Origin of the sequence: Nocardia sp. 2TAF39 (assembly GCF_052114905.1) — a bacterium.
Lineage (GTDB): Bacteria > Actinomycetota > Actinomycetes > Mycobacteriales > Mycobacteriaceae > Nocardia.
The window spans coordinates 288,358-336,383 of the sequence record NZ_JBFRFQ010000001.1 but is presented as its reverse complement, the minus strand read 5'-3'; the positions used below and the strand labels follow the sequence as shown (position 1 = coordinate 336,383).

Genomic DNA, 48,026 nt, shown 5'->3' with positions numbered 1-48,026 from the left:
TAGGTGTAGAAGACCCCGTTACTGGTACCACCGGGACCGGTGACGGTGACTTGCACGGAACCGGTGCCGGCTGGTGCGACCGCGGTGATCTGGGTGTCCGAGTTGACCGTGAACGAGGTCGCCGGTGTGGCACCGAAGGAGACCCCGGTAGCACCCGTGAGGCCCGTGCCGGTGAGGATGACGGTGTTCCCGCCGGTGCTGGGCCCTTGCGTGGGATTCACGCTGCTGAGGGACGGAACCGGGAGATAGGTGTAGGAAACCCCGTTGCTGGTACCGCCACCCGACGTGGTGACGGTGACCTGCACCGTCCCTGTTCCGGGTGGGGCGATGGCGGTGATCTGAGTGGGGGAGTCCACGGTGAACGAGGTCGCCACCGTGCCGAACTTCACGTTGGTGACAATCGGGACGAACCCGGTGCCTGTGATGGTGACGCTGGTATTTCCCGAGGCGGGCCCCGAGGTCGGAGAGAGAGAAGTGATGGTTGGCATGATGGTCCTTCGAGAGTGGGTCAGAGCCCCGGTCCGGCCGTGGATCAGGCGGCCGGGGCAGATTGTTTTGCTGACGAGTGCCGGCCCCGGGGAGGGAAGCGAGTAGCCTGCCCGGGGCCGGCAGCCGCGGTCATCCGGCGGCCGGACCTCAGCCGCTCTGACGTCCGGTCAGATGCCCGGTCCGGCGACGTAGGTGAAAGCACCGACCGAGGTGGCGCTTCCGCCGCTGGTGGTGACCACGATGTCGACGGCACCGGCGGTTCCCGGCGGGGTGACCGCGACGACCTCCGTGTCGGAGATGACGTCGAACGGCGCCGCGACACCGTCGAACGTGACCGACTCGGTCGTCGTCAGATTGGTGCCGGGGATGGTCACCGCGGTGCCGCCGGAAGTCGGACCGGAGACGGGAACCGGGGTGCCCAGGGTTGGCGTGTCGACGTAGGTGTAGGACAGGCCGTTGCTGGTGCCACCCGCGGTGGTGACGCTGACCCCGACCGACCCCTCGGCCGCGCCTGCCGGCACGACGACGGTCAGGGTGCCGTCGCTGACCACGGTCGGAGTCGCGGTGTTGCCGCCGAAGCTGACCGAGGAGGCGGTGGACAAGCCGATTCCGGTGATGGTGACCGTGTTGCCGCCGGCGGTGACACCCGACACCGGGGACAAGGTGGACTTGAACGGCGCGCCGATGTAGAAGAACGACAGCGGATTGCTGGTCCCGCCTGCGGTGGTCACGGTCACCGCGACCGTGCCCGTCCCGGACGGAGAGACAACTGTGACCGATGTGGCTGTGTTGCCCGTGATGGTGGCCAGCTTGGAGCCGAAGTGCACGGCGGTGGCGCCGCCGAGGTTCGTGCCGGTGATGTTGACGGTTGTCCCGCCTCCGGTCGACCCCTGATTGGGAGTGATGGGCATGTTTCTGCCTTCCTTGTCGGTGTGGTGTGGGCATGACCAACCGAGGCCAGGCGGCCGCGTACGCCGCCGAGCGTGACGGTGGTTGTGTTGGTGGAGTCCTCGCCCGATACGTCTGCTGGTGGCAGGCCGGGCCGTCAGACAGCGCAGCCGATGACGCTGCCCTGTGGGGGACGCAGTTGTCCGGGGTGTTGCTGGCAATGCAGGCCTGCATCGTCACGCCACCTGAGTTCGACGTGGATGCCGCTGCCATGGCGGTGTTGCCGATGAGGTTGCCAGCGGTCGGTAATGCGACTTACCGTTTGTCGGTGACGGAGTTGCGTTCAGAGTAGGAGGCCGCCGGGTTAATGCTCCCGCCTCCGGTACAATTTTCGAATCGTCTACATCCCCCTCGCGGAAATTGATCGGAAATAATCCCACCACAAAGATACGTCGCCGGAAATGCGAGCGCAATAGTTGCTTCTGGATTGCCGCCCGAATCGAGGTGGATCCGAGATCGGCGTAGGTGGTTTTTTCGCGAATTCCGACGGCATTTTTTCATGAATTCCGACGGCACTTTATCGCGAATTCCGACGGCACGACGACGGTGCTTGTTCTGAATTCGAGACGTCTATTTTCGGTCACCTGCGGTCCGGACCATGCGAATGGAATAGGAAAAGGTCTCGGGGCGCGCCGGTTGTCGAGCAATTGCGGCTCGGTGGACATCCTCGTCGGTGAGTAGGAGCTCGGTCGACTCAGCGGGGGTTGTCGGTGCGTACGTTCGGCTCGGTATGGGCACGGCGATAGCTTTGGGTGCCCGTGTCGATGATGTTGCCGCCGAAGGTGAGTCGGTCGATGATGGCGGCGCGGAGCCCGGCGTCGGTGAAGGTTTTGGACCAGCCGGAGAAGCTTCGGTTGGAGACGATCGCGACCGACTTCCTCTCCTCGCGTTCGGTCAATACCTGGAACAGCAATTCGGCGCCGCGTCTGTCCAGTTCGGTGTAGCCGAGTTCGTCGATGCAGAGCAGGTCGACGCCGCTGTAGCGGGCGATGGTCTTGGTGAGCCGTTGGCCGTCGACGGCTTCGACAAGCTTGTTGACCAGCTTGGCAGCCAGGGTGTATCTGACCCGGAATCCGGCTTTCACTGCCTCGGTGCCCAAGGCGATGAGCAGATGGGACTTCCCGGTGCCGGAGTCACCGATCAAGCACAACGGCAGCCCTTCCCTGACCCAGTCGCATTTGGCGAGGGTGTGGACCATGGCGGGGTCGACACGGGGGTTGGCATCGAAATCGAAGTCACGCAACGTTTTGGCGCGGGGGAACCCGGCAGCCTTGATGAGCCGTTCGGAGCGGCGACGACCTGTCATCTGTTCCATGTGCAGTTGTGGTTTGCGCTCGCGGACATAGGCACTGACTCGCTGATACGAGACGTCCGTCATGCCGTGCTCCTCGAGCAAACGCCGATAGATCCGGGTCGCGGTGTGCCGTTGCCTCCGAGGTACATCCAGATCGGCGCGCAGAACATCGTCGATGAACGGCTTGTAGGGATCCAGCTTCTGTGGTCGCGGCGGATACTCCTTACGCGGCTCGGGCCACACCGACTCCGTCGCCTTGGCTACCGTGCGCCACCCGACCCCATGCTTGCGCTCGATGGCACGCTTGGACAGTCCTGCACGAAGATCCTGGCGGATCGCCGCATACAGTTCGACTTTCGACATGTCAGACATCGGCACGCTCCCCTCCGCCCCGCACCCGTATTCACACTATAAACCGACAGTGCCGCCCCCTTCCGTTACATCGACTCCGCAACACGCCCGTCAACATTCGTGAGCAACCGCAGTCAGGGTTGATGAACAAGGAAGGATCCCGAAGTGGATCCCGACGCCGACCCACGTAGTGGCAGATCGTCTTCGGCCAGCGTCGGCCGAGCAGGTCGATGGGTTGCTGGCCTCGGCAGCGGCGGTGGGCGGGCGAGTCGTCACTTTCGGCAGGCACAATCGTCGAATGGGTTTGCCGGCCGTGCACCAGAGAAACGAGGGGGCGTGGATTCTCTGCGAAATGGTGCACCTCCGACCGCCCCACGTCCGTGGGTTACGAATGTCTGCAACGGCAGGGCGGATACGGCGATATAACCGGGTACCTGATCGGCGAGGGTGGACTGGTAACCGGGACCGAAGATCTGAGGCATCAACGCCTGATCGGACCACGTCGATAGTTGGCGAAGTGCCAACACTCTGCAGGGATACCACAGCGAGCACCTATGCTTCGGTGTGGCCCGCCGATGCGGCCGTGGCAGACGACGAGGTGCCGGCCACCTCCGGCGGGAAGGGATGGTTGCGGATATGGGCGAATTCGAGACTCCTCCGTTCAAGGATCTCGTCAACGGGGCGTTGGAATTCACCATCCCGATCGCACACAAGATGGGCGTGCAGGCGGTGGAGGTGCGGCGCGGATTCGCGGCTACCTCGGTGCCGGCCGAGGGCAACGGCAACCACTTCGGCGTGATGTACGCGGGCGTGCTGTTCACGGTCGCCGAAATCCTCGGCGGTGCGATCGCGGTCGCCACCTTCGACAACGCAGCGTTCTACCCGCTGGTGAAAGACCTGCACGTCTTCTTCCGCAAGCCGGCGAAGACCGACGTGCGGGCAGAGGCGACGCTATCGGAGGCGGACATCGCGCGCATCACCGAGGAGGCAGCGGCGAACGGCAAGTCCGAGTTCACATTGCGGGCGGTGGTCACCGCCGCCGACGGCGTTGTGGTCGCCGAAACCGAAGGGCTCTACCAGTTGCGAGCGCACGGCAGGTAGTCCGGCGGCGGGCTGCCGTGCCACCGGCAGCCCGCGCCGGAGCAGGTGGTGAGCGCGCCGAGCCGAGGTCCAGCGCGGCCACCGTGGACGCGTGCGCAGTCCGTCCCTGCGCCTTGGTCTCGTAATCGGCCGCTGCGACACGGTATTTCACCACAGCGCCGTTTCGTTCGAGGTGTAGTTGAAGCCCAGGTAGAGAGAGTTGTCGACGCCCGCGCGCCCGTCGTCCGAGCCCGGCGGAATGTGGGCGAGGTCGTTTTCGAGGCCGCTGCGGTACGTGCCCGCCATCCGTGCAGGTGGGTGGCGATGGTGGGCTGCTCGTTGCCGTAGGCGCGGAACGTTTCGAAGCCGCCGACTTCGCCCCAGTTGGTTAGCACGCTGGTGTTGTGGCCGCAGCCGCCGTCCATCCCCGCGTGGTCATCGATTCCAGGTCGTCGGCGAGAATCATGACGATGTCGGGCCGGGCGTCGCGCGCGGATTGGGCGGTGGCAGCCGACAAATACCCCGAAAGCGACAGCGCTACGCCCGCGGCTGTCGTCAGCGGGCGGTGCAGGCTGTGGCGAGATTTCTGGGATCTTCCTGGGTCGGCGCGGCTGGTCGCGTTGAAGGCTGAAGTGGGTGTCTCGTGCCCGCCAGCTCCCACGCCGTTCTCCCGCCATCTCCACAACGCCGGGTGGCCTGCGCGTTCGGCAGGTGCGATCGGCCGATCGCCGGTACGTCGCGGTAGCAGATGCGGTCACACAGAACGGGGTCTCGGCACTTCGTGCTCGCCGGTCCGTAGCCGATCTCCCGCGCCGTAACACGTCGGCCACGGACGGCGCCGGATGGTCACAGCGAGGCGTCGGACCCGGCCGAATGCGATCCGTTTCACGATTTCGCAGTGATCTAGAACACATAACGTAGCCATAACAGCGAACCCGTATGACCAATTTTCTTGTGTGCGACCTCGGTAAATGTCGAGACTCTAGAGTATTGCTTTACACAATTCTGTCGTTATTCGAACGTGATCTGCAGCGATTTCTCCGCTACGTTCGATCTCGGCTCGATCAACACCCGAGCTCGAACTCGAACCGATGAACGCCGGAAACCCTGTCCCGCGGTTCGAGAAACCCCGACCTTCCTGGGGACAGGGACGCGGCGGACGCTCCGTCGAGTCGGTGGGCGCAGGCGGGAAATCACATGTCGCAAAACCGCAAGTTCAGCACTCGTGTCCTTGGCTTCACCGCAGCGCTCGGCGCCCTCGTCGCCGTGCCGTTCGGCCTTTCCACCGCCACCGCGTCGGCCCACAACTGGGATGCCGTCGCGCAGTGCGAGAGCAGTGGCAACTGGAGCACCAACACCGGTAACGGCTTCTCCGGCGGTCTGCAGTTTACCCAGAGCACCTGGGAGGCCAACGGTGGCTCCGGCAGCCCGTCCAACGCGAGCCGCGCCGAGCAGATCCGCGTCGCGGAGAACGTGCTCGCCACTCAGGGCCCGGGCGCCTGGCCCGTGTGCGGCGCTTACCTCTGATGCGTCACCGGCGCCTACCGTGCAATGCGGTAGGCGCCGGGCTATTTCGCAGCGATAATGCTGCATGCCGCAGTCAGTTGATCATGAATCGGCGTCTGCCCGGCTCGAAATTCCCGTCTCCGAAATGAATTCGGACGGCACCCGAGCCTCCAGCATCGTCCCCCGAACCTTCGGGACCAGAACCACAGAGGTCTCTACCCCGGACCCTCGACGCGCACGCCGACCGGTAGTGTCACTACCGACTCCGCGGTGTGATCAGCCGGTCGAGTCGAGGCGGCGAGCCCATTGGTCGACTCCGCCTGCGGGCGGCAGGGAGATTCCGGCGACGCACGGTCAGTAGCAGCCCCGAAAACACAACCAGGCTAAGCTTTTTCCTTGAGCACTCATCGCAAAGGAGAAAGCTTCGTCATGGGGGACAACGGGGGCACCGAGGACTCCGAACAGCCGAGCCCAGCGCGCCGGGAAGCCTCCTCAGGGCGCAGTCACTGGATGATGCGTTACCCCTTTTTCGCCGCGATCATCGTCGCTGTCATCGGCGGTGTGATCGTTTTGGTGCCGGACAAGGCGTTCGACGCGTTTTCGGGCGGGGACTCCTCGTCGGCAACCCCGACATCGGGCAAGCAGCCGCCCCGGAGCGAGACAACCGCCGGTGACGGCTCGCCCTCGGCCTCCGCGCCTGCTGCTCCATCGCCGACGGCCGGCGATATCCGGTGGTCCGGCACGATCAACCTGACCTACGTCGACCTGGACTCGGTCCCACCCCGTGTGCTACGCAGCAACACCGGCGCCAGCGTTTGGGTCAGCTATGCCCGCAAGTCTCTCGGTGGTTTCTCGGCCGCCACGCTCTATGGGCTACGGGGCGGGTCTTTCACGACGAACCCCACTATCGCGCTCTGGAACGGCCCGGCCAAGCCCACACGGCTGGAGTGCTCGAATCTCATCTCCACTCAGGGGGCCGAAAACCTTCCGGTCAGCGCGGACAACAGCTATTGCGTCAAGACAGCGGCGAACCGGGTCGCGTTCGTCACCGAGCTGTCGCTCGACAATGTCGGCGACGCCTACAAAGCACTGGTGACCGTTTGGGCCGCCACCAAATAGCCGGCCACCGTCGACTCCGCCCGACCATGCGGTGCAGCCGCTGTCTCACGCGGGGTAGGTGTGGATCTCGGTGGCTTTGACCGCTGCCCACAGCCGGGTGCCCGGCCGGAGTCGGAGTTCGGCGACGGTGGCGGGAGTGACGTCGGCGAGGACCGGCGGGGTGCCGTCGAGACGCACGCGGATGGTGTGGGCGTGTTGTTCGATGCTGCCGATGGTGACCGGCCAGGCGTTGCGGGGGCTGCCCACCGGGGGCTCGGGATGCAAGCTGACCGCGGTCGGCGGGAACGCGACGTGCACCGCGCCCCGGTCGGGTTCGGCAACGGTGAGCGCGCCGCCTTCAGCGAGGTCGACGGTGGTGCCGCGGGCGGTGCCGCGATAGAGGTTGAGTCCGACCAGATGTGCGACATAGTCGGAGCGCGGGCGGCGGGCGACATCGACAGGCGGTCCTTCCTGGACAACCGCGCCGTGCTCGACGATGACGAGACGGTCGGCCAGCACCATCGCGTCGAGCGCATCATGCGTGACCAGCACAGTGTGACCCGGATAGTCGGCCAGATGGTGCGCGAGATCCGAGCGGACGCGCAGGCGCGTGCTCGCATCCAGCGCGGCAAGTGGTTCATCGAGCAGCAGCAGCGACGGGTCGGTCGCGAGCGCTCTGGCAAGCGCGACCCGCTGCGCCTGGCCACCGGACAGAGCGCGCGGCTTGTCGGCGACGTGATCGGTGAGGCCGACCCGGTCGAGCCAGTGCGCGGCGCGGTCGCGGGCGGCGGCGCGGCGGTGCCCGCGGGCACGAAGGCCGAAGGCGACATTGTCCAGTGCGCTCAGGTGCGCGAACAGTAGATAGTCCTGGAAGACGACGCCGACCCGACGACGTTCGGTGGGCACGAAAAGCCCCGGCGGCGCGTCCCAAGTGTCGTCGTCGAGCCGGATCGCGCCGTCGGAAAGCGGCGTCAGCCCGGCCAGCGCGCGTAGCGCCGTGGTCTTGCCCGCGCCGTTGGGTCCGAGCAGGGCGACCACCTCACCCGGCGCGACGGCCAGCGGAACGTCGAGCCGGAACTGCCCGCGGGTGACCCGAAGGTGAGCATCCAGCGTCATACCGCGCCTCGAATCCAGCGCTCGCGTAGTGCGACCAGCACCGCCACCGAGACGGCGAGCAGTACCAGACTCAGCACTATCGCGTCGTCGGGATCGTGTTCCAGGGCCAGGTAGACCGCCAACGGCATGGTGGTCGTCTTCCCGGGAAAGTTGCCGGCGAAGGTGATGGTCGCGCCGAACTCGCCCAGCGCCCGCGCCCAGCACAACACGCCGCCCGCGACGACACCGGGCAGCACCGACGGCAACGTGACCCGCCGGAAGGTCAGCCAGCGCGACGCGCCGAGTGTCGCGGCCGCCTCCTCGAATCGCGGGTCCGCCGCCCGCAGCGCGCCCTCCACCGCGATCACCAGAAACGGCATCGCCACGAACGCTTCCGCGATCACCACCCCGGCGGTGGTAAAAGGCAGTGCGAAGCCGGACCATTCGTACAGATAGCGGCCGATCAGCCCACGCCTGCCGAGCACAAGAAGCAGAGCGACACCGCCGACCACCGGCGGCAACACCAGCGGCACGGTCACCAGCGCCCTGATCAACCCGCGCCCCGGCACCTCGCCGCGCGCGAGCAGCCAGGCCAGCGGAACGCCGAGTACCAGGCAGATCACCGTTGCCAGGCTCGCGCACAGCAGCGACAGCCGCAGCGCCTGGCCGACTTCGGCGTTGAACAACCGGTCGGGCAGCGCCCACCACGGCGTCCGCAGCAGCAGACCGAGCAGCGGAACAAGCAGGAATGCCAGCGCGCACACGGCGGGCAGCACCAGAACGAGCGGTCGTCGTCCCGATCTTGTTCGTCGCCGCTCCGAGCTGGTCACGGTGTGTCGAACCCCGCCTTCGCGAACACTGTCCGCGCCTGGTCGGAACGTACGAACTCGACGAACGCGGCAGCCCCCGTCGCATTCGGCGCGTGCCTGAGCGGTGCGACCGGGTAGTCGTTGATCGCCTTGTCCGCCTCCGGGAAGTCGATGCCCTCGACCTGGTCGCCGCCCGCCCGCACGTCGGTGCGATAAACCAGCGCCGCGTCGACCTCACCGAGCTTCACCTTGGTCAGGACCGCTTTCACGTCCGCCTCACGGGTGTCGGGCTCGGGTTTGATGCCCGCTACCTCGAACACGGTCTCGGCGGCCGACCCGCACGGCACCTGTTCGGCGCACAGTGCGATCTTGGGCTCGGTCCTCCCGAAGTCCGCCAGTCCGGCGATGTGGCCCGGGTTGCCCTTCGGCACCGCGATCGTCAGCCGGTTGCGCACGAAGGTGACCGGCGTGTCGGTGACCTCGCCCTCGTCCGCGACCTGCCGCATGTTCTTCGGTGCGGCCGAGGCGAAGACGTCGGCGGGCGCGCCCTGGTTGATCTGCTCGGCCAGCGCGGAGCTGGCGCCGAAGCTGTAGACCACCCGGACCCCGGGATGCGTCGCCTCGAACTGCGTGCCGAGTTCGGTGAACGTCTCGGTCAGCGAGGCCGCGGCGAACACGGTGACCGTACCGCCCACGGCGTCCGCCCCGGCGGGCTCGGAGTCCGCACCGCACCCCGCCACGGCGACCGCGGTGACCCCGGCGGCGATCAGCACCCGCAGCAATCTGATCATCCGTGTCAATTTTCCGGTATCTCGACAACGACGTGCGTCGACTTGACCGAGGCCACCGCGACACTGCCGACCTCGAGACCAAGCTCATCGACCGACTCCCTGCTCAGCAGCGACACCAGCCGAAATGGCCCGGCCTGCATCTCGACCTGTGCCATCACGGTGTCCTTGACCACCCGCGTGACGATGCCGCGCAGGCGATTGCGGGCCGAAGCGGCAACGGTGATGCCCGGCTCCGGCACCTCGGCGTTGGCCCGCAGGAATTCGGCCAGTTCCCGGCCGCTGACGCCCTTGCGCCCGTTGTCGAGCTGGATGGCGGTCAGCTTGCCCTGATCGATCCAGCGCCGGACGGTGTCGTCGCTGACCCCGAGCAACGCCGCCGCTTCGCTGATCCGCAAACTCGTCACGAAACGCAGTTTATTTCCGTATCTGCGGAAATCAAAGGACTGAATGCGCGCGACACGGCTGGTTCCAGATTTGTGGGTCCCCTCACAAACATGTCCGGTTTGCTCTAGCGTGAGCACGGTCGGTGCCGAGAGGGGTGGTGGATGCGTAACGGGATGCTGAGTGTGGCGCAGTTGCGAGACAGGGTCGATGAGGGGGAGATCGACACGGTACTCGTCGCGATGACCGACATGCAGGGGCGATTGCAGGGGAAGCGGTGCGCGGCACGATTCTTCCTGGACGAGGTGGTCGAGCACGCGACCGAGACATGCAATTACCTGCTTGCGGTGGACGTGGAGATGGCGACGGTCGACGGATACACGATGTCGTCGTGGGAGACCGGGTACGGGGATTTCGTGCTGCGGCCCGATCTGCGCACGCTGCGGGCGGTGCCGTGGTGGCCGGGCACGGCGTTGGTGCTGTGCGACGTCGAGCACGTGGTGCCGGAGGGACGGGCGGTCGCGGCCTCGCCGCGGCAGGTGCTGCGCAAGCAACTGGATCGGCTGGCCGAGCGTGGCCTGCGCGCGTTCGTCGGGACCGAACTGGAATTCCTGGTGTTCGATGACACCTACGAAGCGGCATGGAACGCCGGATATCGCGGGCTGACTGCCGCCAACCAGTACAACGTCGACTATTCGATGCTCGGGACCGCGCGGATCGAGCCGTTGCTGCGCCGCATCCGAAAAGAGATGGGCGGCGCCGGGATGTACGTCGAGTCGGCCAAGGGCGAATGCGGTCCCGGCCAGCACGAGATCGCGTTCCGGTACGACGAAGCCCTGGTGACCTGTGACAACCACAGCATCTACAAGACCGGCGCGAAGGAGATCGCGGCCCAGGAGGGGCGCAGCCTCACGTTCATGGCGAAATACGATGAACGAGAAGGAAATTCGTGCCATATCCACCTGAGTTTGCGCGACGAGTCCGGGAAGCCGGTGTTCGCGGGCGATGGAGCGGACGGATCGTCGGCGCTGATGCGGCACTTCATCGCCGGCCAGCTGGACTGCCTGCGGGAGTTCACCTATCTACTCGCCCCGAATATCAACTCCTATAAGCGATTCGTCGCGGGCAGCTTCGCGCCGACCGCCATCACGTGGGGGCGGGACAACCGGACCTGCGCCATTCGCGTGGTCGGCGAGGAGCACTCGCTGCGGTTCGAGAACCGCGTGCCCGGCGGAGACGTGAACCCGTATCTCGCCGTGGCGGCGCTGATCGCTGCGGGACTGCACGGAATCGACCGGCAGCTTCCGCTGGAGCCGGAATTCCACGGCAACGCCTACCAATCGAAGCGACCCCGGGTGCCGCGGACACTGCGCGAGGCGGCCCAGCTCTTCGGGGACAGCACGGTAGCTCGCGCGGCGTTCGGTGATGATGTAGTGGAGCACTACCGCAACGCGGCGCGGGTCGAGTTGGACGCCTACGACGCCGCGGTCACCGATTGGGAGCGTATCCGTGGTTTCGAACGACTCTGAGGTCGCACGTCCTGTGATCGGCCTGCCGACCTATGTGGAGCAAACACGCTTCAATACCTGGGACCTGCCCAGCGCGGTCTTGCCGCACACATATGTCGCCATGGTGGTGGCCGCCGGCGGTACCCCGGTGTTGCTGCCGCCCGCCGGTGCTCCCCGCCCCGAGTTGGTGCGGTTGCTCGACGGGCTGGTGCTGACCGGCGGCGCCGACATCGATCCCGCCCGCTACGGCGGCCCTTCGGGCGGATCCCCCGGCTACACCAGGCCGGATCGCGACGAATCGGAATTCGGTCTGTTCGAGCTGGGGCGGGCAGCGGGTCTGCCGATCCTCGCGGTGTGCCGCGGGCTCCAGTTGGTGAACGTGGCGTTGGGCGGCAGCCTGATTCCGCATCTCCCCGATGTCGTCGGTCACGATGAGCATTCCGGCACCGAGGGCGGGTTCAGCGTCACCCGTGTGCTGACGACCGCGGGCAGCAGGGTCGCGGAATTCGCCGGTCCGGAGGTGAAGGTCCACTGCCATCATCATCAGGCCATCGACCGGCTCGCCGACGGTCTGCTCGCCACAGCGCACGCCACCGACGGCACCATCGAGGCGGCGGAGGCGACCGACGGTTCGTTCCTGCTGGGCGTGCAATGGCATCCGGAGGTCGACGCCACCGACCGACGGTTGATCCGGGCACTGGTCGAGGCGGCGGACACCTATCGAAGGGAGCGGAACTCGTGACGACGGCGCAGGTGGTCAATCCGGCGACCGAACAGGTGGTGACCACCGTCGAACTCGTCGGGGAAGCGGAGACCGACGCCGCCATCGACGAGGCCCAGCGTGCCTCGGCCGCCTGGCGCGACATCGCGCCCGGCGACCGGGCCCGGCTGCTGCGCCGCTTCGCCGAGGCGGTCGACGCCGACCTGGAGCGGCTCGCGCGACTAGAAGTCGCCAATGCCGGGCACACCATCGGCAACGCGCGCTGGGAGGCGGGCAACGTTCGTGACGTGTTGCACTACGCCGCCGGTATGCCGGAACGGTTGCTGGGCAGCCAGATTCCGGTCGCGGGCGGGGTCGACATCACCTTCCACGAACCGCTCGGCGTGGTCGGCGTGATCGTCCCGTGGAACTTTCCTATGCCGATCGCGGCCTGGGGATTCGCGCCCGCGCTCGCGGCGGGGAACACGGTGGTGCTCAAACCCGCCGAACTCACGCCGTTGACCGCGATCCGGCTCGGGGAACTCGCGCTCCAAGCGGGGCTGCCCGAGGGCGTGTTCCAGGTCTTGCCCGGCAAGGGATCGGTAGTGGGGAACCGCTTCGTCACCCATCCGGCCGTCCGCAAGGTGGTGTTCACCGGCTCCACCGAAGTGGGCACGCAGATCATGGCGGGCTGCGCGCGGCAGGTGAAGCGGGTGACGCTGGAACTCGGCGGAAAGAGCGCGAACATCGTGTTCGCCGACGCCGACCTGGAACGGGCGGCGGCGACGGCGCCCTACGGCGTATTCGACAACGCCGGGCAGGACTGCTGCGCGCGTTCTCGAATTCTTGTGCAGCGCAGCGTATTCGACCGTTTCCTCGAGCTGCTGGAACCGGCGGTGCACGGGGTGCGGGTCGGCGATCCGTCCGACGAGTCCACCGAGATGGGGCCGCTGATCTCGGCCGCGCACCGGGAGCGCGTCGCTGGATTCGTGGAACGGTCGACGAAGGTGGCGTTCACCGGAAGCAGGCCGGAGGGGCCCGGATTCTGGTATCCCCCGACGGTGGTGCTGCCCGGCACGCCCGCCGACCGGGTGCTCACCGAGGAGGTGTTCGGCCCGGTGGTCGCGGTGCTGCCGTTCGAGGACGAGGCCGACGCCGTCCGGATCGCCAATGATACGGAGTACGGCCTGTCCGGCTCGATCTGGACCAGTGACGTCGGCCGGGCGTTGCGCGTCTCGCGCGGCGTCGAGGCGGGCAACCTGTCGGTGAATTCGCATTCGTCCGTCCGGTATTGGACGCCGTTCGGTGGTTTCAAGCGGTCGGGGTTGGGCCGTGAGCTCGGGCCGGATGCCGCCTTGGCGTTCACCGAGACCAAGAACGTGTTCCTCGCCACGCAGTGACCCACCACACCTGACAGGAGATATGTTGCAGCGCTTACAGGATCGAGTCGCCGTCGTCACCGGCGGCGGGAGCGGTATCGGTCTGGCCACGGTCCGTCGTTTCGCCGCGGAGGGGGCGAAGGTCGTCGTCGCGGACGTCGACGCCGGCACTGGCGAGGCCGCCGCCGCGGCAGTCGGCGGGCGGTACGTCGAGGTGGATGTCACCGACGAATCCCAGGTCGAGGCGCTGTTCCAGACTGCGGTCGACAGCTACGGCGGGCTGGACATCGCGTTCAACAACGCGGGAATCTCTCCGCCGGAGGACGATTCGATCCTGACCACCGGTATCGACGCCTGGCGTCGCGTGCAGGAGGTCAACCTGACCTCGGTATACCTGTGCAGCAAGTACGCCATCCAGCACATGCTGGAGCGCGGCAAGGGCTCGGTGATCAACACCGCGTCGTTCGTCGCGGTAATGGGCGCGGCAACCTCGCAGATCTCCTACACAGCCTCCAAGGGTGGCGTGCTGTCGATGAGCCGGGAACTGGGCGTGCAGTTCGCCCGCAACGGAATTCGGGTGAACGCCCTGTGCCCGGGCCCGGTGAATACGCCGCTACTGCGGGAGCTGTTCGCCAAGGACCCCGAGCGGGCCGCGCGCCGCCTGGTACACGTGCCACTCGGGCGCTTCGCCGAACCGGAGGAGATCGCCGCCGCGGTGGCCTTCCTCGCCAGTGACGACTCCTCGTTCATCACAGCTTCCCAGTTCATGGTGGACGGCGGCATCGCCGGTGCGTACGTGACCCCGCTGTAGTGCGGAAACGGCGGTCCCGCACGCGGATCGGCGTCCGAACCGGCGCGGTTCGACGGCCTACTTCGGCGCTCCCAGTCGCGCGCCTCCATCGACTCGCACCACGATCCCGGTGGTGAACGAGTTGTCGACCAGGAACTCGATCGCGTGCGCCACGTCGTCAGCCGTGCCGACCCGACCGGCTGGGGTGGAGGAGGCGATGGAGTCGAATACTTCGGCGCGGGCGCCGTCGGGCAGGAACTTCCACCAGTCGGTGTCTATCACGCCCGGAGACACCGCGTTCACCCGCAGCGGCGCCAGTTCGACGGCCAGTACCGGAACCATGGCTTCCACACCGGCGTTCACCGCGGCCAGTGCCGCCGTCGTCGGCATCGAGCCCCCCGCCGACGCCGCCGACACCAGCGTGATCGAGCCACCCGCGGCGAGATGCGGCAGCGCGGCCTGTATCGCGGCCGTGTGCGCGAGCAGCTTGCCGTCGACATGCTGCCGGACATGATCCAGTCCGAGCTCGCGGAACGGGGTGGTGCCGGACGGTCCGGTCACGGTCACCACAAGATGGTCGATCTGCCCGACCTCGGCGAAGAATCGGGCCAGGTCCGCCTCGTCCCGCGCGTCGACCGTCTGTCCGGTGGCGTCCGGACCGAGTTCGGCCAGCGCCTCGGCGAGTTTCTCGGCGCTGCGTCCGGCGATGATCACCTCGCGCCCGTGGGATGCGAGCCTGCGCGCGGTGGCAAGGCCGATGCCCGATGTACCGCCCACGATGACGACTCGGTTGCGCACAACATTCTCCTTATTTTCGAAACATTGTGCCTCGAAATATAAACGAGGCACGGTGTCTTGTAAAGTGCGGGCATGACCGGAACCCGAGGCCGCCCGCGGAGTGAGGACGCCAGGCGGGCGATCCTGCGTTCCGCGCTGGAGCTGTGCGAGCGCGATGGCTATCAGGAGTTGACCATCAAGGCGATCGCCGACGCGGCGGGTGTGGGCAGGCAAACGGTGTACCGCTGGTGGCCGGACAAGGCGTCGGTGCTTATGGAGGCGCTCGTCGGATTGGCGTACGAACACGCCGCGCTCGTGGTGCGAGACAACTCCACAGACGTCCTCGCTGACGTCGAACGCCTGCTCGCGACGACCTATGAACTCGCGCGCAAGGTGACCGGGCAGGCGCTGGTCGGCCTGATGGCGGACGCGCAGCGCGACCCGGCGCTCTCGAAGCGGTTGCAGGACACCGTGATCGGGCCCCGCCGTGCCGCAATGCGCGCACTCTTGCAACAGGGGGTCGACGCGGGCGAGTTGGCCGAGGCTGTGCCGCTGGATCTGGTAGTCGATTTCGCGTTCGGGGCCATGTGGTACCGGCTATTGAGCCGGCACGCTCCTGTTGGCGCCGCGTTGGCGCGTGAGGTTACCGCCGGCGTCACCGCGATGCTTGCGGGCGGCTGATCGGGAGGTCTCGCTTCGGTGGGCGGTGCGGGTGCGGGTGAGTCGATGCAGCGACGTCATCTCTAGACTGGCTGGTCGGTTTCGCGGTTGTATTCCAGATTGTGGCCAATTGTGACTGGTGTCACATTATTTGACGTACCGGCAGGTCAGAGTATTCTCCCAGCGCTGTTTTCGAGCCGCCGCTGTTTGCCAATTATGGAATCTGGGTATTGCCTGTGTTCGTGCCGCGCCTTCGGTGAGAAGCCGAAGGAAGAACGAATCGAGGTCCGTGACGGGCTGGAGAGGACGTGCACGTGACCGGCCAAACCTCCGAGAGTTTCCCTCTGCGGCGCTCGGTCGCCGCCTCCGCGATGGGCAATGCCACCGAATGGTTCGACTACGGCGTCTACGCCGCGACCGCGAGCTACCTGACCGACGCTTTCTTTCCCGGCGAACTAGGCACGCTCGGCACCATGCTCGGCTTCGCCGTCTCTTTCGTGCTTCGACCACTCGGTGGCATGGTGTGGGGTCCACTCGGTGACCGGATCGGCCGAAAAGCAGTGCTGGCCACCACGATCTTGCTCATGGCCGCCGCCACCGGTGTCATCGGCCTACTGCCGACGCACGCCTCCATCGGTGTGTTCGCGCCGATCATGCTCATCACTCTGCGTGTGGTGCAAGGCTTTTCGACCGGTGGTGAATATGGCGGCGCCGCAACGTATCTGGCCGAGTGCGCGCCCGACCGTAATCGCGGATTCCTCGGCAGCTTCCTGGAGTTCGGTACGCTCGGCGGGTTCGTCGGCGGCTTCGCGACGGTGCTGGCCTGCCAGCTCGCGATCGGCTCGGACGCCATGCACGACTGGGGCTGGCGCATCCCGTTCCTGCTCGCCATCCCACTGGGCCTGATCGGCTGGTATCTCCGGGCCAAGCTCGACGAGAGCCCGGTGTTCAGCGAGGTGGCCGAGCACAAGCATCCGCCGGGCGGCTTGCGTGCGGTGCTGACCACCTACCGGCGCGAGACGCTCACGCTGGCCGGGTTGGTCGTCGCCCTCAACGTGGTGAACTACACGCTGCTCACCTACCAGCCGACCTACTTGCAGAACAAGATCGGCATAGGCGAGTCGGCCACCACCGCGATGATGCTGGTCGGGCAGTTGGTGATGATGCTGGTGCTGCCGTTCTTCGGCAAGCTGTCCGACCATGTCGGCCGCCGTCCGATGTGGCTGTTCTCGCTGCTCGGCCTCGCGGTGATGGCGGTGCCGATGTACTGGCTGATGGGCCAGGGCATCGGGTGGGCCATCACGGGATTCATTGTGCTCGGTTTGTTGTACGTGCCGCAGCTGTCGACCATCAGCGCCACATTCCCGGCCATCTTCCCGACCCATGTCCGCTACGCGGGCTTCGCGCTGGGCTACAACGTCTCCACCGCGGCCTTCGGCGGCACCGCCCCGCTGATCAACGAGGCCGCGATCGAATCGACCGGCTGGTCCCTGTTCCCCGCCGTCTACATGGTCGGCGCGTCCCTGATCGGCCTGGTCGCCTGGACCTTCCTCCGCGAAACGGCCGGAACCTCGTTGCGCGGCACCGAAGTCCCCGACGGCGGTGAACCCTCGCCGAGCGTCCCGAACGACGCGGGCGAACCCTCTGCCAGCGTCCAAAACGAGGCTCCGCCTGCCCAGCCTGCGTACTGAATGGGCGACCGCGCCTGGGCGGTCGTCAGGCTCCGCCAGCCCGATGGTTGTCGAGGCGTGCCGAGTCGATTATGCACGCTGCGGACGAGGCGGGGATGGCGTGTTTCATCATCGCCACTGAGAAGGCCCGGTCCACCAGGACCGGGCCTTCGGTGTATCAACGGACAAGCGAAAATGGTGGGCAGCTATCTTTGGGGAGTACAGTTATATAAACTGTGATCCTACAAACTGCGGGAGTGTCGTGCGGAAACCTGCGGACATGTTCGATCGTGCATACGAGTGGTCTGCGCTGACCCGCTTCGTCTCGGACGAGCAGCCCGGCGCGACGCTCGGTGTCGTCTCGGGCAGGCGTCGCCAGGGCAAGACTTTCTTGCTGGAAGCGATCTGCAAGGCGGCAGGCGGGTTCTACTTCGGTGCGACCGAGGCAACCGAAGCCGAATCGCTGCGGCGGATCAGCGCTGCCTTGACCGCTCATGTTCGGCCGGTGAGCCCGTTTCATTTCCATCGTTGGGCAGAGGTAATCGACACGCTGCTCAGTCTGGGGATCGAACAGCCGGTTCCTGTCGTCATCGACGAGTTCCCCTACCTCGCGAAGGCGAGCCCCGAGCTTCCGTCGGTCATTCAGGAAGCTTTGCGGCCGTTGCGTGAACAGCGAACGAACTCACGGACGCGGTTGCTGTTATGCGGATCCGCGCTGTCGTTCATGGGTCGAATCCTGTCCGGTAGCGCCCCTTTGCGTGGCCGCGCCGGACTCGAGTTGCTGGTTCGTCCGCTCGACTATCGCCTGGCAGCTGAATTCTGGGGAATCAGTGACGCACGTCTGGCGCTACAGGTCAATTCGATCGTGGGAGGTACTCCAGCGTATCGGCGGGAGTTCGCACGTGGCGATACGCCCACCGGACCCGATGACTTCGACGACTGGGTTGTCCGAACCGTCATGAATCCGGAGACGCCACTGTTTCGCGAGCCACGATATCTGCTCGCCGAGGAACCCGAATTACGCGACACCGCCCTGTATCTGTCCGTGCTGGGCGCAGTGGCGGACGGCAACGCCACGCGCGGCGGCATTGCCAGCTATCTCGAGCGCAAGGCCTCCGATATCGCCCATCCCATCAATGTTCTCGAAGATGTCGGACTCCTGTATCGTGACGCCGATGCCTTCCGGGACAACAGATCCACGTATCGCATCTCCGAGCCGCTGATTCGCTTCTACCACGCAATCATGCGCCCGGTCTGGGACCAGCTCGAACGCCCCGGAAGTGCCAGCCGTGTGTGGCGCGCCAGTCGCCTCAGGTTCATCAGCAACGTTCTCGGGCCACATTTCGAGCAGATATGCCGGGACTGGGCGCTGCACCACTCCGATCCCGGTCTGTTCGCCGAACTTCCGGCCAAGGTCGGTCATGGGACGGTTCACGACGCCAGCACTCGAACAAATCACGAGATCGACGTCGCCGTCATCGGGGTATCGGACGGCGGCAAGCCGCCGCTCCTGGCGATCGGTGAGGCGAAGTGGAACGACATGATGGGACAAAGTCATCTGGACCGCCTTCGGCATATCCGGGATGTCATCGCCCGCAATGGTCGATACGACACCAGCCGAACTCGACTACTGTGCTTCAGCGGCGCTGGTTTCAACGACAATGCACGAAGGGCGGCGGAGTCGGACGACGTCGCACTCATCGGCCTGCCGGCACTGTATGAATGAACCTGGCGGGGACGCGCCCAGAACGCTGTCGACAGCGGGAGGGATGCACGCGAGCGGTCAGGCTCTGTACAGCCGGGTGAACGAAGGGCCGACCCTTACCGGCCGGATGTCGATATGCCGCCAGACGTCTCCGGTGACATACGGCTCGACCTTCAGCCATTCGTCGAGTTCGCCGCGGGAGTCGAATTCGAGGATCAGCATCGAGCCGATCATCGTGCCGTCATCGTCGAGAATGGCGGTGCCGAAGAGCATCTTGCCCTCGGCTACCAGCATGTCACCGAGGGCGATGTGCTTGTTGCGGGCAGGGCTGTCGATTATCGAATTCCGTCGAAGAGGCGTTGACGCCCATGAACTACGTTGGCACTCGACTACTGAAGACCTCACCTCGGACCAGCCGACGACACACCCACTCCCACAAGCAAGTTCGTTCCCGCCGAGCCGGCACGACGCACGTACCGGTACTGCGGCGGCAGGCAAGATGAATGACATGGTCGACGATGAATGTACGCGTTTCACGCTGCCGAGAGGGGCGACGGGTTTCTTTCGGTCGAAGGATGGTCCCCTGCCCGAGACCGACCTGCGGGCATTCCGTACCGCTCTGTATGCCGCTGCTCGCAAAGCTGGAGGCGAAGTGGGTGAGGTGGAGGAACGGGCGTACCCCCGGACCTTCCACACCGCACCGATTGTCGAGCACGAGGGTGAGACGATCGTCCTGTGTCACGCCTATCACCCATGGATCGCATTCAGCCAGGAACGTCGGCATTGCTCCGAGGATGAATTCGTAGTGCCACCGCCATGGGCTCTGATCTTCGCCAGCGCGGGATTTGTGGTCCTGACGAGCGAGCAGCTCGCCACACCACTCCGCTACGTGAATACCGATGTGCTTTCGAAGAGTGAATGGCGCGAGATTCGCTACTACGGAATCACCACGCTGGGCGGGGTTCTCTTCAACGCGTGGGACTGATGAGCTGGTCTACGGGTAGCAACCCGTGCCAGCTCGGCTGGCGCAATCGCGCGTTTGTGTGGGCAGTTGTCGACCCCGCAGCGGTGGTGCCGAGGCAGCTGCCCGGTCGGGTCGGGAAGTGATCGCATTGATCAGCGGGCCTTGAACCCACTGGGGGATGGTCGAGGTCCGTCCAGGCGAGGGGAGGAATGGTTGGTTCGACGGCGACGGATCATTTCAGGCGGACGGTGGCTCATCGTCTTCGGGCTGGTCATCGTCTTTCGGCCAGCTGTCCTCGATGATCAGACGGTCGTCCCGCAGTGCGGCCGCGTACTGTTCGGCGACTATGTCGGTCGGGTAGGTGGGCCAGTAGGAGACCGCGCCGGTGGGCTTGTCGATGACGCAGACCGAGCCGCCGACGACCAGTAGGGGGACGTTCGGGTCGGCGGATGGCGAGGGAGGGAAGACGGCGGCGGCGACGAAGCAGGTGTCGAATTCGGTGATCTGGTAGGTGATTCCGCGTTCGGCGTCGTCGTCGTTCGAGAGGTAGCGTTTGGCGATCCGGCGCGCCTCGCTCTGGTCCACCGGCGTGCTCGCCTCGGTTGGGTAGGCGTGGATGTCCATGTGTCGACGGCAGCCACGAGATGATGGCCGCCTACTCCTTCCAGGTCCTCTAGATAACACTGTGGCGGCCCGCCGCAGGCGGGTTTCGTCAGTCGAACCGAATGGTCGACAGCATCAGGCGGGCGAGTGCCTCCGGGTCCGGTTCGGTAACCAGCGCCGAATTGTCCAGTGCCCCTTCGCGATACAGCGAGGCAAAACCGTGCACCAGCGACCAGGCGGCGAGTTGGCTCGCCTGCTGATGCTGTCGGTTCCGCTCCGGCTGAATCGCGGAGACACCGGAGCGTAACGCAGCGCCGGAGCGTACCCGTGCCGCTTGGAGCTTCGGGTCGTCGGCATGCAGCAGGTTGTGCCGGTACATGACGTCGAAGTGCCCGGGGTGTTCGCGGGCGAATCGGATGTAGGCCACCGCGATCTCTCGGAAATCTCCGGCCGCCTGCTCGAGCCGGTCGGTCAGCAGCTCGAAGCCCTCGGCGGCCAGCGCGGTGAGCAGGCCCGCTCGGTCGCCGAAGTGATGCGCGGGCGCCGCGTGCGAGACCCCGGCGTGCCGCGCCAGGTTGCGCAGGGAGACGGCATCGACGCCGTTGGACGCGATCTGTTCGGCGGCCGCGGCCAGGATCGTGGCCCGCAGATCGCCGTGGTGGTAGCCGTTCTTCCTCATACCTCGATGGTGGCCGATAATCTAGGCATTGACAAGTTTCTATCGTCGACCTAATCTTTCCACTGTCAAGATTGGTTGTTCGACAGGAGATCCCGATGGCACCGCTGGTTGTACTCGCCGTCGTCACCGCACTGGCTCGGCTTATCGGCTGGCTGGCCGGTATCGGCTGGCTCGATTCGTGGCCGCACGCGACCGCGCTGGGGCTGGCCGCGATGTTCGTCCTCACCTCGACGGCACACTTCCTCCAGCCGCGCCGCGCCGCCCTGATCGCCATGGTGCCGCCGAGGCTTCCGAACCCGCCCGCGCTGGTGACGCTGACCGGCATCCTCGAACTGGCGGGCGCCGTCGGCCTGGTGATCCCCGCGACCGCCGACCTTGCCGCGATCTGTCTGATCGCGCTGCTGGTGGTGATGTTCCCGGCCAACGTCCGCGCCGCACGGGCCGAACTGGGGATCAAGACCATGCCGCTGCCGCTGCGGACACTGGTCCAGGTCGTGTTCCTGGCGGCCTGCGCTGTCGTCCTCGTCGGCTGAGCACGAAAAGCCCGCTCCGCTCGGCAAGGAAGCCTCCTGTTGGTAAATCATGTTGCAGCACAACAAGATTCAATAGGAGGCTACCTCATTCTCGAGCGCGACCCAGAGGGCCCGGTCGAGGGCTTCGGTCAGTGCGACCGGGGTGATTTCGAGTCGGGTCGAAGCGCCAGCCTTCCTCGGTGCGACGCGCCTCGTAGCGGTGGAACCCGGCCGCGACGGCCTCGGTCTTGTCGTCGATGACGAACACGGCGATATCGTGGGCCCGTACCGTGGCGGTCTCGCCGTCGATCGACCTCGATGACGAGGTTGGACTTGTTGTGCAGGGTGCGGACGTACCTGTCATCGCCCGAGCGCACGAGTTCGATGAGCGCCTCGAAGCTCCGGACCTCACCGCGCGGGGACCTGACGACGACGTCCCCGGTGAAGAGCCGGTCGGTCTCGCCGTAGCGGCCCTCATCGACCCACAGGCTGTGGCGGGCGACCAGGTCGGCAAGTTCGGCGCGGTAGGCGCCCACAAGGACCACTTCGTGGTGCTCGCCGCCCTCGCCGAGTTCGGCCCCGCGAGCCAGGCGGCCCTCTCCGGCCGCACCCGGATCTACAAGAGCGACCTCGTATCAGTCCTCAACGACCTCGAAGACCGCGGCTGGGTCCGCCGCGCCCCCGACCCGGCCGACAAGCGCCGCAACGTCATCACCATCACCGACGACGGCGAGTCCCACCTCACCGAACTCGACCGCGTCCTCGACGGCGTCCTCGACGGCGTCAACGAGCACATCATGGCCCCGCTCGGCCGCGACGAGCGCGCGCAGCTGTTCGACCTGCTCGGCCGCATCAACGCCCACCTAGCCAGCGCGCAGGACCGCGCCTGATCGCCACAGCAGGGACGGGCAGCCGGCGGCCCGGGTGCCGCCACTGGGGGTTCCGGGGGACTGTAATCGCCGAAAATCCAACGAATTTCTTGTATTTCCTGGTCGGGTGCGGTGTGGCTATGAGGTCGTCTTGTTCAGGTGGCGGTAGATGGTGGGGCGGGTGACGCCGAACTCGGCGGCGATTTGCTCGACGGTGTAGCGGCGCCTGCCCCGCTCGTCGAGTTCGTCGTACATCTGCCGCGCCAGCTGGACCTGCCGGGCGCCGAGTTTGGGTTTCTGGCGGCCGGTACGTCCGCGGGCGCGGGCTGCGGCCAGCCCGTCGCGGGTGCGCTCGGACATCAGGGCGTGCTCGAATTCTGCTATCGCGCCGAGGATTTGGAAGAACATGCGGCCGACGGCGGTGGAGGTGTCGATGCCCTGGTCGAGCATCACCAGGTCCACGCCCCGGTCCTGGAGGGTCTTGGACAGCTCGATCAGATGCTCGAGGGAACGGCCGAGCCGGTCGAGCTTGGTCACCACCAGTTGGTCTTTGGGCCGGTTGGCCACCAGCAGCGCCTCGCTGAGCTCGGGCCGGGAGGCGAGCTCGCCGGACCCTGTCGGTGAAGATCTGTTCGCACCCGGCGGCGGTGAGCGCGTCGCGCTGGGCTTCGGGGTGTTGGTCGCGGGTGGAGACCCGCCCTTAGCCAATTCGCATGGCGCGCAGTGTATTGCGAACACCCGACAGGTTGACACTGGTACGTACACGGCAACCTTACGACTCTAGCCTGCGGAAACCCGCTTCGGCCGAGGTGTCTCGTGAACGAACGTTATCGACCCACTCCTGACCCTCACGTCGGGGGCCGAATCCCGTCGAGGATGAGGGCGGTGACGCGATCGGCGACGTCGGGGGTGTGGGTTTGGGTGGCCTGGCAGGCGACGATGATGGCCTTGGCTTCTCGTGCGGTCAGGTCGGCGCGGGCGGTTCCGGCGTGTTTCGCGGCGGTGAGGAGTTCGCCGATTAGGCTCATGAATTGGGCTTCGGTATCGGGGGCGACGGTGTCGATGTCGATCCCGTCGCCGGCGATCGCCTGGGACAATCCCTGATCGGCAGCGCCCCACTGCAACGCCATCGCGCGGATGAACTCCGCCAGCGCCAGCCCCGGGTCGCCCTCGTCGAGCAGGGCGCGCCCCGCGGCGACGATCTGGGTCAGTCGATGATCGACAACGGCGGCGAACAGGGCGTTCTTGGTGGGGAAGTGCCGGTAGACGGTGCCCGCACCGACTCCGGCGCGACGCGCGATCTCATCGATGGGGATCGACAGTCCCTCGGCGGCGAAGCTTCGATAGGCGGTCTCGAGGACTGCCTCGCGGTTGCGTAGCGCGTCCGCGCGGAGCGGTTTGGGTTGGTCTGTCACGTGAATCACCTCTCGCGTTCCTGGCAAACGGGGCGCGCGTTCCGTATGGTTGAATGTAAGCGGAGCTACCGTTCCGCTTTGCTCATACTACCGAGGAGGACCGCATGACGAACTGGACCACCACCGACATCCCCGACCAGACCGGACGCACCGCCGTCGTGACCGGCGCGAATTCCGGACTGGGATTCGAAACGGCCGCCGCACTGGCCGCCAAGGGCGCACACGTCGTGCTGGCCGTGCGCAACCTGGACAAAGGCAAGGCCGCCGTGGACCGGATCCTGGCCGAAACACCCCACGCCAGCGTGGAGCTGCAACAACTCGATCTGGGATCCCTCGACGGGGTGCGCGCCGCGGCCGCTGAGCTCAAAGCCGCCCATCCGCGGATCGATCTGCTGATAAACAACGCCGGGGTGATGTACCCGCCCAAGCAGGCCACCGCAGACGGCTTCGAGTTGCAGTTCGGCACCAACCACCTCGGGCACTTCGCCCTGACCGGCTTGCTGCTGGACGCCCTGCTGCCCGTGCCCGGCTCGCGGGTGGTCACGGTCAGCAGTATCGGGCACCGTATCCGCGCGGCGATCCACTTCGATGACCTGAACTTCGATCACGGCTACAGCGCACTGGCCGCATACGGCCAATCCAAGCTGGCCAACCTGCTGTTCACCTACGAACTCCAGCGGCGCCTGGCCGCCGCCGACCAGGCCACGATCGCGGTCGCCGCCCACCCCGGCGGAGCGAATACCGATCTGATGCGTCACCTGCCGGCGGTATTCGGGCCCGCGATAGGCCTGCTCACCCAATCCCCCACGATGGGCGCGTTGCCGACCCTGCGCGCGGCGACCGACCCCGGTGTGACGGGCGGGCAGTACTACGGCCCCGACGGTCTCGGAAGCATGCGCGGGCACCCGAAGCTGGTGTCGTCGAGCAAGCAGTCCCACGACCCCGATCTGGCGCGCCGGTTGTGGCAGGTCTCCGAAGACCTGACCGGCGTCAGCTACCTCGACTGACCGATCCGCCAGCACACGACGGGACTGGAACCCGATGCGCGTCATCGCGGTCGCGTTCCCGCAGCGGCCGGTAGCCAGTGGGGTCTCTCCTGGGCAATAGTGCGCGACGAGGCCCCCGAACCCGGACATCACCGGCGGCGTAGGACCTGTGCGCGCCTGCCGGCGGCTCAGCGCCTCGGCCCAGGGACGAGAACAGAACCCATCGACCGGACCAACACGGCCGACAACCGGCCCGATCCACCGATCAGGCCGAGACGCGGTGACCCGTCAGGTCCAATCGCGTGTCCATGTCGAGCCGGAATCGGCCGTAGGGGTTGATGTTCGACCAGAACAGCGGTGTCAACGCGCGGCGCTCGTTCTCTCCGATCAGCTCGCGGAATTCGGATTCCTCCAGAACTGCTTGCAGCAGAAGGGTGTTGATGTGGACCATCGCCGATTGCAGCAGGTGTAGCGCCAGCATCGACACCTCGGCGTGTTCACGGTCGGCGCCGGTGAGCTGGGAGTCCTTGCCGTAGAACAGGACCGTGTTGGCGGAGTTCCAGTTCTCCACCACCTGCAATCCGGAGTTGATCTCCCGGCGGAGTTCCTGCGAGGCCAGATAGTCGGGGTGCCGTTAACGATCGTGTCACCTGGTACATGAACGTTCCCGAAACCCAGTTCGAGGGAGGTTGGCGCGGTGTAGTTTTCGCGCGTGATGAGGGAGCTCGACCAGGATGAGTTGATCGACCGGTGGACGTTGATCGGCAAGGAGCCGGAGCTGGTTGCCACCAAGCGGGGTGCAGCGAAGATCGGGTTTGCGCTGATGCTGCGGTTCTATACCGAGAAGGGTCGGTTCCCGCGCGGGCGGTCGGAGATCCATGACGATGCGGTCGAGTACGTGGCCCGGCAGGTCGGAGTTGATCGGACCGAGATCGCGTTCTACGACTTCACAGGGCGCACGAGTAAGGCTCATCGAGCCCAGATCCGCCAGGCGCTGGGCTTTCGTGAGTGCAGCGTCGCCGACGCCGACGCGCTGACAGGGTGGTTGGTGGACAACATCACGCAGGCTCAGCGGGGCGTCGATGCGGTTCGCGACCATTTGTTGGCCCGATGCCGGGCGGAGAAGATCGAGCCGCCGACCGGTGGCCGGGTGTACCGGATCGTCCGCTCGGCGCTGAGTCTCGGTGAGGAGCTGCTGTTCGAGCGGGTCAGTTCCCGGCTGACCCGCGAGGTGGCCGACCGGATGTTCGCGTTGATCGGCGACGCGGAGGCCGAAGAAGATGGTTCGGCGGTGTTCGCCGCGATCCGCTCTGATCCGGGCACGGTCAGTTTGAATACGATGCTGTCGGAGATAGCGAAGCTGGAAGCGGTGCGGGCGGTCGGGCTGCCTGTTGACGTGTTCGCCGATGTCTCGCCGAAGATTGTCGCGGCCTGGCGCGGCCGTGCGTCGGTGGAGTCGCCGAGCCACTTGCGCCGGCACGCCCCGGAGGTCGTGTTGACGCTGTTGGCGGCATTGCTGCATTGCCAGGCGCGGGAGCTGACCGACACGCTGGTGGAACTGTTGATTGCGACGGTGCATCGCATCAACGCCCGCGCCGAGGTTCGTGTGACCAATCAGCTGATCAAGGAGTTCAAGCGGGTCACCGGCAAGGAGAACCTGCTGTTCAAGGTGGCCGAGGCCACGGTCGACGCCGGTGACAAGCTGGTGCGCGACACCGTGTTCCAGGTCGCGCCGCAACGGGTGCTGCGTGACCTGGTGGCCGAGTTCAAGACTTCGGGGCCGACGTATCAGCGGACGGTGAAGGCGACGTTGAAGGGCTCCTACACCAATCACTACCAGGCTGGGCTGATCAAGCTGCTTTCCGTGTTGGAGTTCTGTTCCAACAACACCGCCCATCGGCCGGTGCTCGACGCGCTGAAGCTGATCGGCCGCCATGCCTCGGGCGCTTTGCGCTATTACCCGGTCGAGGAGACGATCCCGGCTCATCGTGGGGTGAGCGCGGATTGGCGTGAGCTTGTGTATCAGACCGACAAGCACGGAAAACAGCGTGTGGTGCGGATGGTGTACGAGGTGTGCACGTTCCAGGGGCTGCGGGATCAGTTGCGGTGCAAGGAGATCTGGGTGGTCGGTGCGGACAAATGGCGCAACCCGGCCGAGGATCTGCCCGCCGATTTCGAGGAGCGCCGCGTCGAGCATTACGAGGCGCTGCGCAAACCGTTGGACGGGTCGGAGTTCATCGCGGCGATGCAGGCCGAGATGCGCGCCGAACTCGAGGGGCTGCACGCCGCGTTGCCCAAGTGCGAGTGGCTCGAGATCAAGGAACGGAAATCTGGGGCGATCAAGCTGACGCCGGTGCCCAAGCAGCCCGAGCCGACGAACCTGCGCAAGATGAAGAGGGCGATCCGCACCCGGTGGGGGCAGGTGCCGTTGATCGATATCGTCAAGGAGACGGTGCTGCGTACTGGGTGCCTGAAATCGGTCACCTCGGTCGCGGACCGGGGCGTCATGCCCGAAGACGTTCTTGCCGAACGGCTTCTTCTGGGGCTCTACGCCTATGGCACCAACACCGGTATCCGGTCGGTCGCCGGTGGCGACCACGGCCACAGCGAGGAGGACATCCGCTACGTGCGCCGTCGGTACCTGACGCCGGAGGCGGCGCACCAGATCGCCATCGAGATCGCCAACGCGACCTTCCGGGTGCGCCGCGCGAGTGTGTGGGGCGAGGGCTCCACCGCCGTGGCCAGTGACTCGACGCATTTCCGGTCGTGGGACCAGAACATCTTCACCGAGTGGCACTCCCGCTACGGCGGGCGCGGCGTGCTGATCTACTGGTCGGTGGAGAAGGGCTCGGTGGTGATCCACTCACAGCGGATCAACTGCTCCGCGTCGGAGGTCCACGCGATGGTCGAGGGCGCGGTCCGCCACGGAACCGAGATGAAGGTCGAAGCCAACTATGTGGACAGTCACGGCCAGTCCGAAATCGGGTTCGGAATCACAAAACTGCTGGGCTTCGACCTGCTGCCGCGGATCAAGCGGATCAACAAGTGCAAGCTGTACCGGCCCGCGGCCCGCGGCCCGCGGCCGGCGAGTCCGGGCTGCGGCCTAGTCTCGGACCGGCGATGACGCGCCCGATCCGGTGGGAGTTGATCGCCGAGCAATACGACCAGATGGTGAAGTACGCGACCGCGATCCGCACCGGCACCGCGTCGACAGAGGCGATCCTGCGACGGTTCATGAAGGCCAACGCCACCCACCCCACCTACCAGGCGATGATCGAGCTGGGCCGCGCCCAGAAGACGATCTTTCTATGCCGGTACCTGCGCAGTCGAGAACTTCAGCGGGAGATCGAGGAAGGGCTCAACGTCATCGAGTCCTGGAACCGGGCCAACAGCGTCATCTACTACGGCAAGACCGGCGAACTGTCGTCCAACCGGGCCGACGAGCAGGAGCTGAGCGTGCAGTGCCTGAGAATCGTCCAGGCGTCGCTGGTCTACGTCAACACCCTGATGATCCAAGACCTCATCGAGGACCCCGACACCGGCGAGGTCCTCGTCACCGCCGCCGACAAGCGCGGGGTGACACCACTGTTCTGGGAACACGTCCTGCCTTACGGGGAGGTCAAGCTCAACATGAGCAACAGGCTCACGCTCGGCGGCGGCTGATCAGCCCGACTCCATCGGCCGTTCGACCTCCACGAGACGGCCCGGAATCGGACGAGTGGTCCCGGTGACCGCCCCGGGGGGCCTGACGGGAGGACGCCGGGGCGGGTCTTGGCGTGGTGGTCGGGCTGTACTCGAGGGTTTGGCAGACCGTCCATCGAGTACGGCTTGCCAAGCCCTGCCTACTCGGTCGACGCCGAGAGCGGTTGCGGTCAGAGGCCGACGTCGGCCAGCCACTGGCTTGTGGTCCGGGGGGTGACGCCCAGCAGTTTCTGGGCGGAGGTCTGCGGTGTGATCGAGCGGCCGGGCATGGCACTCATCGCCTGATAGGCCCCTGCGATATCAGCGGCCGGGCCCTCCCCGATCAGGGGCGCGATGAAGGTGCGCATCTGCTCGGAAGTGATCTGCTCGAAGACCACGTCTCGTCCGAGCCGGGCGCCGAATGCCTCGGCCAGGTCAGGTCCGGTGATTGCCGGGTACTGTCCGACCGAGACCACACCGGTGACGTCGGTGCGGTCGAACAGGGCGACGACCGCGTCGGCGATGTCCAGGTGGGAGGCCCAGGAGACGGGAAAGTCGGCTCGGATCGGGTAGGGCAGTACACCGCGCTCGCGGACCGAGTCGATCACGTACGGCATGAGCAGGTTCTCCAGGTATAGCTCGGGCGCGACCACCGCGTAGGACACACCGGCCTCGGCCAGGCCGGCGGCCAAGGTCTCGGCGGCACCGCTGATGGCGGGATCGATCGGGAAGCCGCTGGTGGAGAACAAGACGCGGTCCGGGCGGGCCGCGCGGACAGCGGTAAGGATGTTGCCTGCGAACAGTCGGCGGTCGTCTTCCGAGGCCACCGGCAAGTGGACGAAGACTCCTGCGGCACCTCGGTAGGCGTCGGTCAGGTCGGCGGCGGAGGAGTAGGCGGCGGATACGACGCGCGCGCCGTCCACGACGGCGTCCTGGTTGCGGGTCACCGCGGTCACCGACTTTCCCGCAGCGGCGAGAGCGGCGACGACAGGGGCACCCTGGGCGCCGGTGGCGCCATGAATCACGTAGGTCATGCCTCTATTAGTGCATATCATGCACCAGTTACATCAAGTGCACTAATGGGATACGCTCAAAAGATGCCCGATCCCTGTCTGCCCGAGTGCGGTGTCGCCCGGTTCCTCACGCTGCTCAACGGCCCCTGGGCCACCCTGATCGTGCGTGAGCTCCTGCGCGGCCCGCACCGCTTCACCGAGCTGCGCGACGCGCTGCCCGGCATCAGTCCGCACACCCTGACCAGTCGGCTTCGCCAGTTCGAGGCGCACTGCATCGTCACCCGCACCATCTACGCGCAGATCCCGCCGCGCGTCGAGTACGCGCTGACTCCTCTGGGCGAGGGGCTGCGCGACGTCTTGGACGCCATGGGGACCTGGGCCATGGCGGTACCGGATCCCGGGGCCGACGGCGCCGCCTGACGTGCGCCCCCGCCGGGCGGCGCGGACACGGTCATGCCGAGGGCGCGAGCCTCTACCGCAGGGCGTCGTTGTCGTCATGGTGGACGACTTCGAAATGCAGCCGCAGACCGTGTTTGTCCAGCAGCTCCGCCACGATGGGGTTCGAGTGCGGCTTTGATCGTCGGACACCGCCCGGTCGCGAATCCCCAGCAGCGCGCGGCTTCGATGTTGTGAGATACATGCGTGCGGGCTACATGACTCCGGCGAAGGCCAGAACGGCGGGCAGGGTGGCGGCGGCCAGGATGGTCTGCACACCGGTGATGGAGGCCATGAGCCGGGAGTCGCCCCCCATGCGGGCGGCGAGGACGTAGGCCGAGGGCGCGGTCGGCAGCGCGCAGATGATGACGATGCTGGCCAGCGCGGCGCCGGTGACGCCGAGTGCGTGCGCGAGCGCACCCGCTGAGAGCGGCAGCGCCACCAATTTCAGCAGGGATGCGGTGCCGATGTCGAGGACGTCGCGCAGTCGCAGTCGCAGGGTGATGGCCGCGCCAGCGGCGAGGGTTCCGCACATAAGTGCGGGCGAGGCGAGCAGTTCGATCGGCGCGGCGGCCGCGTCCGGGAGCCCGGCGCCGAGCAGGTTGAGTGCCAAGCCGATGCTGCAGCCCAGGATAAGCGGGTTGGCGAATAGTTCCCGCCACGGCCCGGCCCGGTGCGCGGGGGAGTCCTCGTCGCCGTAGATCGTCAGCGTGGTCACCGAGATGACGTTGACCAGCGGGACCACCACGGCGGCGGCGATCGCGAACGTGGCCACGCCTTCGGCGCCATGCAGGGCGGAGGTGAAGACCAGGCCAATGTAGGTATTGATGCGGATGCTGCCTTGCACCAGCGACGTCAGTTGCGGGCCGTCGGCGCGCAGCACCCGTCGCAGCGCGATCGCCAGCAGTCCGGTGCCGAGGATCGGGACGGCGAGCCCGAAGGAGAGCAGCCCGAGGGAGACCGATCGCAGGTCGGTGCGGGCGATAGAGCCGACGAACAGCGCCGGGGTGAAGACCCAGTAGCTCATCCATTCCAAGCCGCGCCAGAACCCGGGGTCGGTCACCGCCTGTCGGCGCAGGAAGGCGCCGAGAACGAGAACAAGGACGACGGGAACGATCGCGGTGGCAACAGCATGCACACAGCAAACCTTGCTGTAATGGGTCGGTGCAGTTCAACCATGACAATATGACGGGTGTCTTCCTGGCCGCCGACCTGGTCAACCTGCATACCGGGCAGGACTGGTCCCTCGAAGGCGTGGAGGCGGTGCTGCGGCACCATGAGATCCGCCGACCCGAACTCTCACCGGCCGCGGTCACCGCGCTGCGCCGCTGGACGGCGCGGCTACGTTCGGTTTTCGCCGCCCCCGACGCCGAGACTCGCTGCCACGCCGTCAACGCCTTGCTCGTCGACGGCGCCGCTGGTGTCTACCTGACCACGCACGACGCGCTGCGCCCGCATCTGCATTTCACCCCCGACGAGGACGACGTGGTCGGCCGTGTCATGGCCGTTACCTCCGGAAGCCTTGCCATTTTCACCGTCGAAGCCGAAGGTCGTCGGCTCGCCGCCTGCACGAGGGCGGGATGCCCACGCGTGTTCGTCGACACCAGCCGTAACGGTCGCCGCACCTACTGCTCGGCACGCTGCGGCAACGCCGACGCCGTCGAGCGGCACCGCCACCGGACCCGCCACGCCACCTCACCGCATACGAACGTCGTGCGATAGATCGGGCGCTGCCGAGATCCGCAATACACAAACATGGAAGTTGCTTCCATGGAATGTAGTTTGCTATGGTTGCACTCGCAGCCCACGAGGGTCGCATTCCCTGAGACGAGAAAGGCCGCCCACCGCGGCCGAATCATCACCCGTACCTCACCAGTTGAGGACCGCAAGGAGTGAAATCACATGAGCGACACCAATATCGACATCGCCCGCACCTACTTCCAGGCCGTGCGGACCGGTGACATGGCGACCCTCGCCGACCTGCTGGCCCACGACATCGTCTGGCACCAGCCCGGCGCCAACCAGTTCTCCGGCGACCACAAGGGCCGCGACGCGGTGTTCGCGATGCTCGGCGCCATGATGCAGGCCAGCGCCGGCAGCTTCGCCATCGACACCGTCCACACCCTCATGGGCAACGGCGACCAGGTCGCAGCCACCATCCACTTCTCCGGCCGACGCGATGACCTGTCCATGGCCATGGATGGGGTGGACCTGCTGCGCATCACCGATGGCAAAATCGCCGAGATGTGGCTGTTCTCCGCCGACCCGGCCGCCGAAGACGCCTTCTGGGGCCGCTGAACCCGCCACGCCCACCACCTACCGGCCAGGGCGCATCCTCTCGAACACTTGCCGAAGCGGATAAGGATGGTTCGCATGCCGACCATGACCGAGGAACAGTGGCGCGCCTTCATCTCCCACGGAACTCGCACCGGCACACTCGCGACCGTCGCCGCCGACGGCGACCCGCGCATCGCCCCGCTGTGGTTCGCTCTCGACGGCAACGATCTCGTCTTCCAGACCGGCAAGACCTCGGTCAAGGGCCGAAACCTCGTCCGCGATCCCCGCTTCACCCTGTTGGTGGACGACGACCGGCCCCTACGGGGCCGGGTCGCGATTTCCGAAGACCCCGACGACGTGCGGTATTGGGCTGGGCGTCTGGGCACCCGTTACATGGGCGAAGATCGCGCCGAGGAATACGCCGCCCGCAACGGCGGCCCCGGGATCATCAACATTTACGGCCGCATCGACACGGTCGTTTCATTCGACGGCGTCGCCGATTGACCCTGCTCGCGGTGGGTTGCTGCCCGCCACGCGCCGGCATCCACCACGAGCACCCCAACCACAGACCAACGGAAATAGTGATGATCACCGACCTGAAGTCGCTGTACGACAACCTGATCCGCTACGAGATCGAACTGTGGAACGCCATCGACGCCGCCCTGCGCGCCGAATGCGATCTCCAATTGACCTGGTTCGAGATCCTGCGATTCCTGGCCGGACACGGCTGCAGCCGCGTCCAGGACATCGCCGCGGAGTTCGCCATCACGGTCGGCGGCGCCAGCAAAGCCGTCGACCGCATCGAGGCCGCCAGCTTTTGCGCACGCCGCGCCAACCCCAACGACCGCCGTTCCTCCCTCGTCGAACTCACCCCGTCTGGGCAACAGGCCCTCGACCAGGCCACGACCGTCTTCGACCGCGAACTCGAACAGCGCATCGGCGCGGTACTCGACAACCAGACCATTCAAACGCTCACCACCGCCCTCACCGCCCTCCGCGCCGCCGGGCATGCACGCGACAGCGACCGCAAGTCCGCATAGACCGTGTGTCGCGATTCGTTTCACCGACCTGACGCAGTGTCATTTGGGGTAGGGCCTGCTCGAACGCCCAGGTGACCCAGCCGCAAAGTAGGCCCAATCCGATGGGGGTGCACCCGCCAGCAAACTGTTCCATTTCCTTGGAAGTGGAACGACCGATGCCACGCCGATCAAGTTGCCGCCGGCGCTCGGCGACCAGGGTGAACCGCAACGGCATTCGTTCCGGAAGTCGTTCCACCGAAAGTGTTCCGAAAGGCCCGTACGCCGACGAATTCCGGTACATTTCGGGAATGGCGAGCACACCAGCACACCCGCCCGGCGGACTCGAACTCGGCTACGCCCGAGTCTCGACCACCAAACAGAGCCTCGAACGCCAGCTCGACGCCCTCGCCAACACGGGACTGCCCGACGAACGGATCTACGTCGACAAGAAGACCGGCGCGACCGTCGACCGGCCCGGCCTGACCAAGCTGCTCGGATACGCGCGTCCCGGCGACACCGTCGTGGCCTACACCCTCGACCGGCTCGGCCGGAACCTGCGCGAAGTGCTGAACCTCGTCCACGACCTTGGCGAGAAGGGAATCGGCGTGCGCACCCTCGCCGACCCCATCCCGATCAACACCGCCGACGACGGCATGGCCCGCATCGCGTTCCTGCTGCTCGCGCTGTTCGCGGAGATGGAACGCACCTTCACCGCTGAACGCGCCGCCCACGCCCGCGCCGTCGCCGAATCCAAAGGCCGCCACATCGGCCGACCCGCCGCCTGGCCCGACGACAAAATCGACTACGCCCGACTGCTCCGCGAACAGGGAAACAGCCTTGGCGAAATCACGAGCAAGACCGGCATCCCGAAGACCTCACTGCACCGCTACCTCACGCCAGCGGCCGAACAAGAACAGTAATCCCGGCGGCTACCTGGCCGAACAGGGCTTCATGTACCGGGTGACACGATCGTTAACGGCACCCCCTGTCGGACCGCCCGGACATACTCGGACCGGCAGGGTTACTACGAGCACGAGGGGGTTGGTGTGAGTTTCCGAGACTGGTTGGGACGCAAGGACAACGACATCCAGTTGGACGAGGATGTGGCGCGGTTCATCGACCCCTACGACGATGTCGACCGGATCCAGGACGGTGACAGGGTCGCGGTGGATCTGGGTGCGGTGTTCGAGAAGACCAGGGTGGTCATGCAGCGCATCGAGATGGCGCCACACGAGGCGATCCGGCTCGACAGCATCACCAGTCCGGAGACCTGGTACGCGGTCGTGCAGGCCGGGTTTGCGCCGATGGTGGTCTCCCATATCGTCACCACCGCCCGTGAGATCGTCGCGGCCCGCCACCCGTGGCTGTTCGACGGCCGCGAATTCGACATCGAGCACGCGGACCCGCTCGCCGGCGCACAGGTCGTCGGGACCGTGGACTACAGCGAGCTGCCCGCGGCCAAGAAAATTCTCGACGACGAATTCAACAGTCGACCCTCCCGGCTGGATGACCTCGTCGCCGGGATGGAACCTCTCCAGCTGATCAGCCTGCTCAACGGTGCACTGGTCACCTACGGATGGATCGTGTACCAGCTCGCCGACCCGGACATTGTCGCGAAGCTGCGCCGACTCTGAACCGAAACAGGTGGGGCTGGAACCACGATGGTTCCGGGCCCCCACTGCTGTATCCGGCTGCTACTTCTTTCGTGAGCCGCCGCTGTTCTTGGCGGCCGCCGACTGTGCCCGCGGTGCGAAACCGGATTTCGCGCTGGAGCTTCGAGAGTTCTTCGCCGCGGCGGACTGGATCCGTGCGGCCGCTGCGCCGGTCATCGCCGTGCCGCCTGCGTGCCGCTTGCTGTCGGGCTTCGACATCACATAACTCCTCTCCGAATCGGTGGTGGTAACAACCACCCCAGGAACGGCGTTAGAGTGTCCAGCTTCCTGGACGGTTCCGGGCTTCGCGAACGGGGTTGTAGGACTCCCACGAGTTTTGGTCGGTCTCGCCTCGCTCGTAGCGTTCGGTGTTCCAGGCGTCGTAGGCCCGTTCCAGCTGCGGGGTGGACTGGTGCGGGATCTTGCGATGGCGGCAGAACGCGAGGAATTCCAGGGCGGGTTCAGCCACCCGCCGGCGCCGCTCCGCGCGCGGATCCTCGGCAACTGCGGCTTGCTCGAGGTCGGCGACGCGGCGGGATCGGGCCAGTTCACCGACGTCGTAGGCGATACGCCGCAAGATCGCCACAACGCGGGGAACATCCGCGACAACGTGGAACCGTCGGGGCCAGTCCGACTCCGGGCGCAGGTTCACCCTCGGCGGGTACGTCTCGCGGTCCAGGTGCTCGAGCCAGTCAGCGCAGTGGCGGATCCACTCCACCTCGTCCTCCAGACGCCCAGCGATATCGGCACGGCCCGCCAGCTCACCGTCATCGACGTCGGGATCCTCCGGCGCGGGCCAGCCCGCCGAACGCAAACCACCGAGCGCGGTATCGAGGGCGTCGAGATCGGCGCCGGTGACGAGCTGATGGACCCGCGACGGCGACAGCCCTGCCGCTGTGGCGATCTCCCTGATCGACGCGCCGTCCGTTTTTGCCGACGCCAGCGCCCACGCTCGTTCCTTTTCGGCCTGCTCCAGCCGCCACGCCGCCCGGGTCACCCGAGCCAGCACCCGACTTTTGCGCCGCCACGCCACCAAGTCCACGACCAGAGAACCCCTCAGCCAGAGTGTTCAGGAAACTGGACACTCTAGCGGTGGTCGTGGGGCGGTTGTTACCGACGCCAGTGCTGACAACCGCCCCAATCCGCCCGCGGCGCGGTTCAGTTCTTCGCGATCTGGCGGCGGAGGGCGAAGGCGTTGGGATAGGTGCATGTCTCGGACGGGCGGCCGCCGGTGAATACGCGCCAGAAGATGCCGGAACGGTCCGGCGCGAACCAGTCCATGGCATCCATGGCGGCGGCGGCGACCTCGAGTTGGTCGGCGATGATCAAGCCGTCCGGTGTGCACAGCTCGTCTCCGTGCAGACGCCAGCCGTGGAAGCCGGCGACAAACCGGGCCAGCTCGGTGAGGCTGCGGTGCGGGAGGGTGGTCGCACCGGACTGCACCTTCTGCAGTGCGGATCTGGAGTAGCTGGGCACCCAATCGTCGTCATCGTCGAGCGCGGCGATGTCGGCGAGGAAGGCGGTAATCGGCAGCGCCGATGAGTCGTTCGGATACCGCTGTTGTTGGTCGGCGCAGTGACCACACAGCCGAACCCGTTGCCGCGACCAGTGCCGGTCACTGCTCGCATCGTCGTCGAGCTGCCCGCATCCAGCACACCGCGGCGTGCTGTTCCAATACGTCGTCATGAACGTCAGTATCCGCGCGATACCGACAGTCCGAACGAATTGCGGCACAACCGAATCCGTGAGGAACTCATGCAGCGATGTCGAACAGGGTCAGCTCCTGCGGACGTCGCGCGGCCGCAGCGCGCAGTTCGGCGCGTTCGCGGATTGCGCACGTCGGTCCGATCCCGGATGCGACCGATTGCGGCGACAGCAGCCAGCCGTGACAGCGGCGGCAGTGCACAACCAGCCTCACCGTGGGCCGGTCCTGGTCGGTGGCGGCCATATCAGTCTCCTCTGGCCATGGCGGCTACATCGCAAGTGTGACATGCCGGACCGACACCACATCCCCTGTCGTTCTCCCTGAGATTCACCGATGTCGATGCGGTCTGTCGGTTTCACACGGCATTCTGTCCTCGACGAGTTACCGAAATAGTGGGGAGGACGCCGAGATGGCATGGGGCAGAAGCGATGAGAGTTCAGCACCGTATCCGTTGGTGGTAGACGATGCCACCCAGCAAGCTCTTGGCCTTGCGGGGTTGGAGGAACTGGCCGGGAACCTGTGGCCACACGAGTGCCAAAGCTGCGGGCGGTCTCTGGCTGGTGTCCGTCCTACCGTGCATGTGAAGGCTGCAGACGCCGTCGCGTCCGCGACCCTGCACCACCCCGACTGCCAGGCCGCGCGCTGGGACGACAACCCCATCAACCAGACCGGCCCGGCCGCCGCCCTTCTCAACTTCGTCGCCCGCGCCGTGCTGCTGCCCACCTACGTCGAGAGCACGGGTGCGCAGGTGTGGCGGCCGTTCCTGCTCGTCAATCCTGGGCTGGAGCAGGTCATCCTCGCCGATCACGGCGGCCAATGGCGCGTCGCCACGACCAACTACTACGCCCAGTACGGGCTCGGTGCCGGCGGAGAGATACTGCGGGTCGACAACACCGTCCCGAACGCCCTCGCGACCCTGGATGACTCCGGCGTGGTCACCGTGCTGCTCGGCGACCTCCGTGCAGGCTGGTCCAGCCCCTGCGACCCCGAGCTCGCCGACCGCATCCGAGAACTCGACGGCATAGCGTTGGCAGTGAGCAGCGCTTTCCACCCGGCACACGAGATCAAGGACCTCGTGCAGGAGTTCGCCGGCGCCATCAGCGAGGGCCAGGTAGCGGGCGGTTGGGTCCGCCTCACCACCACCTGAGTCCAGGTCAACTGCCGGTGTGGATGTCTTCGGCGAGTCGGTAGGGAGGTCGTTGTGTGGGAGATGGACCAACTGAGCGAGGGCCAGTTGCGCGAGGTGTTCGGGGCGGATCGGTGGTGGCTTCGCGCACCAGGGTTTCCCGATAGCGAGCGTGACGGTGCCGGGGTGGCGCGGTGGTCGGCGGATCGGGTGTGGGAGTGGTTGGCCGTGCAGCGTCCGGCGGCGGCGGCGGTCGTGCCGTTGCGGTATTGGCCTCGTGGTGTGGCGGTCTATCAGCGAGCTCGGGAGATCTCGGACGGGGTGGTGCAGGACTGGTCGGTGCGCGGGGTGGTACTGCGGGTGGTGTGGCCGACCGTTGAGGCGCTCGCTTCCGGCGGGGTGGTTGCCGCCGCGGCGCAGCTCGCTCCCCAGGTGTCGAGGGTGATCGAGGTGCGTCACGATTTCGGGTTCCGTGGTCCGTCGCTGTCGGTGTATGACGAGTCCGGTCGCATGATCGATGCCGATGGGCCGGTCTGGCCCGAGCTGGCGCTGGTTCTGGGCGGTCGAGCACCATACTGGCCGTATGAGTTGCGGGACGGTGCGGCGATGCGGCGCTGGCGGCCCGGTGCCCCACCGGTCCGGGTGGCGGCCGCGTTCGACGCACTCGATCCGGCGCCGCTGCTGCGGTTGGCGGCCATCATCCCCGCCGGGGACACCGCCCACGCTGTCCTGGTCGCGCTTGCCCGATACGCCGAGCACCGCGCTAGCGGGGACGCCGCGGACACGGTCGAGATGATCACCGGTGATCCGAACATGGCGCCGTGGGTGGATTTGGCCGCGACCAGCATGCAGGTCCCCGAACCCGGCGACCTCGAGGAGGTCGTGGGGCGTGACGGGTGGCTGAGCATCGCCGCCCGCACCGACACCCTCGCCCATCAGGCGGTGAGCGAGGTCCGCAAATCCCGGTACAGCGTCTGGCTGCCCTACACCGCCGCCGAGTACATCGACCCCACGACCGGGCTCGGCGCGGAGTGGGCCTCCCGGCTGCGGCCGACCAGCCCGTATGCGGGCTTCGAAGTCCTCTACAGCCACCTCATTTCCGGGGATGAGTACACGATCACCGGCTATCTGACCGATCCGGCCACCGACGCGCCCGCGGTCCGCCTGGCATCCGGGAATCTCCTGGCGGCCGTGCCGCATCGGCTGCCGACGAGCAGTCCCCTGGCTGCGGTGACCGTCGGCACACCGATATGGGTCCGCCTGGCAGACGGCACCGTGCACTTGGCTCCGCGGCGGGATGCACCCGGGATCAACTGGGGCTATTCGGGCAGCGGCACCAGCACCCTCGCCCTGCTCATCACGCGGCTGCTCGACGACATCACCACCCCCGCCGCCGACCAGGTACGCGGCGGGCCCCTCGGACTGGAGAAGCTGCTGCAGACCGATTGGCCCCACGGCACGACCTTCACCCGCGCCGAACTCGACGCGGCCCGCGACGGGCAGGCGTAGAAGCTATCAAGCGTGATCGAGGCGGGCCGCCCTGCGGTCAGTTGCAGGACGCCTGGAATGGGTAGCACGTCTGCGGCGCGGCCACCGTCGGCTGGACCGGTTCCGGCGGCACCGTGGGCGCGGTGGTCGTGTGTACCACCGGTGCAATGAAGTCCTTATGGCCCCCGGCGGGGGGCCGTCGCTGAGTTCGAGCGCTCCCTGATCCTGGAGCGTCAGCGTGCGGGCATCGCCGCAGCCAAGACCCCGCGGCGCCTACACGGGGACCCTTTACGGCAGGCTGATCAGCGTGCGACCAGCGCCCATATCGGTAGCAACAGCAGCGCCGCGATGGATGTCTTGACTACCACGGAGGCGGCGAGTTCGACTTCGGTGTCGTATTGCTGAGCGAAGATGAACAGATTCTGCGGGGCGGGCATGGCCGCGATGAGCACGATGTAGCTCAGCCACTGGCCGGTCAGGCCGAATACGTACCGGCTTGTTGCGAGGGCCAGCAGGGGGAACAGCACACATTTGAAGCCGATCAGCCAGTATTCATCGCTGGTTGTACCCCGTATCCGCAGGCCAGTGCCGCCGAGATGTAATCCCAGCGCGAACAACGCCACGGGTGATGCCGCTGCACCGGCCATCGACAATGCATCCAGTGTCCAGCCGGGCACCGGTAGGTTCGCTGCGTTGGCGGCGATGCCCGCGTAGCAGGCGAGTACGACCGGGGTGGTGAGTGCCGCCCACACGCCGCGCCGCACTTTGGTCGGCGTGGCCGCCCCGGGGTCGTTGTGGCTGGCAGCGGATTCCATGATCGCGATCACCACCACGGTCAGCACACAGACCTGCAGGAGGATCACCGGGAAGATGGGTGAGGCGTCGCCGAAGAGCAGAATGAACACCGGTATCGCGAAATAGGCGGTGTTCACCTGGCAGGCACTCATGATCCGCAGCGCGGTTCCCCGGGTGCTCGACCCCGTCACCGCTTGCGCGACGATCGCGACGACCGCCATGGCGGCCACGGCCGTCGCGGCGTAGGCACTGATCGCGGTGATGTTGAATACTTGGCGCAGGTTGCTGGTGTAGAGGCTGCCCAGCAGGTAGGCGGGGATCGCGAATCGAAATGCGAACTCGGAGAATGCTTTCGATGTCGATGAGTCGATGATCTTGCGGCGGGCGAACACGACGCCTGCTCCGAAGATCAGCGCGACCGGTGCCAGCTTTTCGATCGTGTCGATGGTTCCGGTCACCGGCCGCCGCTTCCATCTGTCATCACGGCGCTGTCTCTCCTCTCACAGTTGCAGACCCCGAACTGCCAGCCATCGCTCCAGGATCAGAATCGACCACAGCAACTCCGCGGTCTGGTTCGCGGGTCGGGCGGTCTGTCGTGCGAACAGCGATTTCATTTCCACCGCATTGAACAGGTTTCCGCTGTGTTCGGCGGGTAGCACCACGTCGGCGACCATGTCGTAGAGCGGCTGGCCGGGTTGCATCATCGCGGTGATCGGCAGGGTGAACGGTTGTTTGTCGCGGTCGATGATGCAGGCGGGAAGCCTACCGCGCGCGAGCGCCGCCACGGGTGCCTTACCGGCGCCTCCGGCGACCTTGGCTTGGGCCGACGCCGACTGGGCGAACACGCCGTGCTGCACGGCCGTCGCGACCGTGTCCACCCGAAAACCCCCTACAAATGGCTGGGCGGTGCCCTGCCCCGCGCGCCCTGGCCAGACTTGGTCGCGGCGCTGTTCACCGCCGAACTCTCCCGCCCGATCACCCCCACCGACCTCGGCTGGACTGCCGCGTCCACCGGGCCGATGCTCCCGGCCGATTCAGGGCTGCAGGGACCGTGGACCGCCGAAGGAGCCTTGCGCGCCATCGAGGCTGTCACCGAGGCTGATCCCATGCAGCGACGGCTTTTCCTCACCCTGACGGGTACCGCGATCACCGTCCCCGCGCATCAGTGGCTACTCGCCACGCAGGTCACCGAGCTCGCTCATGTCGCTGGAACCCGCATCGGTCTGGGCACGGTCGATGAGATCGACACCATGACCGCCAGCCTGCGCCGCATGGACGACCAACTCGGCGGCGGCGCGTTGCTGGAAATGGTTCGCGCGCACCTGCGCCACGTCCTGCATCTGCTTCGACACGCCAGCTACGACGACACCACCGGCCGTCGCCTACACACCGCTGCCGCCGAACTGTTGCGCCTGGCCGGGTGGCTTTGCTTCGACACCAGCCAGCATGCGCGCGCCCAGCGTTACTGGGTAGCTGCTCTACGCACGGCCCACAGCGCCGGAGACCGAGGCCTCGCGGCGAACATCCTCGGGTTTATGTCGTGCCAGGCCAAAGACATCGGCCAGCCCCACGAAGCCGCGCTACTGGCCGACACGGCGCTGTCGGGGTATCCCGGTGCCAGCGGACAGGTTTCGGCGATCCTGAACCTGCGGGTCGCCGAAGCCTACGCCGTCGCCGGGTCGGCGGGCGATACCCGTCGTGCGATCGACGCCGCCTTCACCCACCTCGACGCCCCCGCTGCCGCGTCGCCGGACTGGAGTTACTGGCTGGACGAAACCCACGCACACGGCCAAGCCGGATACTGCTACCTGCGTCTCGGCGAACACACCGCCGCCCGCCACCACCTGCGTGCCGCACTACGGGGCCAGACCGGCAACGACTCCCGCGAAGGCGCGCTGCGCTACACCCTGCTCGCCACCACCTACACCCGCAAACCCGAACCAGACATCGAGCGTGCCCTGAGCCTCGCCGGGCACGCCGTCGACCTGCTCACCGACCAAGTCACCTCCACCCGGGTCGTCGGCCACCTCACCACCCTGCTCAGCGACCTCACCCCGTTCCGGCGTCAGCCCGCCGTCCGCGAACTCGGCGACCGCGTCCGCTGCCTACAAGCAGCGACCACCAGCAGAGCCAACTGACACGCATCCCGTGCGCCCCGCGCGGGCGCCCTCCACACTCCCGGCATCACCCGGCGTCGCTGTGGAAGTGCCTCGGTTATTCGCTTTAGTTTCGCTTTTCTTTCCTATAATCGGAGGCGGAAGACCCCGACCACCCATCTGCATGAGTAGCCGGGGCCCGATTCTCGTGACGCCGCCCTAGGAAGCTATGTCACGAGTGCCTGGCAGCCGCCGTCCTGGATCCCAGGATTCAGGACGTCCGGTTGAAGGGCAATCACCAACGGCAGTAGCAGCTGAAGCACTGCGAATGCCCCGGCGATCACCGACAACCCCTGCGCCAGAATCTGGCGGCGCAAGTCGTCGTCGTTGTCCCGATCTCTCGGGTGGTCGCTCGAACTCACGTCGAAACACCTTTCTGCTGTTGCTATTTGATGCTGCTCAGAAGGTGTCTTCCTCGCTCTGTCGAGCCACCAGAAATTCTAGGCGTCAGTCTGGGTCCGGCTCTACTGATTCTGCGCACACGCGTAGCCCATTTTGCGAAACCTCAAGCAAGGGTAGGTAGGTGTCCACTCGTCAGGGGTAAACGGATTGCCGGAAGACATCCCTGGTCAGTGAAGTGGGATTGGGGGCGTGCCGGATACGGCCTGTGGGGTCCAAGTTCGCCGGATCTGGCGGTAAGCCGCCACCGCAGATAGTTTCGCGAGTCGGTACCCGCCAGCTGCATATGCCCAGGTCGCTGTTCGAGTTACCGCTGTCCTGCACGGCATTGTAGAGGCGGCTTGGGGCGACGTGCTCGACGCGGCGTACGACACCTTCGGCGACGATTGGCCCGGCGGCCCCCCGTCGGAGTGGCCGCCGGGTGGTGAGGTGTGTCTGGACGGCGCGGTGTATCGGCCCGTGGTCTTGACTGCGAGGATGCTCGCTCCTCCGGACGAGGAGCACTGGGCCCGACTCTGGACGGCGATGCGGGATCTTGCTGCCGAGCATGGGGATGACAACGTTCGACTGGTCGTCTGGTTCGGCTGAGGGCTCGCGCAAAGACGATCGTGCACACCGGAAACTGATGGCAGCGTCCGGTAACGATCTTGATGAGACACCAGAGGGTGTTGGAATCCGGATCCGATCGGTGGTGCGGTCGGCGAGTTTCGGATGAGGGCTTGACCTTGCCCCCGGGGCAGGGTTCGAGCATGGTGGCATGAACGAGATAACGCAGCAATTGTCGGATTTCGTCGCGGCCGAGGCCCAGAAGCTGGGCCTGCCGGGTGCCGCCGTCGGGGTGTTGGCCGGTGGTCGAGAAGATTTCGCGTGCCACGGGGTGACGTGTGTGGACAATCCGCTTCCGGTGGACCGGGACACGATGTTCGTGGTCGGGTCGGTCAGCAAGACCTTCACCGCTACCGCGTTGATGCGGCTGGTCGCCGAGGGGCGGGTGGAGCTGGAGGCGCCGGTGCGGCGGTATGTCCCCGAATTCGCCCCCACCGATGCGGGCGCGGACGAGATCACCGTGATGCGGCTGCTCAACCATACGGCCGGGCTGGAATGGAAACTCAGCGTCGACACCGGCGAAGGAGACGACGCGTTGGCGCGACACGCGGCGAAACTGGCCGAGTCGCCCCTGATCTCGGAACCGGGAGCGCGGGCGTCCTACAGCCAGGCGGGGTTCAACCTGGCCGGCCGGATCGTGGAGAATGTCACCGGATCGAGTTTCGAGCGGGCCGTCGCGTCACTGTTGTTCGAACCGCTTGGACTCACGCACAGCCGCTACGCGGTCAACGACGTCATGACCCGGCGATTCGCGGTGGGCCACAACGTCGATGCGAACGGTGCGCTCGCGGTGGCCCGGCAGTGGAAGGACAACCGTTCCAACAACCCCGGCGGCGGTGTGGCGACGTCGGTGAGCGATCTGCTGCGCTGGGCGCGGTTCCATCTCGGCGACGGCCGGACCGAGGACGGCGAGCGCATTCTGCCTACCGAACTGCTGCACCGGATGCGAGAACAAACCGTAGAACTGCGCGGCAGCACCCTGGGTGACGCATTCGGCATCTGCTGGTTCCTGCGTGAAGTGGACGGTGTCGCGACCATCGGACACGGCGGATCGGGCAATGGCCAGTTCGCCGACCTGCTCATCGTGCCCGAACGGAACTTCGCCGTCGCCGTGACGTCGAACGCGGGCCCCGACGCCGGCCTCGCATTCAACCGGACCCTGGTGAACTGGGTGCTCGAACACTACCTCGGCGTGCTCGAACCCGACCCGCAACCGCTGCCCTACGACACGGCGCGGGCAGCGGAGATCGCTGGTAGCTACGAGAACGAGATGATGCGGCTCACCCTCGACGCCGACGGGAAAGTGTTGACGATCGGATGTGCCATCAAACCGCAGGTCCGGGCCGCCGCGAACACCGAAATGCCGCCCGACCTGCCACCGGCTGTCTTCGGCCTGCTGCCCGGCGACGCGGACGAGTACATCGTCACCGAGGGTGGTCTGCAAGGACAACGCGGGTTCTTCACCCGTGACGAATCCGGCGCGGTGGCCGGAATCGATCTCGCCGGCCGGTTGTTCACCCGCGTGTGATGATGTGCGACGCGGCTGGGCGCATCAGCGAAGGGAGACGCGCATGATCACGATCGGGCAGCTCGCACGGTATGCGGGCGTAACGATCAAGGCCGTGCGCGTCTACCATCAGCGCGGCTTGCTCCCGGAGCCGGCGCGCGACGACTCCGGCTATCGCCGCTACAGCGCCGAAGACGCCGTCGATCTGGTCAAGATCAAGACATTGGCGCGGGCCGGCGTGCCCCTGGCGCGGGTAAAGGAATTGCTGGCCGCCGACTCCGACGAGTTCGCGGCCGCGATCGCCGAAATCGACCGCATGCTCGCCGAACGCGCCGAAGAGATCCGCCGGACCCGCGAGCAGATCGCCGAATTGAGTTGCGGCGACCGACTGTTCGTGTCCGCCGACGTCGCCGAGTACCTCGACCGCCTGCAACACCTCGGGATCAGCGAGCGCAGCATACGGATGGAACGCGACATCTGGATTCTGCTGCAATCGGTCGCCCCGAACCAGGCGTCCGAGTGGATCGCCGACAAGCTCGACGCCATCGACGATCCGCAATTCCGGGCCATCTACCTCGACTACGACACGGCCTTCGACTGGCCTCCCGACGACCCGCGCCTGGTCGACCTCGCCCACCGCACCCGGCAGTGGCTGACCGCCAGATCCACCGGAGCAGGCCGGACAACTCCGGCGCTGGACCCGAAACTGGTTCACCTGGTGAGCGAATCAATCGGTATCACCTCGCCGGCCTGGGAACGACTGGCACAGATCGCACAAAGGCCGACCGTGGAATAACACACCCGTTACCCGAGTCGGCCATCCCAAGCAAGTCGATCCTTCCGACTTCACCCTGCCTACAGTCTCCGAACACACCCACCCGCCCGCTACAGCACCTCCCATCGCCGCCATCGAACAGCGCGAAATAACCGCCACATGGCACCGCGAGTCACACTCAGGTGAGCACCAACTGATGCTCGGCGATGTCGGTCTGGGGTACACACACCAAACCGACACGGACGGCCTGGAGCTTCGCCCGTGGAGGCCGATAGTTGCAGGTCGCTCGGTTTCGCAGTCTGCGACACACACCCATGAAACATGCCAGTGCCTTGCGGTTCATGCCACGGACAGGAGTTCGGACTCTCCCGTGGGTTCAGTCGAACTGAAGCGATTTCGCCGTGAACTCCGGGTGTTTCCCGGAACCTTGAGGCTGGCCTCAGTCGCAGAGTAGCTTCGCGTGGTACCGCCGGGTTTCTGGTCGATGTTTCCCTCGCTCCTTTGTTCAGAGGTAGAGCGTGCGGTGTTGTAGGGAGCCGATGAGACGGCCGATGCAGCGCGCGGCTCTGGCCAGCCATACGCCGCGAGCCTGTCGGGAGCCCAGCGCCTGGGGTGTGTGAGTGGTGATCCACCACCACTCCTGGATGGCTGCTACGCGGCGTCGAGGCATCCCTGCTGCGGCGAAACGTCGATACAGCTGGGCGTGTGACCTGCCGTAGTTGAAGTTCTGCCGAATCGTGGCGCGGAGGGTGGAGCGGTAGCGGTAGGAGACCACCGCGTCGGGGGCGAATCCGATCTCGTATCGGGCCAGCTGGATGCGCCAGAAGAAAGCGACGTCTTCCGAGTGGCGGAACTGCTCGTCGAATCCTGCGATCTCGCGCCAGATGTGCCTGCGGATGCCGCAGTTGGCGCCCTGGCCGTAGGGCAGGAACCGGAAGTGGTTGGGCAGGGTATCCGTAGGACGAGTGGGGCGCCAGGCCAGCTGTGCCGCAGGGTTGAGACTGCATCGTTCGACCGCGCCGGCGACCGTCGGGAAGTCGCGCAGCCCCTTGGCGAGTTGGGTCACCCACTCTCGGTCCACTACATCATCTGCGTCGCAGAACAGCAGTAGATCACCTCGGCTGGCTCGTGCGCCGACATTCCGTGCTCTGGCCGCGCTGTGCGTGCCCGGAGCGTGCAGCACGCGCAGGTGCGGCAGGTGCCTGCGCCAGGATTCCGCGATATCGGTGGTGGCATCCTGTGATCCGTTGTCCACGACGATGATCTCCCACCGGCCGTCGTAGGTCTGCCCGGCCAGCGCTGCGAGTTGGTCGCCGAGGGTGTCGGCGGCGTTGCGGGCCGGGATGATGACGCTGACCTCGGGTGCATCGGACTCGGGGGTCGTCTCGGCATTCGGTCGCAATGCGGTACTCACAGACACCGCACGCGGTAGCGGATGCTGCCTACCAGCCGTCCCAGCCGCCATGCCGCTCCATACCACCATCGCCCGGCCCGTTGAGGATAGATGAGCTCGGGCGTCCGGCGTATGAGGTGGTACCAGCTGCGGGCCGCTGCCTTCACCGGCACCGGTCGCAGGCCGTGCGGACGGAAGTCGCGCATCAGCTGGGCGTCGGCGCGACCGAAGCAGTAGCCCTGCCGTACGACCGGCCACAACTGTTCCCGTTGTCGATAGCGCATCACTGCATCGGGTGCGAATGCCATTGTGTAGGAGTAGTTTTGGGCGCGCCAACAGAACTCGACCTCGTCGCCGCCGCCTCCGTATGCCTCGTTGAAGCCCCCCACGGCATGGAACACCTGCGCGTGTACTCCCAGACTGGCGCCCACGGCATACGGTCGGTAGCCCATCATCTCGGGCAGCCGATCCCGCGGTTGCGGCGGACGCCACGTGCGGGCGTGCTGGTTGTGCACGACGTAGGGCTCGGGATACCCGCCGATCAGGTCGGCAGTATGCGAAGCCTTGGCCATGGCCAGTAACCAGCCGGGGGTTGCCGAGTCGTCCGCGTCGCAGAAGATCAGGAAATCACCTCGGGCCTCGGCCGCGCCGACATTGCGAGCATGGTTGATGCCCTTGCGCGAGGACGCATCGGCCACTCGCAATCGCGGCAATTTCGGTCGCCACTCGATGGCCACGGCGACGGTGTCGTCCGAGGATCCGTTGTCGGCGACCACGACCTCCCAGGCACCGGGGTACTGCTGTCGGCTCAGCGCTGCCAGTTGGCCGGGCAGTACCGTGGCGGCGTCTCGTGCGGGGATGACGACACTGACCAGCTCCGGTAAGGGCCGCAGCGCCGACAATGATGCGGCCTCGTCCGCGCTCACCTGTCCTCCCGCGC

The 48,026-nt window shown here is 66.3% G+C and carries 56 protein-coding genes and 3 pseudogenes (1 of these 59 running past the window's edge); 31 read left to right on the top strand and 28 right to left on the bottom strand.

Annotation, left to right across the window (positions count from 1 at the left end; genetic code table 11):
* Together AB4Z47_RS01480 and AB4Z47_RS01475 are read right to left on the bottom strand one after the other, a co-directional pair.
* Positions 1–488 (bottom strand): IPT/TIG domain-containing protein (locus tag AB4Z47_RS01480; protein ID WP_441947315.1); only part of this gene is annotated, 488 nt, incomplete at its 3' end.
* Positions 489–656: 168 nt separating this feature from the next.
* A complete protein-coding gene (locus tag AB4Z47_RS01475) occupies positions 657–1,400 on the bottom strand; it encodes an IPT/TIG domain-containing protein (RefSeq protein ID WP_441947314.1) in 744 nt (247 codons plus the stop codon).
* Positions 1,401–1,432: 32 nt separating this feature from the next.
* On the opposite strand from AB4Z47_RS01475, the gene AB4Z47_RS01470 reads away from it, so the two are divergent.
* Positions 1,433–1,729 (top strand): hypothetical protein, encoded by a 297-nt coding sequence (locus AB4Z47_RS01470; RefSeq protein WP_441947313.1) that lies wholly within the window; start codon positions 1,433–1,435, stop codon positions 1,727–1,729.
* 402 nt (positions 1,730–2,131) lie between these two features.
* Here AB4Z47_RS01470 and istB read toward each other — a convergent pair whose 3' ends face one another.
* Positions 2,132–3,103, bottom strand: coding sequence for an IS21-like element helper ATPase IstB (gene istB, locus AB4Z47_RS01465; protein ID WP_441947312.1), 972 nt, complete (start codon positions 3,101–3,103; stop codon positions 2,132–2,134).
* 615 nt (positions 3,104–3,718) lie between these two features.
* Between istB and AB4Z47_RS01460 the strand changes: the two genes are divergently transcribed.
* Positions 3,719–4,183, top strand: coding sequence for a PaaI family thioesterase (locus AB4Z47_RS01460; RefSeq protein WP_441947311.1), 465 nt, complete (start codon positions 3,719–3,721; stop codon positions 4,181–4,183).
* Positions 4,184–4,330: 147 nt separating this feature from the next.
* Here the strand turns inward: AB4Z47_RS01460 and AB4Z47_RS01455 are convergent, their stop codons facing one another.
* Positions 4,331–4,468, bottom strand: a complete 138-nt coding sequence (locus AB4Z47_RS01455; RefSeq protein ID WP_441947310.1) for a hypothetical protein — start codon at positions 4,466–4,468, stop codon at positions 4,331–4,333.
* 891 nt (positions 4,469–5,359) lie between these two features.
* Here AB4Z47_RS01455 and AB4Z47_RS01450 point away from each other — a divergent pair.
* Both AB4Z47_RS01450 and AB4Z47_RS01445 read left to right on the top strand, forming a co-directional pair.
* A pseudogene (locus AB4Z47_RS01450) lies at positions 5,360–5,686 on the top strand (transglycosylase family protein); the annotation flags it as partial.
* A 411-nt stretch (positions 5,687–6,097) separates the two neighbouring features.
* Positions 6,098–6,787, top strand: coding sequence for a hypothetical protein (locus AB4Z47_RS01445; RefSeq protein ID WP_441947309.1), 690 nt, complete (start codon positions 6,098–6,100; stop codon positions 6,785–6,787).
* Positions 6,788–6,832: 45 nt separating this feature from the next.
* Here AB4Z47_RS01445 and AB4Z47_RS01440 read toward each other — a convergent pair whose 3' ends face one another.
* Genes AB4Z47_RS01440 through AB4Z47_RS01425 form a run of 4 tightly spaced genes read right to left on the bottom strand, consistent with a single transcriptional unit; the run spans position 6,833 to position 9,865 of the window.
* Positions 6,833–7,882, bottom strand: coding sequence for an ABC transporter ATP-binding protein (locus AB4Z47_RS01440; RefSeq protein WP_441947308.1), 1,050 nt, complete (start codon positions 7,880–7,882; stop codon positions 6,833–6,835).
* Entirely contained in the window at positions 7,879–8,691 is an 813-nt protein-coding gene (gene modB, locus AB4Z47_RS01435) for a molybdate ABC transporter permease subunit (RefSeq protein WP_441947307.1), read from the bottom strand. The genes AB4Z47_RS01440 and modB overlap by 4 nt, the downstream gene beginning before the upstream one ends.
* A complete protein-coding gene (modA, locus tag AB4Z47_RS01430) occupies positions 8,688–9,461 on the bottom strand; it encodes a molybdate ABC transporter substrate-binding protein (RefSeq protein ID WP_441947306.1) in 774 nt (257 codons plus the stop codon). The genes modB and modA overlap by 4 nt, the downstream gene beginning before the upstream one ends.
* Positions 9,462–9,466: 5 nt before the next feature.
* Positions 9,467–9,865, bottom strand: coding sequence for a TOBE domain-containing protein (locus AB4Z47_RS01425; RefSeq protein ID WP_441947305.1), 399 nt, complete (start codon positions 9,863–9,865; stop codon positions 9,467–9,469).
* Positions 9,866–10,006: 141 nt separating this feature from the next.
* Between AB4Z47_RS01425 and AB4Z47_RS01420 the strand changes: the two genes are divergently transcribed.
* Genes AB4Z47_RS01420 through AB4Z47_RS01405 form a run of 4 tightly spaced genes read left to right on the top strand, consistent with a single transcriptional unit; the run spans position 10,007 to position 14,240 of the window.
* Positions 10,007–11,371: a glutamine synthetase family protein gene (locus AB4Z47_RS01420; protein WP_441947304.1), complete on the top strand. Its 1,365-nt coding sequence runs from the start codon at positions 10,007–10,009 to the stop codon at positions 11,369–11,371.
* Positions 11,352–12,092: a gamma-glutamyl-gamma-aminobutyrate hydrolase family protein gene (locus tag AB4Z47_RS01415; protein ID WP_441947303.1), complete on the top strand. Its 741-nt coding sequence runs from the start codon at positions 11,352–11,354 to the stop codon at positions 12,090–12,092. The genes AB4Z47_RS01420 and AB4Z47_RS01415 overlap by 20 nt, the downstream gene beginning before the upstream one ends.
* Positions 12,089–13,450, top strand: coding sequence for an aldehyde dehydrogenase family protein (locus AB4Z47_RS01410; RefSeq protein ID WP_441947302.1), 1,362 nt, complete (start codon positions 12,089–12,091; stop codon positions 13,448–13,450). The genes AB4Z47_RS01415 and AB4Z47_RS01410 overlap by 4 nt, the downstream gene beginning before the upstream one ends.
* A 22-nt stretch (positions 13,451–13,472) precedes the next feature.
* Positions 13,473–14,240, top strand: a complete 768-nt coding sequence (locus tag AB4Z47_RS01405; RefSeq protein WP_441947301.1) for a 3-oxoacyl-ACP reductase — start codon at positions 13,473–13,475, stop codon at positions 14,238–14,240.
* A 57-nt stretch (positions 14,241–14,297) separates the two neighbouring features.
* On the opposite strand, the gene AB4Z47_RS01400 is transcribed toward AB4Z47_RS01405, so the two are convergent.
* Complete coding sequence (locus AB4Z47_RS01400) at positions 14,298–15,017, bottom strand: SDR family oxidoreductase (RefSeq protein WP_441947300.1); 720 nt, start codon at positions 15,015–15,017, stop codon at positions 14,298–14,300.
* Positions 15,018–15,089: 72 nt separating this feature from the next.
* Here AB4Z47_RS01400 and AB4Z47_RS01395 point away from each other — a divergent pair, with 72 nt between their 5' ends.
* From AB4Z47_RS01395 to AB4Z47_RS01385, 3 genes are all read left to right on the top strand, one after another.
* On the top strand, positions 15,090–15,677 hold the full coding sequence (locus AB4Z47_RS01395; RefSeq protein ID WP_441947299.1) for a TetR/AcrR family transcriptional regulator: 588 nt from the start codon (positions 15,090–15,092) through the stop codon (positions 15,675–15,677).
* Positions 15,678–16,027: 350 nt separating this feature from the next.
* Positions 16,028–17,347, top strand: a complete 1,320-nt coding sequence (locus AB4Z47_RS01390; RefSeq protein WP_441947339.1) for an MFS transporter — start codon at positions 16,028–16,030, stop codon at positions 17,345–17,347.
* Positions 17,348–17,606: 259 nt separating this feature from the next.
* The gene (locus AB4Z47_RS01385) at positions 17,607–19,052 is read left to right on the top strand and encodes an AAA family ATPase (protein ID WP_441947298.1); all 1,446 of its coding nucleotides are present in this window, start codon (positions 17,607–17,609) and stop codon (positions 19,050–19,052) included.
* Positions 19,053–19,109: 57 nt separating this feature from the next.
* Here AB4Z47_RS01385 and AB4Z47_RS01380 read toward each other — a convergent pair whose 3' ends face one another.
* Positions 19,110–19,541 (bottom strand): YciI family protein, encoded by a 432-nt coding sequence (locus AB4Z47_RS01380; protein WP_441947297.1) that lies wholly within the window; start codon positions 19,539–19,541, stop codon positions 19,110–19,112.
* On the opposite strand from AB4Z47_RS01380, the gene AB4Z47_RS01375 reads away from it, so the two are divergent.
* The gene (locus AB4Z47_RS01375) at positions 19,540–20,016 is read left to right on the top strand and encodes a hypothetical protein (RefSeq protein ID WP_441947296.1); all 477 of its coding nucleotides are present in this window, start codon (positions 19,540–19,542) and stop codon (positions 20,014–20,016) included. The genes AB4Z47_RS01380 and AB4Z47_RS01375 overlap by 2 nt on opposite strands.
* Before the next feature lie 216 nt (positions 20,017–20,232).
* Here the strand turns inward: AB4Z47_RS01375 and AB4Z47_RS01370 are convergent, their stop codons facing one another.
* Together AB4Z47_RS01370 and AB4Z47_RS01365 are read right to left on the bottom strand one after the other, a co-directional pair.
* The gene (locus AB4Z47_RS01370; RefSeq protein ID WP_441947295.1) at positions 20,233–20,619 is read right to left on the bottom strand and encodes a hypothetical protein; all 387 of its coding nucleotides are present in this window, start codon (positions 20,617–20,619) and stop codon (positions 20,233–20,235) included.
* Positions 20,620–20,707: 88 nt separating this feature from the next.
* Entirely contained in the window at positions 20,708–21,277 is a 570-nt protein-coding gene (locus tag AB4Z47_RS01365) for a TetR/AcrR family transcriptional regulator (protein ID WP_441947294.1), read from the bottom strand.
* Positions 21,278–21,372: 95 nt separating this feature from the next.
* On the opposite strand from AB4Z47_RS01365, the gene AB4Z47_RS01360 reads away from it, so the two are divergent.
* Positions 21,373–21,810: a DoxX family protein gene (locus tag AB4Z47_RS01360; RefSeq protein WP_441947293.1), complete on the top strand. Its 438-nt coding sequence runs from the start codon at positions 21,373–21,375 to the stop codon at positions 21,808–21,810.
* A gap of 85 nt (positions 21,811–21,895) precedes the next feature.
* On the opposite strand, the pseudogene AB4Z47_RS01355 reads toward AB4Z47_RS01360, so the two are convergent.
* Positions 21,896–22,253, bottom strand: a pseudogene (locus AB4Z47_RS01355) (nuclear transport factor 2 family protein); the annotation flags it as partial.
* Here AB4Z47_RS01355 and AB4Z47_RS01350 point away from each other — a divergent pair.
* The gene (locus AB4Z47_RS01350) at positions 22,152–22,679 is read left to right on the top strand and encodes a MarR family winged helix-turn-helix transcriptional regulator (RefSeq protein WP_441947338.1); all 528 of its coding nucleotides are present in this window, start codon (positions 22,152–22,154) and stop codon (positions 22,677–22,679) included. The pseudogene AB4Z47_RS01355 and the gene AB4Z47_RS01350 sit on opposite strands and share 102 nt — an antisense overlap.
* 117 nt (positions 22,680–22,796) lie before the next feature.
* Here AB4Z47_RS01350 and AB4Z47_RS01345 read toward each other — a convergent pair whose 3' ends face one another.
* The gene (locus AB4Z47_RS01345; RefSeq protein WP_441947292.1) at positions 22,797–23,225 is read right to left on the bottom strand and encodes a recombinase family protein; all 429 of its coding nucleotides are present in this window, start codon (positions 23,223–23,225) and stop codon (positions 22,797–22,799) included.
* Positions 23,226–23,506: 281 nt separating this feature from the next.
* Positions 23,507–24,073, bottom strand: a complete 567-nt coding sequence (locus AB4Z47_RS01340; protein WP_441947291.1) for a TetR/AcrR family transcriptional regulator — start codon at positions 24,071–24,073, stop codon at positions 23,507–23,509.
* 104 nt (positions 24,074–24,177) lie between these two features.
* Here AB4Z47_RS01340 and AB4Z47_RS01335 point away from each other — a divergent pair, with 104 nt between their 5' ends.
* Positions 24,178–25,080 carry an SDR family NAD(P)-dependent oxidoreductase gene (locus AB4Z47_RS01335; RefSeq protein ID WP_441947290.1) on the top strand — a complete coding sequence of 301 codons (903 nt, stop codon included), beginning with the start codon at positions 24,178–24,180 and terminating at the stop codon, positions 25,078–25,080.
* 244 nt (positions 25,081–25,324) lie between these two features.
* On the opposite strand, the gene AB4Z47_RS01330 is transcribed toward AB4Z47_RS01335, so the two are convergent.
* Positions 25,325–25,678, bottom strand: coding sequence for a Tn3 family transposase (locus tag AB4Z47_RS01330; RefSeq protein WP_441947337.1), 354 nt, complete (start codon positions 25,676–25,678; stop codon positions 25,325–25,327).
* A 96-nt stretch (positions 25,679–25,774) separates the two neighbouring features.
* Between AB4Z47_RS01330 and AB4Z47_RS01325 the strand changes: the two genes are divergently transcribed.
* Both AB4Z47_RS01325 and AB4Z47_RS01320 read left to right on the top strand, forming a co-directional pair.
* Positions 25,775–28,183: a Tn3 family transposase gene (locus AB4Z47_RS01325; RefSeq protein WP_441947336.1), complete on the top strand. Its 2,409-nt coding sequence runs from the start codon at positions 25,775–25,777 to the stop codon at positions 28,181–28,183.
* A complete protein-coding gene (locus tag AB4Z47_RS01320; protein ID WP_441947289.1) occupies positions 28,180–28,722 on the top strand; it encodes a Tn3 family transposase in 543 nt (180 codons plus the stop codon). Before AB4Z47_RS01325 ends, AB4Z47_RS01320 begins: the two co-directional genes overlap by 4 nt.
* 209 nt (positions 28,723–28,931) lie before the next feature.
* On the opposite strand, the gene AB4Z47_RS01315 is transcribed toward AB4Z47_RS01320, so the two are convergent.
* Entirely contained in the window at positions 28,932–29,774 is an 843-nt protein-coding gene (locus AB4Z47_RS01315) for an NmrA family NAD(P)-binding protein (protein ID WP_441947288.1), read from the bottom strand.
* Positions 29,775–29,837: 63 nt separating this feature from the next.
* Here AB4Z47_RS01315 and AB4Z47_RS01310 point away from each other — a divergent pair, with 63 nt between their 5' ends.
* Positions 29,838–30,173 (top strand): winged helix-turn-helix transcriptional regulator, encoded by a 336-nt coding sequence (locus tag AB4Z47_RS01310; RefSeq protein WP_441947287.1) that lies wholly within the window; start codon positions 29,838–29,840, stop codon positions 30,171–30,173.
* A gap of 229 nt (positions 30,174–30,402) precedes the next feature.
* On the opposite strand, the gene AB4Z47_RS01305 is transcribed toward AB4Z47_RS01310, so the two are convergent.
* Positions 30,403–31,326, bottom strand: coding sequence for an AEC family transporter (locus AB4Z47_RS01305; protein WP_441947286.1), 924 nt, complete (start codon positions 31,324–31,326; stop codon positions 30,403–30,405).
* Between the two features lie 26 nt (positions 31,327–31,352).
* On the opposite strand from AB4Z47_RS01305, the gene AB4Z47_RS01300 reads away from it, so the two are divergent.
* The 6 genes from AB4Z47_RS01300 to AB4Z47_RS01275 all read left to right on the top strand — a co-directional run bounded on the left by AB4Z47_RS01300 (position 31,353) and on the right by AB4Z47_RS01275 (position 35,118).
* Entirely contained in the window at positions 31,353–31,910 is a 558-nt protein-coding gene (locus tag AB4Z47_RS01300; RefSeq protein ID WP_441947285.1) for a CGNR zinc finger domain-containing protein, read from the top strand.
* Between the two features lie 180 nt (positions 31,911–32,090).
* Positions 32,091–32,486: a nuclear transport factor 2 family protein gene (locus tag AB4Z47_RS01295; protein ID WP_441947284.1), complete on the top strand. Its 396-nt coding sequence runs from the start codon at positions 32,091–32,093 to the stop codon at positions 32,484–32,486.
* 75 nt (positions 32,487–32,561) lie between these two features.
* Positions 32,562–32,969 carry a PPOX class F420-dependent oxidoreductase gene (locus AB4Z47_RS01290; protein ID WP_441947283.1) on the top strand — a complete coding sequence of 136 codons (408 nt, stop codon included), beginning with the start codon at positions 32,562–32,564 and terminating at the stop codon, positions 32,967–32,969.
* 80 nt (positions 32,970–33,049) lie between these two features.
* Positions 33,050–33,505, top strand: coding sequence for a MarR family winged helix-turn-helix transcriptional regulator (locus tag AB4Z47_RS01285; RefSeq protein WP_441947282.1), 456 nt, complete (start codon positions 33,050–33,052; stop codon positions 33,503–33,505).
* 287 nt (positions 33,506–33,792) lie between these two features.
* Positions 33,793–34,404: a recombinase family protein gene (locus AB4Z47_RS01280; RefSeq protein WP_441947281.1), complete on the top strand. Its 612-nt coding sequence runs from the start codon at positions 33,793–33,795 to the stop codon at positions 34,402–34,404.
* A gap of 126 nt (positions 34,405–34,530) precedes the next feature.
* Positions 34,531–35,118, top strand: a complete 588-nt coding sequence (locus AB4Z47_RS01275) for a hypothetical protein (RefSeq protein WP_441947280.1) — start codon at positions 34,531–34,533, stop codon at positions 35,116–35,118.
* Positions 35,119–35,178: 60 nt separating this feature from the next.
* On the opposite strand, the gene AB4Z47_RS01270 is transcribed toward AB4Z47_RS01275, so the two are convergent.
* The 4 genes from AB4Z47_RS01270 to AB4Z47_RS01255 all read right to left on the bottom strand — a co-directional run bounded on the left by AB4Z47_RS01270 (position 35,179) and on the right by AB4Z47_RS01255 (position 37,084).
* Positions 35,179–35,355 (bottom strand): hypothetical protein, encoded by a 177-nt coding sequence (locus tag AB4Z47_RS01270; protein WP_441947279.1) that lies wholly within the window; start codon positions 35,353–35,355, stop codon positions 35,179–35,181.
* Positions 35,356–35,407: 52 nt separating this feature from the next.
* The gene (locus tag AB4Z47_RS01265) at positions 35,408–36,178 is read right to left on the bottom strand and encodes a hypothetical protein (RefSeq protein ID WP_441947278.1); all 771 of its coding nucleotides are present in this window, start codon (positions 36,176–36,178) and stop codon (positions 35,408–35,410) included.
* 116 nt (positions 36,179–36,294) lie between these two features.
* Positions 36,295–36,822: a hypothetical protein gene (locus AB4Z47_RS01260; protein ID WP_441947277.1), complete on the bottom strand. Its 528-nt coding sequence runs from the start codon at positions 36,820–36,822 to the stop codon at positions 36,295–36,297.
* Between the two features lie 67 nt (positions 36,823–36,889).
* A complete protein-coding gene (locus AB4Z47_RS01255) occupies positions 36,890–37,084 on the bottom strand; it encodes a DUF6011 domain-containing protein (protein WP_441947276.1) in 195 nt (64 codons plus the stop codon).
* Positions 37,085–37,415: 331 nt separating this feature from the next.
* Here AB4Z47_RS01255 and AB4Z47_RS01250 point away from each other — a divergent pair, with 331 nt between their 5' ends.
* The 3 genes and pseudogenes from AB4Z47_RS01250 to AB4Z47_RS01240 all read left to right on the top strand — a co-directional run.
* Positions 37,416–37,988 (top strand): hypothetical protein, encoded by a 573-nt coding sequence (locus AB4Z47_RS01250; RefSeq protein ID WP_441947275.1) that lies wholly within the window; start codon positions 37,416–37,418, stop codon positions 37,986–37,988.
* Positions 37,989–38,042: 54 nt separating this feature from the next.
* Positions 38,043–39,476, top strand: coding sequence for a hypothetical protein (locus AB4Z47_RS01245; RefSeq protein WP_441947274.1), 1,434 nt, complete (start codon positions 38,043–38,045; stop codon positions 39,474–39,476).
* A gap of 171 nt (positions 39,477–39,647) precedes the next feature.
* A pseudogene (locus tag AB4Z47_RS01240) lies at positions 39,648–39,717 on the top strand (recombinase family protein); the annotation flags it as partial.
* 40 nt (positions 39,718–39,757) lie between these two features.
* On the opposite strand, the gene AB4Z47_RS01235 reads toward AB4Z47_RS01240, so the two are convergent.
* Together AB4Z47_RS01235 and AB4Z47_RS01230 are read right to left on the bottom strand one after the other, a co-directional pair.
* A complete protein-coding gene (locus tag AB4Z47_RS01235; RefSeq protein ID WP_441947273.1) occupies positions 39,758–40,708 on the bottom strand; it encodes an AEC family transporter in 951 nt (316 codons plus the stop codon).
* A 42-nt stretch (positions 40,709–40,750) separates the two neighbouring features.
* The gene (locus tag AB4Z47_RS01230; RefSeq protein ID WP_441947272.1) at positions 40,751–41,128 is read right to left on the bottom strand and encodes an asparagine synthase-related protein; all 378 of its coding nucleotides are present in this window, start codon (positions 41,126–41,128) and stop codon (positions 40,751–40,753) included.
* A gap of 57 nt (positions 41,129–41,185) precedes the next feature.
* Between AB4Z47_RS01230 and AB4Z47_RS01225 the strand changes: the two genes are divergently transcribed.
* Entirely contained in the window at positions 41,186–42,388 is a 1,203-nt protein-coding gene (locus AB4Z47_RS01225) for a hypothetical protein (protein ID WP_441947271.1), read from the top strand.
* Between the two features lie 185 nt (positions 42,389–42,573).
* Here the strand turns inward: AB4Z47_RS01225 and AB4Z47_RS01220 are convergent, their stop codons facing one another.
* Entirely contained in the window at positions 42,574–42,768 is a 195-nt protein-coding gene (locus AB4Z47_RS01220) for a hypothetical protein (RefSeq protein ID WP_441947270.1), read from the bottom strand.
* Between the two features lie 388 nt (positions 42,769–43,156).
* Between AB4Z47_RS01220 and AB4Z47_RS01215 the strand changes: the two genes are divergently transcribed.
* The 3 genes from AB4Z47_RS01215 (at position 43,157) to AB4Z47_RS01205 (ending at position 45,714) form a co-directional block, all read left to right on the top strand.
* Positions 43,157–43,393 carry a hypothetical protein gene (locus AB4Z47_RS01215; protein ID WP_441947269.1) on the top strand — a complete coding sequence of 79 codons (237 nt, stop codon included), beginning with the start codon at positions 43,157–43,159 and terminating at the stop codon, positions 43,391–43,393.
* Positions 43,394–43,562: 169 nt separating this feature from the next.
* Entirely contained in the window at positions 43,563–44,939 is a 1,377-nt protein-coding gene (locus AB4Z47_RS01210) for a serine hydrolase domain-containing protein (protein WP_441947268.1), read from the top strand.
* A gap of 43 nt (positions 44,940–44,982) precedes the next feature.
* Entirely contained in the window at positions 44,983–45,714 is a 732-nt protein-coding gene (locus AB4Z47_RS01205) for a MerR family transcriptional regulator (RefSeq protein ID WP_441947267.1), read from the top strand.
* A gap of 484 nt (positions 45,715–46,198) precedes the next feature.
* Here the strand turns inward: AB4Z47_RS01205 and AB4Z47_RS01200 are convergent, their stop codons facing one another.
* The 3 genes in view from AB4Z47_RS01200 to AB4Z47_RS01190 are tightly spaced (each overlapping or abutting the next) and all read right to left on the bottom strand, a layout consistent with a single transcriptional unit that may run on beyond the window.
* Positions 46,199–47,107, bottom strand: a complete 909-nt coding sequence (locus tag AB4Z47_RS01200) for a glycosyltransferase (RefSeq protein WP_441947266.1) — start codon at positions 47,105–47,107, stop codon at positions 46,199–46,201.
* Positions 47,104–48,012 (bottom strand): glycosyltransferase family 2 protein, encoded by a 909-nt coding sequence (locus AB4Z47_RS01195; protein WP_441947265.1) that lies wholly within the window; start codon positions 48,010–48,012, stop codon positions 47,104–47,106. Before AB4Z47_RS01195 ends, AB4Z47_RS01200 begins: the two co-directional genes overlap by 4 nt.
* Positions 48,009–48,026, bottom strand: the end of a protein-coding gene (locus AB4Z47_RS01190) for a polysaccharide pyruvyl transferase family protein (RefSeq protein ID WP_441947264.1). 912 nt of this gene lie beyond the right edge of the window; the window shows 18 of its 930 coding nt (coding positions 913–930); its start codon lies beyond the right edge, outside the window; the stop codon is at positions 48,009–48,011. The genes AB4Z47_RS01195 and AB4Z47_RS01190 overlap by 4 nt, the downstream gene beginning before the upstream one ends.

What these genes read in the sequence shown, in the direction of transcription:
- AB4Z47_RS01475 (WP_441947314.1), bottom strand. Translation starts at nt 1,400, where the DNA reads ATGCCCATCACTCCCAATCAGGGGTCGACCGGAGGCGGGACAACCGTC.
- AB4Z47_RS01470 (WP_441947313.1), top strand. Translation starts at nt 1,433, where the DNA reads ATGACCAACCGAGGCCAGGCGGCCGCGTACGCCGCCGAGCGTGACGGT.
- istB (WP_441947312.1), bottom strand. Translation starts at nt 3,103, where the DNA reads ATGTCTGACATGTCGAAAGTCGAACTGTATGCGGCGATCCGCCAGGAT.
- AB4Z47_RS01460 (WP_441947311.1), top strand. Translation starts at nt 3,719, where the DNA reads ATGGGCGAATTCGAGACTCCTCCGTTCAAGGATCTCGTCAACGGGGCG.
- AB4Z47_RS01455 (WP_441947310.1), bottom strand. Translation starts at nt 4,468, where the DNA reads ATGGCGGGCACGTACCGCAGCGGCCTCGAAAACGACCTCGCCCACATT.
- AB4Z47_RS01445 (WP_441947309.1), top strand. Translation starts at nt 6,098, where the DNA reads ATGGGGGACAACGGGGGCACCGAGGACTCCGAACAGCCGAGCCCAGCG.
- AB4Z47_RS01440 (WP_441947308.1), bottom strand. Translation starts at nt 7,882, where the DNA reads ATGACGCTGGATGCTCACCTTCGGGTCACCCGCGGGCAGTTCCGGCTC.
- modA (WP_441947306.1), bottom strand. Translation starts at nt 9,461, where the DNA reads ATGATCAGATTGCTGCGGGTGCTGATCGCCGCCGGGGTCACCGCGGTC.
- AB4Z47_RS01420 (WP_441947304.1), top strand. Translation starts at nt 10,007, where the DNA reads ATGCGTAACGGGATGCTGAGTGTGGCGCAGTTGCGAGACAGGGTCGAT.
- AB4Z47_RS01405 (WP_441947301.1), top strand. Translation starts at nt 13,473, where the DNA reads ATGTTGCAGCGCTTACAGGATCGAGTCGCCGTCGTCACCGGCGGCGGG.
- AB4Z47_RS01395 (WP_441947299.1), top strand. Translation starts at nt 15,090, where the DNA reads ATGACCGGAACCCGAGGCCGCCCGCGGAGTGAGGACGCCAGGCGGGCG.
- AB4Z47_RS01390 (WP_441947339.1), top strand. Translation starts at nt 16,028, where the DNA reads ATGGGCAATGCCACCGAATGGTTCGACTACGGCGTCTACGCCGCGACC.
- AB4Z47_RS01385 (WP_441947298.1), top strand. Translation starts at nt 17,607, where the DNA reads ATGTTCGATCGTGCATACGAGTGGTCTGCGCTGACCCGCTTCGTCTCG.
- AB4Z47_RS01375 (WP_441947296.1), top strand. Translation starts at nt 19,540, where the DNA reads ATGGTCGACGATGAATGTACGCGTTTCACGCTGCCGAGAGGGGCGACG.
- AB4Z47_RS01380 (WP_441947297.1), bottom strand. Translation starts at nt 19,541, where the DNA reads ATGTCATTCATCTTGCCTGCCGCCGCAGTACCGGTACGTGCGTCGTGC.
- AB4Z47_RS01370 (WP_441947295.1), bottom strand. Translation starts at nt 20,619, where the DNA reads ATGGACATCCACGCCTACCCAACCGAGGCGAGCACGCCGGTGGACCAG.
- AB4Z47_RS01365 (WP_441947294.1), bottom strand. Translation starts at nt 21,277, where the DNA reads ATGAGGAAGAACGGCTACCACCACGGCGATCTGCGGGCCACGATCCTG.
- AB4Z47_RS01360 (WP_441947293.1), top strand. Translation starts at nt 21,373, where the DNA reads ATGGCACCGCTGGTTGTACTCGCCGTCGTCACCGCACTGGCTCGGCTT.
- AB4Z47_RS01335 (WP_441947290.1), top strand. Translation starts at nt 24,178, where the DNA reads ATGACGAACTGGACCACCACCGACATCCCCGACCAGACCGGACGCACC.
- AB4Z47_RS01325 (WP_441947336.1), top strand. Translation starts at nt 25,775, where the DNA reads ATGAGGGAGCTCGACCAGGATGAGTTGATCGACCGGTGGACGTTGATC.
- AB4Z47_RS01320 (WP_441947289.1), top strand. Translation starts at nt 28,180, where the DNA reads ATGACGCGCCCGATCCGGTGGGAGTTGATCGCCGAGCAATACGACCAG.
- AB4Z47_RS01315 (WP_441947288.1), bottom strand. Translation starts at nt 29,774, where the DNA reads ATGACCTACGTGATTCATGGCGCCACCGGCGCCCAGGGTGCCCCTGTC.
- AB4Z47_RS01310 (WP_441947287.1), top strand. Translation starts at nt 29,838, where the DNA reads ATGCCCGATCCCTGTCTGCCCGAGTGCGGTGTCGCCCGGTTCCTCACG.
- AB4Z47_RS01295 (WP_441947284.1), top strand. Translation starts at nt 32,091, where the DNA reads ATGAGCGACACCAATATCGACATCGCCCGCACCTACTTCCAGGCCGTG.
- AB4Z47_RS01290 (WP_441947283.1), top strand. Translation starts at nt 32,562, where the DNA reads ATGCCGACCATGACCGAGGAACAGTGGCGCGCCTTCATCTCCCACGGA.
- AB4Z47_RS01285 (WP_441947282.1), top strand. Translation starts at nt 33,050, where the DNA reads ATGATCACCGACCTGAAGTCGCTGTACGACAACCTGATCCGCTACGAG.
- AB4Z47_RS01280 (WP_441947281.1), top strand. Translation starts at nt 33,793, where the DNA reads ATGGCGAGCACACCAGCACACCCGCCCGGCGGACTCGAACTCGGCTAC.
- AB4Z47_RS01270 (WP_441947279.1), bottom strand. Translation starts at nt 35,355, where the DNA reads ATGTCGAAGCCCGACAGCAAGCGGCACGCAGGCGGCACGGCGATGACC.
- AB4Z47_RS01260 (WP_441947277.1), bottom strand. Translation starts at nt 36,822, where the DNA reads ATGACGACGTATTGGAACAGCACGCCGCGGTGTGCTGGATGCGGGCAG.
- AB4Z47_RS01255 (WP_441947276.1), bottom strand. Translation starts at nt 37,084, where the DNA reads ATGGCCGCCACCGACCAGGACCGGCCCACGGTGAGGCTGGTTGTGCAC.
- AB4Z47_RS01210 (WP_441947268.1), top strand. Translation starts at nt 43,563, where the DNA reads ATGAACGAGATAACGCAGCAATTGTCGGATTTCGTCGCGGCCGAGGCC.
- AB4Z47_RS01205 (WP_441947267.1), top strand. Translation starts at nt 44,983, where the DNA reads ATGATCACGATCGGGCAGCTCGCACGGTATGCGGGCGTAACGATCAAG.